This window comes from Kitasatospora sp. NPDC059160, from assembly GCF_042755465.1.
In the GTDB taxonomy this organism is placed as follows: Bacteria; Actinomycetota; Actinomycetes; order Streptomycetales; family Streptomycetaceae; genus Kitasatospora.
Window position 1 is genome coordinate 1 of record NZ_JBHZCN010000039.1, and the last position, 54956, is coordinate 54956.

Below are 54956 nucleotides of genomic sequence, written 5' to 3' on the forward strand. Positions count from 1 at the left end.
CCGTTTTTACCCCTCGGGTGGGTGTGGTGTTTTTTTTTTAACCCCCCCCCCCCCGCGGCCCGGCCCCCCCCGCGCGCGCCCCCCCCCGCCCCCCCGGGGCGGGGGCCGCGGCGGCGGTTTTCGGTCACCCCGGGCGAAGGGGAAATAGGCTTGCCGCCATGACCGTTCGCGCTGGTGTGGACACGATCTTCACTCGACCCGCGGAGCCCGACACCCGGCGCCGGACCGCCCGCCGTACGCAGTCCGATCGCACCCTGTCCGATCGTGCCCCGTCCGTCCGCCCGCCGGGCACCACGGACCCCGGACCGACGGCCGGCGGCGTCCTGGACGAGCTGTCCGAGGTGCTCTTCGCCCCGCTGCCGCGCAGCGACCAGCGCGCCAAGGGCGCCCTCTACCTGCGCGGGCTGATCGCGGCGGAGGGCCGCAAGTCGATCCGGAACATCGCCGCCCAGGTCGGCGGCCCCGAACTCGCCCAGAGCCTGCACCACTTCATCGCCGCGTCCACCTGGGACTGGGAGCCGGTCAGCAGGGCGCTGCAGCGCCACGCCGACAACGAACTGCGCTTCACCGCCTGGGTGGTGCAGGCGCTGCCGGTCCCCCGGAAGGGCCGGCAGGCGATCGGCATGTGGGGCGTGGCCAGCGACGTCACGGTGCCGGTCAGGTGGCACCTGGTGCCGTTCGGCCAGGCGGCGGCCGGGTGCGTCGCGGCGGCCGCCCGGGTGTGCGACCCGAGCACGATCGGGCCCCGCCCGGTCGTCCTGGACCTCCCGGGGGCCGAGCTGGGGCCGGTCTTCGACCGCTACGCGCGGGCGGGCGCGCCGCTGCTGTCCGCCGTCCCCGCCACCCTGCCGGTGCTGGACCAGGGGGCGGGCCGCGGTGCGGGCCGGGGCGGCCGCTCGCTGCCCGCCGCCCGGGTGCTGCAACTGCACCGGATGCTCCGCCGGCCGGTGGAGTGGACGGACCCGGCGACGGGCGCCGTGCGCCGGAGCCTGGTCGGCGGCGTGCCGGTGGAGTGGGCCGGGCTGCCGCTGCTGCTGCTGGGGCAGTGGGACGCCGGGCAGGAGCAGCCGGTCGGCTGCTGGCTGACGAACCTGACGGCGACGCCGCTCGGGGTGCTGCTGCGGCTGGCGAAGCTCCCGCGGCGGGTCGAGCAGGACTTCGCCGGTTCCGCCTCGCACGTCGGGGCCCTGGACGACTACGAGGGGCGCGGTGCCGACGGCTGGCACCGCCACATGACCCTGGCGGCCGCCGCGCACGTGGCCCAGGTGGTGGCCGCGGCGCGGGCCCGGGTCCGTCCGTGGACCCACTGCATGGTGTCGATGGAGCGGATGGGCCGCTCGTTCTGAGCGTACGGAGCGGGAGCCACGGCGCACCGACCACGCAAATCGGACATCGCCCGTTTCAAACCTCGGAGTTCGTCCTGTGTCACCTCGGCGGGAGGTTCTGACACAGGCAACGTGACCGCATCGCCCGGTCCGTCCCCCCGGAGCCATCATCGGAAGCATGCGAATTCTGGTTGCCGGCGGTGGTGTCAGCGGTCTGGCCACGGCGGTTGCGCTGGGGGCGCGCGGCCATCACGTCCTCGTCCTGGAGCAGTGGCCGGTGCTCACCGGGGACGGGGCGGGCGTCCGGCTGGCGCCGCCCGCGTTCCGGCTGCTGGACCGGCTCGGCGTCGGCGACGCCGTCCGCGAACGGTCCCTGGTGATCGACGAGTTCCGGGTGATGGACGGCGCGACCGGGGAGCCGGTGAGCTCGATGGCCCTGCCCGCCCGGCACGGCGACGGCCGCCCGACGCACGCGACGGCCCACCGGCTGGACGTCTACGAGCCGCTGCTGGAGGCCTGCTGGGAGCTGGAGTCCGTCCAACTGCTCGCGGACAGCCGGGTGGTCGGCTACACCGAGCACGGCGAGTCGGTGGTCGCGACGCTCGCCGACGGACGCAGCGTCACCGGCGACGCCCTGATCCTCTCCGGCACGGCCCGCTCGGTCGTCCGCCGGGACCCTCGGTGGGCCGACCGCACCCCGCGGTCGCGGCTCGCGGTCTACCACACCGTTCTCCCGATGGAACTGGTCGCGGGCCGCTGGCAGGACGGCGCCGCCACCAGCTGGGTCGGCGCGCAGTGGCAGGTGGCGCACTTCCCGCTGCCCGACTCCCGTTACCTCAGCCTCTCCGCGACCCGCCACCGGTACGGCGGAGCGGACCTGGACGGCACCCGGGTCGACCTGGAGCAGGTGCTCGCGGCCTTCCCGGAGATCGGCTACGCCGCCCGCAACGTGCTGACCATGGGCCGGGACTGGCGCGCCTGGACCGTCCCGGACCGGGCCGCCGGGGCGGGCCGGGTCCGCGGCCGGGTCGCCCTGGTGGGCGAGCGCGCCGAAGCATCCGGCCCGCTGGAGGACCCGGGCGGCCTGCGGCACGCGCTGGAGGACGCCGTCGACCTGGGCACGGGCTGGGACGCCTCGGCGGGCGACGCGCTCCGCTGGCTCGCCGACTTCGACGCCCGCCGCACCGCGCCGGCCCCGGAGGTCCCGACCGGCTGCGGCGGCGGGCTGCGCTGACCGTGCCGCCACCGGAACGGCGCCCCGGCCCCGGGTGAGCGTCAACTCACCGTGCCGGAGCGCCGGTTCCCCCCGCTCAGCGGTGCCAGGCCGGGTCGGTCACGATCGCCTTCAACCGGTCGGTGTCGAGCGCCGGATCGCCCGGGCGGTAGGTGTAGGAGTTCTCGCCGTTGCCCTCCGAGATCTGCACCCGGCTGCCGTCCGGGTAGTGCACGGCGGCCAGCCAGTGCAGCACCGGGTCGGTCGCGGTCTTCCCGTTGCCGAAGCGGTTGGTGACGACGACCGCCCCGTCCGGCCGCTTCTCCCGCACCTCCAGCGGGGTCGGCAGGTCGCCGCCCATTCCGGCGAACTCGTCGCGGCCGCGCTGGGACGGCGGGTCCGCGTTGACCACCAGTCGGCTGGTGCGGCCCTCGAAGGTGAGGATGAGCGCGCCGTGCTCCGGGTCCTGGCTCTGCACCTCGGCCCCGGCGGGCAGCAGCGGGACGAGCTTCGCGAGCAGGCCCGGGCCGGCGAGAGTGGTGGCGGTCGGTGCGGGCGTCAGGCCGGCGGCGGGCCCCGGGGTGCCGTCGGCCGGGCGGAGGGTGGCGAAGATCCGGTCCCAGGCCGGGGAGGTGACCAGGGCCGTCAGCTGGGCGGCGTCGAGCGGCGGGTTCGGCCGGTTCGCCGTGGCGGGCTGCCCGTTGTACTCGGTGAACTCGATCCGCCGGCCGTCCGGGGACGCCCAGGTGACCCGCCATTCCCGGCCGTTCTCGGGGTGCAGGCTGCGCAGCTTGTCGATCACCAGGACCGAGCCGTCCGGCCGGACCGTCCGGTCGCAGGAGTCCTGCGGCATGTCGGTCGGGTCCATGCAGACCGCGCTCACCTCGGGCTTGAAGTCCGTCCGTTGGGCGCTGAACATGAGGATGCTCGCTCCCGCGCCGTCGTCGAACAGCAGGGTGGTGCCGGTCCGGTGCGGGTCGGCGATCCCGCGCGAGCGGTCGGTGAGGCCCGTCACCGTGCCCTTCGGCAGCAGCTCGGTGAACAGCGCGTTCAGCTCCTGGTCGGACAGCGTCGGCAGGGCGGGGCCCGGCGGGCCGACCGGGCCGACCGGGCCGGAGGTGCCGCCGCGGACGGCCGCGAAGCCGCCGGCCCCGGCCAGCACCAGCACCGCGAGGCCGCTCGCGAGGACGGCCCGGCGGTTGCGCCGCCGCCGGCGGCCGCGCTGCTCGGCCTGCGCGGCCAGGGCGTGGTGCACCGGCTCGGGGGCCAGCTCGGCGGCGCCGCGCAGGGCGCGGGCGAAGCCGTCGGTCAACGCGTCCGCGAATGCGTCGTCGTCACTGGGCATGGCGCAGCACCGCCTTCCGGGAGGGGCCGTCGGGGCCGGTCTTCGTGCGGGATCCGTCCGTCGCCGTCCTGCTTCCTGTCGCCGTCGATCCGCTCAGGACGGCGTCGAGGTCCTCGCCCAGCACGGCGCGCAGCCGCGCGAGGGCCCGCCGGGAGCGGGTGCGGACGGCGGCACTGCTCAGCCGCAGCACGGCGGCGGTCACCTCGACGCTGCGGTCCTCCCAGAAGCGCAGCACCAGCACCGCGCGGTCCGGGGCGGGGAGTTCGGCGAGGGCGCGCAGCAGGGTCAGCCGCAGCGCCGGGTCCGGGTCGTCGACGCCGACCTCGGGGAACTCGTCGGTGACGCGCTCGGAGGCGCTGCGCTTGCGCCGGTAGGAGAGGAAGGTGTTGACCAGGACGGTCTGGGCGTAGCCGCTGGGGTTGTCCAGCCGGGATATCCGCCGCCACTTGACGTAGATCCGGCCGAGGGCCTCCTGCACCAGGTCCTCGGCGAGATGGGCGTCACCGCCGGTGAGCAGGAAGGCGGTGCGCAGCAGGTGCCGGGCGCGGGCGGCGACGAAGTCCGGGAACTCCGGCCAGGGTGGTTCGGGCGACGCTGCCGCACGCGATTCTTGATCCATACCTTGGTAACGCGGTGGGCCCGGCATCGTGTGACAGTCCGTTCGCCGGGGGTTCGTCAGGCCTTCGTCGGAGCGCCGTCGGAGCGCCGGCCGGGCGCCGTCAGGGCGCCGGGCTCGGCTGCCGGGCCCGGCGGGAGCCTACCCGGGGCAGGGCGGCGGTGCCGAGGGCGAGCCAGCCGGCGGCGAGCAGCCAGCCGCCGAGGACGTCCAGGGGCCAGTGCACGCCGAGGTAGATCCGGCTGAGGCCGACGGCCGCCGCGAACAGCAGGGCGCCCGCGACGGCGGCCCTGGTGGCGGCCGGGTGGGCGCGGGTCACGGCGAGGGCGAGCAGGCCGGCGCAGAGCGCGGAGGTGAAGGAGTGGCCGGACGGGAAGGAGAAGCCGGAGGCGGCGGTGGCCCAGTCGGCGTGCGGTGGGCGGGGGCGGGCGCAGGCCGCCATGAGGCCGTAGCGCAGCAGTTGGCCGGCGAGCAGCCAGAGCAGCGGGGCGAGCAGCAGCAGGACGGCCCGGCGGGTGGGGCGCGGGGCGGGCAGGGCCCGGACGGTGACAGCGCCGGCGGCCAGGGCGAGCAGGTAGGGCACCGCGCCGGTGCCGAGCGAGGTGACCGCCGCGGCGGCCGTCCGGGCGGCGGACGGCCGGTGGGCGGTGCTCCAGTCGGCGGCGTCCCGCTCGAAGCCGTACGGTGCCCAGCCGTGCTCGGCCAGCAGGGCCGCCAGGGCCGCGAACAGCAGCAGCGCGGCCGCGGCCGCGGCCGCCCACCGGCGGGGCCGGGCGGTCGGCGGGTGGTCCATCGTGGCGGGCGCCCTTCCTCGGGAGACGGGGGTGCGGGCTCGCGCCCCGCGGCCGGGGCGGTCAGCCCGCCGCCATCGGACGGTACATGCCGATCGAGTCGTGGGTCGCGGTGTCCTTGAAGCCGAACCGCTCGTAGAGGAGGCGTGCGGGCCCGTCCGCGATCAGCGAGACGTAGGCGGTGGCGGGTGCCCGGCGGTCCAGTTCCTCGGTGAGGGCGGCCATGATGCGCTTGCCGAGGCCGCGGCCCTGGTGGGCCGGGTGGACGCAGATGTCGACGATCTGGAACGCGGTGCCGCCGTCGCCGATGATCCGGCCCATGCCGATCGGCTCGCCCTCGTGGTGCAGGACCACGCCGTACCAGGTGTTGGGCAGGCCGATCGCGACGTCCTCGGGGGCCCGGTCGGAGAGGCCCGCGTCGGTGCGCAGGCGGCGGAAGACCTCGACGGTGGGGACACCCGGGTGCAGCTCGTAAGGGTCATTCGTGCTTGTCATGCATTACATCGTACAGGTCGGGTGCGACGGGTCCCCCTCCCGGCGCGCGTGCCCGAACCCTCCGGTCCGCCGCCGCCCGTCCGCACGGCGATCATCCTTGACGGAGCGTCGGCGGGTGGCGGAAAGCCCGGATCCGGCACCTCGGGGAGCCGGACCCGGGCCCCGGAGACCCCGGGGGGGGGAGGTGCCCGGAGGTGGTCGGAGGGCTCGCCGTACCATGTCCGACCTGTGGGTTTCGTCAGGGCGTGGAGGGGACGGGCGGGTGGCCAGGGTCGAGTGGGCCGGTGGGCTGGGACGGCTGGTGGGCGCGGCGGCCGAGCTGGGGGAGGCGGGCCGGCAGGCGGTGCTGCGCGGCGGGCGGTCCGCGGCGGGCGGGCGCTGGGCGCTGGCGGCCCTGGGCTCGGTGGCCCCGCCTCCGGTGCCGGCCACCGAGCCGTGGAAGCTCGCGCTGGGCACGCTGATCGGCCGTCACCCCCGGACGCCGGCCGTGGCGCACAAGCTGCTCGGGCTGCTCGACGGCTACGGCGCGGTGCACCTGGGGCCGGTGCGGGTCGGTTTCGACGGTGAGGAGGTCGAGTGGGACAAGGTCGTCGAGATCCGTACCCGCAACGCCTTCGAGGTGCTGACCACCAGTGCCCTGGAGCAGGACGTGGACCGGATCCGCGAGTTCCTCCCGCCGGTGCCCGGCCGCAAGTGGGCGGTCACCAAGGCGGGTGAGGCGCTGGCCACGGTCGTCCTCGCGGCGCTCGAACGCGGCTCGGTCGACCAGCGGCTGGACGAACTGACCGTTCCGGCCCAGATCGTCCACCGCGGCCTGCTCGGCCGGCCGCGCACCCTGGACGCGGGCTGCTTCGCCGCCGCCGCGCTGGTGATCGTCGGTCAGGCCGGGGAGAGCCTGATCGCGACCGCCCGGCAGCGGGGCATCCCGGTCCGGCCCGCCGAGGCCATGACCGAGGCGGACCGGGCGGAGCACGTCGCGGTGCTGCGCGAGCGCACCGACGCCGTCGCCCGGCTGCTGGGCCGGATCGAGCAGGGCGATCCGGAGCAGTCGGGGCGGCCGGAGCAGTTCGAGCGCCCCGAGCGGCCGGGGGAGCTGCCCGCGGTCTCCCTGGACAAGGCTCCCCCGGCTGCGGCTGCGGCCCGGGGCCTGTCCGATCCACAGCCCCGCCCGGCGGGATGATCCGACTCTTGGACGGTGTTGCGGCGACGGTGGGGGAGGAGCCCGAGGCGGCGGAAGCGACGGCGGTGACCGGGACGGTGTTCCGTGGCGAGGAGCTGCCCGCGAGCGAACGCTTCGACTGCTGGCGGGAGTTGCTGGAACGGACCCGGGCCTGCGAGGCGACCAGCGCCCACGCCGGCGACTTCCGGGCGGAGCTGCGGCGGGCCGAGCTGGGCGAGGTGGTCCTGCTCGGGACGTCGTTCCCGTCGGTGCGCTTCCGGCGGACGGAGCGCATGGTGCGCCGGGCCGACACGGGCGTCTACCACCTGTCGTTCCTCCAGCAGGGCACCATGGCGCTGGCCCGCGGGGCCGGCCGGACGGAGACCCTCGGGCCGGGCTCCCTGCACCTGGTGGACAGCTCGCACCCGTACGACCTGCGGACCTTCGGCGGCCCGACCGACGGGGGCACCGTCCCCCGGCTCTCCGGGGTCGGCGTCGACTTCCCGGCCGAACTGCTGCCGCTGCCGCCGCACCGGCTGCGCGACCTGCTCGGCCGCGCCTTCTCCGCCCGGGAGGGCTCGGCGGCGCTGCTGTCGCAGTTCCTGGTCGGGCTGGACCGGCAGGCGACGGCGCTGCGGCCGGCCGAGGCGGCCCGGCTGGGGACGATCGTGGTCGACCTGGTCGCCGCCTGGGTCGCCGGGGAGCTGGAGGCCGAGGCCGCCGTCCCGGAGGAGACCCGGCACCGGGCTCTCGCCGAGGCGGTGCGCGCCTTCGTCCGGCGCAACCTCCAGGACCCCGACCTCACCCCCGCGACGATCGCCGCCGCCCACCACGTCTCCGTCAGCCACCTGCACCGGGTCTTCACCCGGGAGGCGCCGGACGGCGAGACCCTCGCCGCCTGGATCCGCGGCCAACGCCTGGACCGCGCCCGCCGCGACCTCGCCGACCCCGCCCAGCGCACCACCGCCGTCCAGGCCGTCGCGGCCCGCTGGGGCTTTCCCCGCGCGGACGATTTCAGCCGGGCCTTCCGGGCCGCGTACGGGCTCCCGCCCCGTGAGCACCGCTCCCGGGCGCTGGCCGAACGGGCGGCCGAGGGCGGGTGAGCCCGGCTGGGCCGGGTGCGGCCGCGCGCGGTGGGGTGCCGCCGGGTGGGCCGGGTGCGGTCGGACGGTCGGCGGGCCCGGTGGTGCTACTCGGAGCGAGCGGGCCGTCGGGGTGCCCGGTGGTGGTGGCCGGAGGAACCCTGGCCGTCACGGTCGGTGGCCGTCCGGCCGCCACCACCGGTGCTCCGACCGCCGCCGCCGGTGCCGCGGGCGCTGCCGGAGCCGGGGGAAGGACGGCCGCGTCGGCCGTGACCCGCCGACGGGCCGCGGCGCGACCGCTCGACCACGGGGTCGGGCACGGTGACGGGCACGCCGCTGGGCACCCGGGCCCCGGTGATCCGGGCCAGGTCCTCGTCACCGGCGGTGACCCTGGTGGTGACGGGCGTGATCCCGGCGGTGCTCATCATCCGGACCGTCCCGCGGCGCTGCTTGGGCAGCACCAGCGTGACGACGGTGCCGGACTCCCCGGCCCGGGCCGTGCGCCCGCCCCGGTGCAGGTAGTCCTTGTGGTCGGTCGGCGGCTCCAGGTTGACGACGAGGTCGAGGCCGTCGATGTGGATGCCCCGGGCGGCGACGTTGGTCGCGATCAGCGCGGTCACCTGGCCGGTGCGGAACTGCTCCAGGGTGCGGGTGCGCTGCGCCTGGAGCTTGCCGCCGTGCAGGGCCGCGGCCCGCACCCCGGTCGCCAGCAGCTCCTCCACCAGCCGGTCCGCGCCGTGCTTGGTCTCGGTGAACATGATCACCCGGCCGTCGCGGGAGGCGATGTGGGCGATCGTGGCGCCCTTGTCGTAGTTCTGCACGTGCAGCACGTGGTGCTCCATCGTGCCGACCGCCCCCGCGGCCGGGTCGACCGAGTGGGTGACCGGGTCCGTCAGGAAGCGTCGCACCAGGCCGTCGACCCCGCGGTCCAGGGTCGCGGAGAACAGCATCGTCTGGCCGCCCCGGTCGATCTGGTCGAGGATCTCGGTGACCTGCGGCAGGAAGCCCATGTCGGCCATCTGGTCGGCCTCGTCGAGCACCGTGATGCCGACCTGGTCCAGTCGGCACTCGCCGCGCAGGACGAGGTCCTTGAGCCGGCCGGGGGTGGCCACCACGATCTCCGCCCCCCGGTTCAGCATCCAGGCCTGGCGGCTGAGCGAGGTCCCGCCGACCACGGTCGCCGTCCGCAGCCGCAGGGCGCGGGCGTACGGGGTGAGGGCCTCGGTGACCTGCTGGGCGAGCTCGCGGGTGGGGACCAGCACCAGGACCAGCGGACAGCCCGGCTCGGCCCGGCGCCCGGCGGTGCGGGCGAGCGCGGCGAGGCCGTACGCGAGGGTCTTGCCGGAGCCGGTACGGCCCCGGCCGAGGACGTCGCGGCCGGCCAGCGAGTTGGGCAGCGTCGCGCCCTGGATCGGGAACGGCGTGGTGACGCCCTGGCGGGTCAGCGTCGACAGCAGCGGCTGGGGCAGGTCCAGCTCGGTGAAGGACTCGACCGCCGGCAGCGCCGGGGTGGAGCTCTCCGGAAGTGCGAACTCGCCCTGTCCGGCGGGGCTTTGGGGGGTGTTCCGGCCGACGGGGCGGCGGCCCCGGAAGGGCCGGCCGGCGGAGCGGGAAGCGGTGGTGGGGCGGACGTCTGCGTCTCGGTAGGAGGAGCGACCGGAGCGGGTCATGCGGGAACCTTCCTCAGGGCGGCACGTCACGAGGAAGGCTCCGGTGGCGCGGGGCGCAGGGGAGACCGCAGGGAACGGGCCGGAAGTGTGACGGGCGGAGCGTGGACGGTCGGACCGTGCGGGGTACGTCACCGCAGTCGGCCCGCACCGCGGAGGGGCGGGCGCGCAGAACCTCGAACCGTGGGCGTTCGCGGCGGGGAACGCCGAGGGGCCCGCCCCGGGCATGTGCGCGGTGCGGGCCCCTCACCACCAGGCGAGTGCCGTGGCGGGTGAACTACAGCGGGCGAATGTTCTCGGCCTGCGGGCCCTTCTGGCCCTGCGTCACGTCGAACTCGACCTTCTGGCCCTCAAGCAGCTCACGGAAGCCATTGGCGTTGATGTTCGAGTAGTGGGCGAAGACGTCCGGGCCGCCACCCTCCTGCTCGATGAAGCCGAAGCCCTTCTCCGAGTTGAACCACTTCACAGTGCCATTAGCCATTAAAAGTCTCCTTCAAGGGACTGTCCGAGAGCACGCACGGTGCGTGCTTCGAGTCACCGCATGAAGTGCCCACCGGGGAAGAGCCGGGGAACGAAAAATGCGCCTGCAAGATCAGCAGGCGCACACAAAGTTCATGGGAACCACTACTGCAACTAAGTCGACTGTAGCAGGCTGCTGCCCCCGATGGCGGTACTTTTCGGGACGACGTCGAAATCGTGACGTCGAAATGGGCCCGAACCCGTGCTGTCGCGGCGCATACTGAATGACAAATGACGAATTTTTCAGCAGGTCGCCGCCCCCTGCCCACCAGCCCCTTCAAGCCCCGGACCGAGGCGCCGCGCAAGCACTTCGCCGTCGGGGACCGGGTCACCCACGACGGGTTCGGCCTCGGCCGGGTCATCGCCGTCGAGGGTGACGGAGACATCGCGGTGCTCGTCGACTTCGGATCGCGCCAGGAGCGCATCACCCAGCCGTACACCGCGATGTTCCGGCTCTGACCCCGGCACTCCGCCCCCGACGACGGTGCCGCCGGGCCCGCCCGGTCACCCGACGTCGCGGGCGGCGCTGCCGAGCGCCTCCAGGTTCCAGGTGATGATCCGACGGGGGTGCACCCGGACGATGTCCTTGCTGAACCGGTCGGGCGCCACCGGTGGCACGTCCACGGCCAGTACCTCCGCCCGGCCCCTGATCTCGATGCCGCGCCCCCAGCCGGCGGTGACCGGGTGGTCGGCCGGAGCCATGTCGTCCACCAGCACGGACACCTCGGGACGCGCCTGGGCGTTGCGGTACTTCCGGCTGCGGGCCATCCCGGGCCCGCCGATGTCGATGGTGCCGTCCTCGTTGAGCCGGAAGCCCACCGGGCGGACCTGTGGGCTGCCGTCGGGGCCGAGGGTGGCCAGGCGGGCCAGCAGCTGGGTGGAGAGGTACGCGCGCTCCGTCGTGGTGAAGATCATGCGAATCACCGTAGGAGCTGGAGCGCCCTTGAGGTCAAGACCCCCGAAGGCCCGGGTCCGCCGGACCCCCGACCGCGGCCCGCTGCCGGCCCGGTCGTAGCCTGAGCGGCGCAAGCCCGCATCTCAACTTTCAGGGGGAAAGCATGCGTTGGCGCACCTTGGCGACCGCCGCCCTGCTCGCCGCGGTCACCGCGACGGGTCTGGGCGCGCCCGCCGCGAGCGCGGCCGGGCCGGGGGAGCCGGGAGGGCTCGTCCCCGCCGCCGACCGCGAGGTCACCTTCACCGCGGACGGCACCACGGCCTACGGCACCCTGCACGTCCCCGCCCACCGGGCCGGGCAGCGGCTGCCCGCCGCGCTGCTGCTGCCCGGCAGCGGCCCGACCGACCGCAACGGCGACGAGCCGCCCGCGCTCACCCCGGGCACCCTGGCCGCCGTCGCCGGCACCCTGGGCACGGACGGGGTGATGACCCTGCGCTTCGACAAGTACTTCACCGGTCGCACCGGCGCCGGCGCCTACCAGGGCGACCCCGGCCGGCTCGACCTGCCCGCCTTCACCCGCCAGGCGGCCGCGGCCTACACCACCCTGCGGGACCAGCCGGAGGCCGACCGGCGCGCGCTCATGGTGGTGGGCCACAGCGAAGGCGGGCTCCAGGCGCTGCTGGTCGCCCGTACGGTCCGGCCCGCGCCGGCCGGCCTGGCGCTGCTGGCCTCGCAGGACGAGCGGCTGCTGGACCTGCTGACCGCCCAGCTCGGTGACCAGCTCGACCAGGCGGTCGCGGCCGGACAGCTCACCGAGGAGGTGGCGCGAGCGAACAAGGCGGGGGTGGCCGCCGCCGTCGCCGACTTCCGGGCGGGCCGGCCCACCGACACCGGTGCCCTGCTGCCGCCGCTGGCCGGGCTGCTGAACGCGCTGTTCGGCCCGAACAACGCCCGCTTCGTCCGCAGCGACGACGCGGTCTACCCGCCGGACGCCGCCCGGGCGGTGCGCCCCGGAACCAGGGTGACCGTCACCTGCGGCACCGCCGACACCAACGTGCCCTGCGCGACCGTGCCGCCGCTGCTCGGCGCCCTGGGCCGGGCGCACACCACCGGCCCGGGCCTGCGCACCCTGGACGGCGTGGACCACTTCCTCCACCCGGCGGGCACTCCGGTGAACGACCACGCGCTGGCCCCGGCGGTGGAGGCCGCGCTGCACGAGTTCGCCCGCCCCTGGAAGCGCTGAGCCCGGTCCGGCCGCTCGGCGGCGCCGGCCGTTCCGAGCGGCCCCGCGGGGGGTCCCCGCGGGGGGTCCCCGCGGGGGTCCCCGCGGGGGCGGGGTCAGCTCGGGCGGCTGGCGGCCAGCAGGTCGCGCAGGAGCGGCAGCAGCTCCTCCGGGTCGGCCGCCGCGAGTTCGCTGAACGCCCCGCTGGAGCGGGCCAGCACGATGCCGGCGAAGGCGGCCGCGGCGAGCTCGGCCCGCAGTTGCGGCCGGTCCACCCCCTCGGCGGTGAAGCGCTCGCGCAGCGGGTCCACCATCCGCCCGTACAGGTAGGCGCGGGAGGCCTGCTGCACCTCGGTGTTGTCGCCGGGCTGCACCGCGGCCTGGAAGGACGGGCCGGGGCCGCGCTGGGTGAGCCGCACCAGCAGGGTGCGCAGCCGTTCCTCCTCCAGCAGGTCGGCAGGGGGCTCGTTGCCGAGTTCGAGCTGGACGGTGGCCAGGTAGAGCTGGGTCTTGCCGCCGAAGTAGCGGGCGATCAACGCCGGGTCGACACCGGCCCGTTCGCCGATCTCCCGGGTGGTGGTGCGTTCGTAGCCGCGTTCGGCGAAGAGCTCCAGGGCCGCCTGGATCAGCAGTTCGCGGCTGCGGGCGGCGTCCCGGCGGCGCGGGGGCGCGGGCCCGTCGGACGGCGCGGTCACCGTTCAGTCCCCGCCCGCAGCACGGGTACCTCGCCCTCGCCGGCCACGGCGTCGGCGATGCTCTCTTCCACCATCAGCTCCTCGTCCACTCGCACCCCGTTCCGGGCGGCGGCCGCGGCACTGACCCGCGGCAGGACGATCGTAGTCAGACCGATCACCACCCAGACCGCGCAGCCGATCAGCGCGGCGTCCCGGTAGCCGCTGTCGGCGGGCAGCAGCTGCCCGGGCGCGGTGTGGGCCTGGAGCACGGCGCCGCACAGGGCGCTGCCGGTGGAGTACCCGATGGTGCGCAGCAGTTGGTTGAAGCTGACCGCGCTGCCGACCTCCTGGGCGGGCACGGCGGCGACGATCAGACCCGGCATCACGGCGAAGGTGCAGCCCACCCCGAGCCCGGCGATCCCCATCACCACCAGGTGCTCCCACAGGTGGTCGCGGGCGAAGAGGAAGGCCAGCATCGAGACGAGCGAGAGGGCGCAGCCGATCGGCAGGACGAGGGCGGAGGAGGTGCGCCGGGTGAGGACGGGCACCATCTTGCTGGACAGCAGGCTGACCGCGGAGAAGGGCAGCAGGACCAGCCCGGCCACCACGACGGAGGCGCCCAGGCCGTAGCCGGTGCCGGTCGGGGTCTGGACGTAGCGGATCACCAGGGAGATCAGCAGGTACATCCCGACGCCCGCGACCAGGCCGGCCACGTCGGCGCTCAGCACCACGGGGTTGCGCAGGCTGCGCAGGTCGACCAGCGGGTGGGCGGTGCGCAGCTCGTGCCGGACCCAGGCGGCGAGCAGCAGCACCGACAGCGCGGCCACCGTCCACAGCCGGCCGGAGGCCCAGCCCCAGCTCTCGCCCTCGCTGAGCACCAGCAGCAGTCCGACCAGGGCGAGGCTGAGCAGGACGGTGCCGGGCACGTCGAGCGGCCGTCGTTCGCGGTGCTTCGCCGCGGGCAGCACCAGGACGGCGAGCAGCAGGGCGAGCCCGCTGATCACGGCGCCGAACCAGAAGCCCGCGTGGATGCCGAAGGACTGGGCGATCAGCCCGGTGATCGGGTAGCCCAGGCCGACGCCCGCCACGGTGGTGATGGACAGCAGCGCGACCGCCGAGCGGGAGGCCGCGGCGGGCAGGGCGTCCCGGGCGGTGGCGATGGCCAGCGGGGTGAGGCCGACGCCGACGCCCTGGAGCGCGCGGCCGGCGATCAGCCACCAGAAGCCCAGCGGCAGCGCGGCCAGCACGCTGCCGAGCACGACCACGGCGGCGGCCGCCAGGGTGACGGTCCGGCGGTCCGGCCCGTCGCCGAGGCGGCCGAGCACCGGGGTGGCGATCGCGCCGACCAGCATGGTGATGGTCAGCGACCACTGGGCCTCGGCGAGCGAGACGTGGTCGACGGCGGCGATGGTCGGGATCATCGGGGCGCCGAGGCTGCTGATCACCGCCACCACGGCGCTGAGGAACACCAGGACGGGCACCAGGGCCCGCTCACGTCGCGTCGACAGGCCCGTCGGGGTCTCCATGGACGCGCCCTCCCTTGTCATAGATCGAGCGTTCGGACCGGGGGCGGTGCGCCGCCCCGGGCACCCCGGGGCACGGCCGGCCGAGGGATGTCACCAGCCGATGTCATCAGTTGATGTCTTCCGATGATGACATACCCGGAAGGGGTGGCGGGAGAGGGGTCCGGGCCCGAGCAGCTGTGAACCGGGCCAGGGCCGTCCGGGTGATAGCCCGGTCGGTCCCGGGCGGCTTCACCGGGAGCGCTCCGTCCGGGTGGTTGGCTGTCCGGCGGGCTGCGGCCGACCGGTCGTCGTCGGCCGAACGGACCGTCGGCGCACGCCCGTTCCCTTCCCGGTGGCAGGCGGCCGACGAGCGGCGCCCCGCTGACTCCCCGGGCGACTGGAGGTGGTCGGTGGACACGGCGCGCAACGGTGACGAACCGCCGGGGAAGCGGCCCCGACGGCCCGCCGCCGCGCTGGGCGCCCTCGCCCGGGCCGTCGGACGCGGCGGCGCCGCGGTCACCGCCCGGCTGTCCGGCGCGGCGGCGGCACTCGCCGGGCGGCTCGACCGCCTGCCCGCGCCGCCCGGACCGTTCCGGCCCCGGTTCTGGCGCAGCCCGATCCGCGGGCCGTGGCTGACCTCGGTGTTCGGGCTGGTGCTGCTGCTCGGGATCCCGGTGCTCTTCGTGACCGGCGCCCTCTCGTACGCCGCCTACAACCCCGACCTCGACCCGCTCAACGATCAGACGCCGGACAAGGGCGTGCTCGGCTTCTACCTGTTCGACTGGCCCACCAGCCCGTCCTGGCTGTACCGGCTCACCCAGGGCGTGCACGTGACCCTCGGCGTGGTCCTGGTGCCGGTCCTGCTGGCCAAGTTGTGGTCGGTGATCCCCAAGCTGTTCGAGTGGCCGCCGGTGCGCGGCGCGGCCCACGCGCTGGAGCGGCTGTCGCTGCTGATGCTTGTCGGCGGCGCCGTCTTCGAGTTCGCCACCGGCATCCTCAACATCCAGCTCCACTACGTCTTCCCGGGGTCCTTCTACACCCTGCACTTCTACGGCGCGTGGGTGTTCATCGCCGCGTTCACCGTCCACGTCGCGCTCCGGCTGGGCCGGATGGTCCGCGCCCTGCGGTCCCGCTCGCTGCTGGTCGAGCTGCGCACCGGCCGGACCGGCACCCGGCCCGAACCCCCGGACGCCGACGGGCTGGTGGCGCCCGAGCCCGCCCCGCCGACGATCGCCCGCCGAGGGGCGCTCGCGCTGGTCGGGTCCGGCTCCCTGGCGCTGCTGGTGGTGACCGCGGGGCAGAGCATCGGCGGCCGGCTGCGGGGCACCGCCCTGCTGGCGCCGCACAACCGGGACCGGGACTCGGGGCCGAACGGCTTCCAGGTCAACAAGACCGCGGCCGCCGTCGGCGTCACGGCCGCGCTGGTCGGGCCGGACTGGCGGCTGGAGCTCCACGGCAGCGGGCCCGTCCGGGTGTTCACCCGGGAGCAGCTGCTCGCCCTGCCGCAGCGCTCGGCCCGGCTGCCGATCGCCTGCGTGGAGGGCTGGTCCACCGAGGACCAGCAGTGGAGCGGACTGCCGCTCGCCGACCTCGCCGCCCTGGCCGGACTGCCCGACGCCGCGAACGTCCTGGTGGAGTCGGTCCAGCCGCCCGGCCCGTACACCTCCGTGGTGCTGCGGGGCAACCAGATCCGCGACCCCCGCTCGCTGCTCGCCCTGCGCGTCAACGGCGCCGAGCTCTCGCTCGACCACGGCTACCCCGCGCGGATCATCGTCCCGGCCAACCCCGGTGTGAACAACACCAAATGGGTCGGCCGCCTGACCTTCCGGACGGGGCGGGCATGACCGGGCCGAGGAGCCGCCGGGCGGCCTTCACCCGCTGGTACGGTGCCGGACCGCTGCACCTGCTGGTGCTGCTCGCCTCCCTCGCCCTGACCGGCTACGCCGTCGAGCGGCTGGTGACGGTCCGGCCGCTCGCGGTGGCGGTCTGGTTCGTCGGCGCCGCCGTCGCCCACGACCTGATCCTGCTCCCGCTGTACTCGCTCGCCGACCTCTCGGCCCGGTCCGTGCTGCGCCACCGCGCCGCGCCCGCGCCGACCGTCGGCCGGATCAACTTCCTGCGGGTCCCGGCGTTCCTCTCCGGTCTGCTGCTGCTCGTCTGGTTCCCGCTGATCCTCGACCTCTCCGCGCCCTACCCGGGCGCCACCGGGCTCTCGGAGGGCGTCTACCTCGGCCGCTGGCTCGCCGTCACCGCCGCTCTGTTCGGGGCCTCCGCCCTCGCCCTCGCCGTCACGCTGCGCCGCGCCCGGCGCCGGGGCGCCCGCGACGTTCGGGAACCGTAAGGACGTGCTTCGCCCGGTCCGCCCCGATCCGTTCCTACAGTGGTCGGGACCGGACCCCCGAGGAGAGGTTGACCAACGTGACGGTACATCAGGAGAGTTCCCGGGCCGAGCTGGGCGTGATCGGCGGTTCGGGGCTGTACGCGCTGCTGGACGAAGTGGCGGAGGTGCGGGTGGAGACGCCGTACGGTCCGCCCAGCGACGCGGTGTTCGTGGGGGAGGTGGCCGGGCGCCGGGTGGCGTTCCTGCCCCGGCACGGGCGGGGCCACGGGGTGCCGCCGCATCGGATCAACTACCGGGCGAACCTGTGGGCGCTGCGCTCGCTGGGGGTGCGGCAGGTGCTGGGGCCGTGTGCGGTGGGCGGGTTGCGGGCGGAGTTCGGCCCGGGGGCGCTGGTGGTGCCGGACCAGTTCGTGGACCGGACCTCGGGGCGGGTGCAGACCTACTACGACGGGCTGCCGCTGCCGGACGGATCGGTGCCGGGGGTGGTGCACGTGTCGATGGCCGATCCGTACTGTCCGGCGGGGCGGGCCGCGGTGCTGGGGGCGGCGCGTTCGGTGGCCTGGGAACCGGTGGACGGCGGGACGCTGGTGGTGATCGAGGGGCCGCGGTTCTCCACTCGGGCGGAGTCGCGCTGGTTCGCGGCCGACGGCTGGTCGGTGGTCGGGATGACCGGGCACCCCGAGGCCGTACTGGCCCGTGAACTCGGGCTCTGCTACAGCTCGTTGGCGCTGGTCACCGACCACGACGCGGGAGTGGGGAACGGCGAGGGCGTCACCCACGCGGAGGTGCTGGAGGTCTTCGCCGGGAACGTCGACCGGCTGCGCACCGTCCTGTTCAAGGCCCTGGAGGCCCTGCCCGCCGACCGGGAATGCCCCTGCCCGCACGCCCTGGACGGTCTGACCACCGGCCTGCCCGGTGTTCCCGGTGACTGACCGCCCGGTGCTCACCCGGACCCTGCCCTGCGCCGCCGCCCTCGCCGCCCTGGTCGCCGCCCTCGCGGGGACCGTGACCGGCGGCGGCACGCTCGCCGACCGGGCGCCGCTGTACGACTGGTACGCCCTGGACGCCGCCCTCTTCGCCCTCGCCCTGCTCCTGCTGCGGCGGGTGGAGGAGCGCCGGGTGGCACCGATCGTGCTGGCCGGGAGCGTCCTGGTCGCCGCCGTCGGGCTGCTCGCGCCGCCGCGCACCAGCGACGACGCCTACCGCTACGTGTGGGACGGGCGGGTCCAGGCCGCCGGGACCTCCCCGTACGCCCACGCCCCGGACGACCCGGCGCTGCTCCGGCTGCGCGACCCCGGCCTGTTCCCGGTCGGCGGCGGCTGCACGGCCTGGGACGAGCACCGCACCGCGGCCGGGGACTGCACCCGGATCAACCGGCCCGCCGTGCACACCATCTACCCGCCGGTCGCCGAGGCCTGGTTCCTCGCCGAGCACCCCTTCGGCGCCGGGGTGCGCGGCGTTCAGGTCGGCGGCGCCCTGCTGGCGGTCGCCACCACCGCCCTGCTGGCCCGGCGCGGCCGGCGGGCCGCGCTCTGGGGCTGGTGCCCGGGCGTGACGGTGTGGGCCGTCAACGACGCCCACGTCGACACCCTCGGCGCGCTGCTCATGGTGGCCGGGCTCGGCTGCGCGGCCCGCCACCGGGCCGGGCCCGCCGGCGCCCTGCTCGGAGCGGCGGTGGCGACCAAACTGCTGCCCGCGCTCGCCCTGCCCGGGGCGTTCTCGGGCCTGCTCGCCCGGCGGCCCGCCAAGCGCGACCTCGTCCTGACCGCCGCGGCCCTCGGCACCTTCGCCGCGGTCTACCTCCCGTACGTCGCGGCCTCCGGCCTCGGCGTCCTGGGCTACCTGCCCGGCTACCTCCGGGAGGAGGGCTACGAGCAGGGCCACCTGGAGCGCTTCGGCCTGGTGCGGGCGCTGCTGCCGGACCGCTGGGCGCCGTGGGCGGCCGCCCTGGTGCTGGCCGCGGTGGTGCTGTGGGTGCTGCGCCGGGGCGACCCGGCCCGCCCCTGGCGCGGCGCGCTGCTGGTCACCGGGACGGCCCTGCTGCTGGTCGCGCCCAGCTACCCCTGGTACGGGCTGCTGGTGGTGGCCCTGGTCGGGCTGGACGGGCGGTGGGAGTGGCTGGCCGTCCCGGCCGCCGGGCAGGTGCTCTACCTGGTGGGCGGCGAGGACGCCCAACGCACCGCCTACGGCGCCGCGCTGGCCTGCGTGCTGGCCGTCCCGGCGCTGCGCGCCCTGGCCGGGGCCCTGTCGCTCCGGCTGGTGCGCGGGGGCGGGCCGGAGATGACGAAAGTCTGACGGGACGCCCCCGCCACTGGCCCCGGACCGCCCCGACCTGGTCGAATCGTCGGGTGGACAGTACAGACGAAGAGGACCGGGGCACCCCGGTCGGGCGCCGGGTGGTGCTCGGGCTGCTCGGCCTCGGCGCGCTCGGCGTGGCCGCCGGGCCGTTCCTCCAGCGGGTGGAGTCCGGGCTGGCGGAACGCGACCCGAGCGGCCTGTCCGGGCTGCTGCCCGGCAACAACGGCTTCCGCTACTACTCGGTGGTGACCTCCGTCCCCGAGCGGACCGCCGCCGACTACACCCTCACCGTGGGCGGCCTGGTCGAGCGCCCCGCCACCCACCGGCTCGCCGACCTCCAGGCCATGCCGCAGCGGCGGCTGGTCAAAGACGTCCAGTGCGTCACCGGCTGGCGGGTGCCGGACACCCCGTTCGAAGGGGTGCCGCTGGCCCACCTGCTGGACGCCGCCGGGGTCCGGCCGGGCGCGAAGGCGGTGCGCTTCGACTGCTTCGACGGCGCGTACAGCGAGAGCCTCACCCTCGAACAGGCCCGGCGCGACGACGTGCTGGTCGCGCTGCGCCTGGAGGACAAGCCGATCAGCCACGACCACGGCGGGCCGGTGCGGCTCTACGTCGCGCCGATGTACTTCTACAAGTCCGCGAAATGGCTCTCCGGGATCACCGTCACGGACTCCGTCCAGCCGGGGTACTGGGAGGGCAACGGATACGACGTCGACGCCTGGGTCGGCCGGTCGAACGGGCGGGACGATGCACCGACGAGCTGAACTGGTCCTGCGCTTCACCCGGGCCGAGCGCTGGGTGCACCGCACCACCGCCGCGCTGATGGGCGTCTGCCTGGCCACGGCCGCCTGCCTCTACCTCGGGCCGCTGGCCGTCCTGGTCGGCAACCGGCCGCTGGTGGTCACCGTGCACGTCTGGTGCGGCCTGGCCCTGCCGGTGCCGCTGCTGCTCGGGCTCGCCTCCCGGGCGCTGCGCGCCGACTTCTCCCGGCTGAGCCGCTTCACCCCGGCGGACCGCCAGTGGCTGCGCGCCGCCCGGGCCCGGGCCGGGAGGCGCCCGGCCGGCAAGTTCAACGCCGGGCAGAAGCTGTACGCCCAGTGGACGCTCGGCTCGATGCTGGTGATCCTCGGCACCGGCCTGCTGATGTGGCTCACCCACCTCGCCCCGCCGGCCTGGCGCACCGGCGCGACCTTCGTGCACGACTGGCTGGCCGCCGCCATCGCCGTGGTGATCGCCGGGCACGTCCGGATGGCCTGGCGGGACCGCGAGTCACGCCTCGGGATGCGCACCGGCCTGGTCGAGCGCGCCTGGGCCGAGCGCGAACACCCGCAGTGGCGGCCCACCCGCCCGGAGCCGGTGCGGACGGCTGCCGGGGAACGGCAGGAGTAGCCGTCCCACCGCCGTCCCGGTAGGTGCCCCGGGGATCCCGTAGGCTCGCCCGGATGCCGTGGCGCCGGGGGTGGCGGGCGGCCCGGTCGGGTGGGGGAGCAGGCAGGTGTGGTCGGACGGTGCGCGGGCCGAGTCGGTCCTGGCGGGCGCAGCTGCCGCCTGTGACGCGCAGTTGCGGTACTGGGCCGGGCAGTTGACGGGAACGGTCGGACAGGTGGCGGCCCACCAGTTCGGCTGGTCCGGCGCCGGTGCCGGACCCGGCGCCGCGGATCCGCGGCAGGGGGGCAAGAAGGTGCGGGCGGCCCTGGCCCTGAGCTGCGCCCGGGCGGTGGGCGGGGATCCGCAGCGGGCGGTTCCCGCCGCCGTGGTGGTGGAACTGGTGCACAACCTGTCGCTGCTCTACGACGACGTGCTGGACGGCGACGCGGTCCGTCGCCACCGGGCGGCCGCGTGGGAGGTGTTCGGGCCCGCCGCCGCGACCCGGTCGGCCGACGCGCTGCTGCTGCTGGCCTTCGAGGTGCTCGGGGGCCCCGGTGCCGAGGCGGCCGGCGGTGCGCAGGCCGGCGGCGAGGCGGTGGCGGAGGCGGCGTCGAAGGCCTTGCTGGACACCCTCATCCAGCTCGCGGTGGGTGAGGGACTGGACGTGCTGTTCGAGGCGGAGCCGCGCATCGGACTGTCCGAGTGCCTGGAGATGGTGTCGGGCAAGACGGCGTCGTTGATCTCCTGCGCCTGTCGGCTGGGCGCCCTCCACGGCGGCGGGGGACCGGAACAGGTCGAGCTGCTGGCCGCGTTCGGACACGACCTGGGCATGGCGTTCCAGCTGGTGGACGACCTGCTGGGGACCTGGGGCGACGAGGCACGCACCGGCAAGCCGGTCTTCGCGGACCTGCGGGCGCGCAAGCTCTCGGTGCCGGTGGTGGCCGCGATGGCCTCGGGCACCGCGGCGGGCGAGGAGCTGGCCCGCCGCTACACCGCCCCGGGCGGTCCCGACCGGTCCGGGGAGGCTGAGCTGGCCGGCCTGGTGGAGGAGGCGGGCGGCCGCCGGTGGACGCAGGAGCGCGCGGCCGGGTACGCGGACGCGGCCCGGGACCGCCTGCGGAGCCTCGCGGAGCGCTCCGGTGCGGTGCCCGAGGCCGTCGAGGACCTCGACGCGTTGTGCGGACTGATCGTCAACCGGTCCCACTGAGGCGGGCGTCCGGCCCGTCGGGGGCGGTAGGGGCGGTGGGGGCGTCGGGGGCCGTGGGGGCGGACCAGGGCGGCGGGGTGTCGAGGATGTGCCGGCGGCCCTGCCGGAAGAGCGCGGCGTCCACCTCCTTCAGGCGGCGCAGCTCCGACGGCTCGTACAGGGCGTGCACCTCGGCCGGTTCGGCGTCGTGCCCGGCGGCCTCCAGCAGCGCGTTCGCCGCCGAGCGGCCGCTCTGGTTCGCACCCTCCATGGTGGCCAGGTTCACCGGGCAGCGGACGAAGTCCCCGGCCATGAACAGGTTCACCGCGGCCGTCCGCGCCTGCGGGCGCAGCGCCCAGGAACCGGTGGTGTTGATCAGCAGGGCCTCGTCGTTGGTGGCGGGCCCGGGGCCGTCGAGGTTCTTGACGGCCGGGTCCAGGTACCAGGAGTGGAGCAGGCCGTCGTGGAGGGTCCGCCGACGGCCGTCGTTCAGGGCGTCGGCGAGCTGGGCCCAGACCTCGGCGGCGACCTCGGCCCGGGTGCACTCACGGGCCGGTTTGCCGTGGAGGATGCCGGGGGTGTCCCAGGAGGAGATGTCCACCGACAAGCAGTCGGCCACCGTCCCGTCGCCGTAGGTCGCGGCGAAGTCGGTGTCCCAGAACTGCGCCTGGCTGATGGAGGTCAGGGCCCACGGGGAGTCCTGGTAGATGACGTGCCCACGGGTGATCGGGGTGGGTTCGGTGAGGTAGAACTGCAGGCCGACCATCCAGTCGGTACGCAGGTCCGCCGTCCGTTTCAGCTCCGGGTCGGCCTCGGCCAGGCCGCGTGCCAGCAGCGCCCCGATCCGGTCGACCGGGAGCGCGCACACGTACCAGTCGGCGTCCGCCTCCCGGCGCCGGCCTCCCGGACCGCGCAGCACCGCGCCCGCCACGGTGCGGCCCCGTACCGTCAGGCCCTCCACCCGCCAGCCGAGTTCCAGCCGCACCCCCAGCCGCGCCAGGTGCCGGACCCACGGGTCGATCCAGGCGGTGCTGGTCGGGCCGTTCAGGACCCGGTCGGCGGCCTGGGCCCCGCCCCGGCCGAGGAAGCCGTAGCCGAAGGCCTCCAGGAACCCGCCGACGGTGTGGGCGCTGCACTCCTCCGCCCTCGCCGCCACCACCGTGCGGGTCGCCCCCACGACGCACACCTTCCGGTACTCCTCGGAGGCGCCGTCGGCGGCGGTGAAGTCCCACCAGGACGTCTGCTCCCACTGCCCCAGCCGCCGCTGCGCGCTGCTGGTCATGTAGACCAGCATCCGGTTGGCGAAGTAGAGCAGTTCCTCGTTCAGTTCGCCCTCGGCGCCCAGTTTCATGCCCCGGGCCCGCAGGATCTGCAGCGGGGTCCGCGGGCCGGCGGACAGGGAGACGTCGGCGACCGTCTCCCCGACCCGTCCCGACCGGGCGGACAGCATCTCCGGAGCCTCCCGGAGGTTGCCCTCGACGCCCGAGGGCGAGCCCTGGAGCGGGATCCGCCGCATCGTGTCCGGCAGACTCCGGTAGAAGCCGGGGAAGAACCGGAACCCGTGTTCGCTGGGCAGGTCGAGCCGGCCGCCGCAGCCCGTCCCGGGGACCGAGGCGCTCCGCGCCTTCCCGCCCCACCCGGAGGGCTCCACCACGGTGACCTCGAAGCCGCGCTCCGCCAGCTCCATGGCCGCCGTCAGGCCCGCCACCCCGCCGCCCAGCACCATGACCGTCCGGCCCGAACGCCCTGCCACCCCGCACCCCGTCCCGGCCCTACGGCCGCTCACCCGATCCGACTTGGTCCGCCCCTGCGGTGCTCACCGGTGGCCCGGGCGCCGCCCCGGTCGGGGAAGCAGCAGCCCCCAGACGTCGCGTTCGGCCGTGGCGGACCAGACCATGTCGCCGTGGCCGTAGTCCGGGACCACCCGGTAGTCGACCTTGGCCCCGCTCCGGTCGATCAGGCGGGCGCCGAGGTCGTGGTCGCCGCGGCCGAACTCGGCGTTCAGCCAGACCACTTCGGCCCGGATCGCGGCCCAGTCGAGCAGCTCGGGTTCGGCCCGGTCGGACCAGAGCGCCGCCAGGTCGCGCAGCAGCGCGGTCGGCTGGAGGCCGCTGCCGAGCCGGGCGACCGCCTGCTGCCAGACCGGGAGCGGGGAGTGGGCCAGGGCGAAGCGGTCCTCGGCGGGGGCCGCGCCGAAGGTGTAGCCGCCGGTGCTGTGGCCGCGGTGGTGGATCCAGTTGGTCGGGCCGGGCAGGTCCCGGGTGCGGGTGAGCGCGTAGTGCAGCAGCCCGAGGTTGCTGAACGGTGCCGCGCCGTCCACCGGCCGGGGCAGCCCGCTCGGGGCGTCCGGGGCGGTGCTCGCACGGGCGAACAGGCCCTTGAGTCCGGGGTCGACGGTCCACTCGCCCGCCGTCAGCCGCTGTTCGAGCAGCTCGTGCAACTCCTCGGCGCGGGCCAGCAGTTCCGGCTCCCGCTCCCGGTCGTACGGGCCGGTGGTGTCGAGCACCAGCACCCGCCGCGGGCCCTCGCCGCCGAGCCGGGCGGCGGCGGTCAGGGCGAGCGCGGCCCCGGCCGAGTGGCCGAGCAGCTCGTACGGCAGGCCGGTGACGGAGCAGGCGGCGGTGACGACCCGTTCGAGGTCGGCCAGCTGCCCGTCCAGGCCCCAGTCGGCGCACCGGGGGCCGATCCGCTCGGGGGTGAGCGCGTCCTCGCGCGGGGTGGTGCCGAGCACCAGGCAGCCGTGGTCGGCGAGGAAGCGGGCGAGGCTGCGGCCCTGGGCGGTGCAGTAGTTGGCGGCGACGTTGAGACCGCCGCCCGGCAGCAGGTGGGCCACCCGGTCCGCCGTGCGCGGGTCGCCGAGGACGTCGACGGTGAACCGGTCCCCGGACGGTCCGACCGGGACGGTGAGCCGGTGGTGGTCGCGGTCGATCCGTACCACCGCCGGGTCGTCGCACCCGAGTGCCGCCGCCAACTCCCCGACGATGTCGCTGCCCACCGCTGCCCCCTCCTGTGCCCGGCCGCCCGGGACGCCGGACGGTGCGCACCAGTGTGACGCATGGTCCGGACGGGCTCGCAGGTCGGCCGGTCGGCCGGTCGGTCGGTCGGTCGCCCGGGGGCTCCGGGGGCGGCTCAGCCCTTGCGCAGGGCGAGGAAGCGGCGGCCGTGCGAGGTCCAGCGCTCCGCCTCCGCCAGGCCCGCGGCGCGGGAACGCCGCAGGGCGGCGGCCGTGCCGAGCCGGGCCCAGGGGAAGGCCGGGCCGAGCCGCCCGTCCGGTCCCTCCACCCGGACGACGGCCCGCTCGTCCACCTCCTCCGGTTCCACCTCCACCAGCAACAGCCCGTCCGGGGCGAGGAGTTCGGCGCTCCGGCGGAGCAGTGCGTCCGGGTCGCCGCCGATGCCCAGATTGCCGTCGGCGAGCAGGGCGGCGCCCCAGCGGCCCTCGGCGGGCAGCCGGTCGAACACCGAGCGGCAGAGCGCGGCGCCGCCGAGGCCCACCGTGCGGGCCACCGCCGCCCTGGTCACGTCCACGCCGAGCGCGGGCACCCCGAGGGCGAGCAGCTCCGCGACCAGGCGGCCGGGGCCGCAGCCGAGGTCCAGGACGGGCGCTGCGAGCCGGGCGCAGCGCCGCAGCAGGCTGTGGTCGGCGCCGGCCGCCGGGGCGCACCAGCGCTCGATGTCCAGGTGCAGCCGCCGGCCGTCCTCGCGGCGCAGCCAGAGCGGGCCGAAGCCGGTGCGGACGGCCTCGGCGAAGGGGTCGTCCACCCACGGCGCGGCGAGGCTCAACCCGCCACCTCCGGAACGGGGTCGAGGGCGCGCAGCCGGGCGGCGAAGCGGCTGTGCGGGGCCTGGTCGGCGACCAGCCGGGCGTCCTCGACGGTGTCCACGTCGGTCAGCCCGGGCAGCCGGTGGACGGTCAGTCCCGCCTGCGCCAGGCGGTGCAGCAGGGCCGCGCCGGTGCCGGGGGTGGACATCGGCACGCCGTGCAGCAGCCGGGCCGCCAGCCGCTCGCTCGGCCGGGCCAGGCCCAGGGCCCAGAACCCGCCGTCGGCCGCCGGGCCGTACCAGGCGTCCAGGCCCGGCCGCCGGGCGGCGGACAGCGGCTCGGCCAGTGCGGCCGGGTCCAGCTGCGGGGTGTCCATGCCGACCAGCAGGGCCGGGGCGTCCGGGGCCAGCCGGGCGGCGTGGGCGAAGGCGGCGGCCAGCCGGCGGTCCAGGCCGCCGGCGCACTGGGGGACGACCTCCCAGCCCGGCGGCAGCCAGCCGCCCGGCTCGCCGTCCAGGACCAGCAGCCGCCGCCCGGCGGGCATCGCGGACAGGGCGTGCAGGGTGTCGGTCAGGGCGGCCTCGGCGAGCGCCGCGGCCTGCGCGGGGGTGCACGGTGGGGTGAGCCGGGTCTTCACCCGGCCGGGCACCGGCGCCTTGGCGATCACCAGCAGGGTCGGCGGCGGCGCCGCCAGCACCGCACGCATGTCGCGGACGGCCTGCCGGGTGCCGCGCAGGGTGCCGGTCACCTTCGAGCGGCCCGCGCGCGGCAGGTAGTCGACCGGGGTCTCGGCGATCCGCAGCCCGGCGGCCGAGGCCGCGAGCACCATCTCCAGCGGGTAGCCGGAGCGCCGGTCGCCGAGCCCGAGGGCCAGCAGCCGTTCGCGCCGGGCGGCCCGCATCGGGCCGAGGTCGTGCAGCGGGGCGCCGGTGCGGGCCCGCAGCCGCCGGGCCAGCACGGCGTTGGCGAGCCGGGCGTGCACCGGCCAGGCGCCGGCGGTGGCGGGTCGGCGGCGCCCGAGGACCAGGTCGGCGGTGCCGGCCAGCACCGGTCCGGTGACCCGGGGGAGTTGGGCGGGGTCGAGCGAGCCGTCGCAGTCCAGGAAGCAGACCAGTTCGGCGGTGGCGGCGAGCAGCCCGGCGTGGCAGGCGGCGCCGAAGCCGCGCCGGGGCTCCTCGACCACGGTCGCGCCGAGCGAGCGGGCCAGTTCGGCGGAGCCGTCGCGCGAACCGTTGTCCACCACGACGGCCCGCCAGCCGGCCGGGATGCGTCCGAGCACCCAGGGCAGGGCGGCGGCCTCGTCCAGACAGGGCAGTACGACGTCGACGACCGGGGCGAGGGGGAGGGGAGGAGTCACGCCGGTCACGCTAACCGCGCCGGGCGGTGGCGGAGCCGAGCCGCGCCCTTACGGAAGTACGACGTCCGGGCGGTGCGCCCCGTTCGGGGGACGGCCGGGCGATGGCCGGGGGCGGCTGGGGGACGGCCGGGGAGCCGCCCGGCCGCGCGGCGGATCTTACGGAACTCGGACGTGCCGTCCGGGTGGCCACCGTCGGCCGCCGTCGGCTCGTATCCTCGGCGAGGTGAACGAGAGCCCCACCGCCGCCGCACCGGCGCCCGCCGCCGGGCCGATGCCTGCCGCCACCGCATCGGCGCCTGCCGCCACCGCTCCGGTGACCCGGCCCGGCCGCATCCTGGTGGTCGACGACGACCCCACGGTGGCCGAGGTCGTCGCCGGCTATCTGACCCGCGCGGGCCACCACGTCGACCGCGCCGCCGACGGCCCCCGGGGCCTCGCCCTGGCCCGTACCGCCCCCCGCCCGGACCTGGTGGTCCTGGACCTCATGCTGCCGGGCATCGACGGCCTGGAGATCCTCCGCCGGCTGCGCACCGACCCGGACGGCGCCGAACTGCCGGTCGTGCTGCTCACCGCCAAGGGCGACGAGACGGACCGGATCCTCGGGCTCGAACTCGGCGCGGACGACTACGTCACCAAGCCGTTCAGCCCGCGCGAACTCGTCCTGCGGGTCCAGTCGGTGCTGCGCCGCTCCCGGGCGGGCGCGGCGGGCGCGGCGGGCTCGGCGGGCACGGCGGACGCGGCGGACGCGGCGGAAGGGCCGGGCGGTGGGCGGCTGGTCTCGGGCGACATCGCGCTAGACCCGCAGGCCCGCCGGGCGTACCGGGGCGGACGTGAACTGGCGCTGACCCTAAGGGAGTTCGACCTGCTGGCGTTCCTGCTCCGGCACCCGCACACGGTGTTCTCCCGGCAGGAGCTGATGGAGCGGGTGTGGGGCTGGGACTTCGGCGACCTCTCCACGGTGACCGTCCACGTGCGCCGGGTGCGCGAGAAGATCGAGGACGACCCGGCCGCGCCGAGGCTGGTCGCCACGGTCTGGGGCGTCGGCTACCGCTACGACCCGGCACCGGCCGAGGGCGCGGGGACCGGCCGGAAGGGCGGCCCGGCGTGAAGGACCTGCTGCTGATCGCGCTGTTCGCCGCACTCGGCGCGGGCGGGGCGGGCCTGCTCGGCTGGGCGGCCGTCCGGCTGCTGCGCCGCCGCTCGCTCGCGCTGTCGCTGTTCTGCGTCGCCGCCGTGACGGTGCTGGCGGTCACCTCCGGGACCTTCGCGGTGGCCCAGGCGATGTTCCTGTCCCGGCACGACCTCGGAGTGGTGATCACGGTGCTGGCGATGGCCGCGGTGGTCTCGCTGGCCACCGCCGCGCTGCTCGGGCGCCAGGTGGTGGCCGGGAGCCGGGCGCTGACCGCGGCCGCCCGGACGGTCGGCAGCGAGGGCGGGTTCGCCGCGCCCGAGCGCCCACTCGGTCTGGAACTGGCGCAGCTCGGAGCCGAGTTGGCCGCCACCAGTGCCCGGCTGGCTGAGTCCAGGGCGCGTTCGCAGGCCCTGGACACCTCCCGGCGGGAGCTGATCGCCTGGATCTCGCACGACCTGCGCACCCCGCTGGCGGGCCTGCGCGCCATGGCGGAGGCCCTGGAGGACGGCGTCGCCGAGCGCCCCGAGGAGTACCTGCGGCGGATGCGGACCGAGGTCGAACGGCTCACCGGGATGGTCGACGACCTCTTCGAGCTCTCCCGGATCCAGGCGGGCGCGCTGGCCCTGTCGGTGTCCCGGGTGTCCGTGTACGACCTCGTCGACGAGGCGCTCGCCGGGGCCCACCCGCTGGCCCGGCAGCGCGGGGTCCGCCTGGAGGGGGGTCCGGTCGCCGCCGAGCCCGTCGAGGTGGACTCCGGGGAGATCACCCGGGTGCTGGGCAACCTGCTGGTCAACGCGATCCGCTCGACCCCCGAGGACGGCGTGGTCGCGGTCTCCGCCCGCCGGGAGGCGGACGAGGTGGTGCTCGCCGTCACCGACGGCTGCGGCGGCATCCCGGAGCCGGACCTGCCCCGGGTGTTCGAGACGGGCTGGCGCGGCAGCGCCGCCCGCACCCCGCCGCCGGCCGGCCCGGGCGGCGCCCGGGAGCGGGGCGAGGGCGGCGCCGGACTCGGGCTGGCCATCGTCCGGGGCATCGTGGAGGCCCACGCCGGACAGGCCCGGGTCCGCAACGTCGCCGGGGGCTGCTGCTTCGAGATCGTCCTGCCGGCCGCCCGGGGCTGAGCACCTCCGGGGGCCGAGCCGACCGGGTCCGCTCAGGCCCGCTGCGCCGCCGCCGCGAACTCCACCATCCCGTCGGCGAAGCCCACCCGGGCCCGCCAGCCCAGCTCCGCGCGCAGCCGCGCGGAGTCCGCGGTGATGTGCCGGACGTCCCCGAGCCGGTACTGCCCGGTCACCACCGGCGCCGGCCCGCCGTGGGCGGCGGCCAGGGCCCCGGCCATCTCGCCGACCGTCCGGACCTCGCCGCTGCCCGTGTTGTACGCCCGCACGCTGCCCGGGGCCCGGTCGCCGACCGCCGTGAGCGCGGCCAGGTTGGCCGCCGCGACGTCCCGGACGTGGACGAAGTCCCGGCGCTGCCCGCCGTCCTCGAACACCCGCGGCGCCTCGCCCCGGGCCAGCGCCGAGCGGAACAGCGAGGCCACCCCCGCGTACGGGGTGTCGCGCGGCATCCCCGGCCCGTACACGTTGTGGTAGCGCAGCGTCAGGAGCCGGCCCCCGCAGGCGCGGGCCCAGGCGCCGGACAGGTGCTCCTGGGCGAGCTTGGTGGCGGCGTACACGTTGCGCGGGTCGGCCGGGGCGTCCTCGGCGACCAGGCCGGGGCGCAGCCCGGCGCCGCACTCGGGGCAGGGCGGCTCGAAGCGTCCGGCGTCCAGCTCGCCGGGGTGCCGGGGGCCGGGGGCGACCTCCCCGTGCTCGGGGCAGCGGTAGCGGCCCTCGCCGTAGACCACCATCGACCCGCCGAGGACGAGACTGCGCACCTCCGCCCGGGCCATGGCGGCGAGCAGGACGGCGGTGCCCAGGTCGTTGCAGCCCGCGTAGGCGGGCGCGTCGTCGAGGTCCAGGCCGAGCCCGACCATGGCGGCCTGGTGGCAGACCGCGTCCACCCCGGCCAGCGCGGCCTCGACGGCCTCCGCGTCCCGGACGTCCGCGTGCCGGAAGTCGACGCCGTCCGGCAGCGCGGGGACCGCCCCGGTGGGGTGGACGGCGGGCAGCAGCGCGTCCAGGACGCGGACTTCGTGGCCCGCCGCCGCGAGGGCCCGTACGACGGCCGAACCGATGAACCCGGCGCCGCCGGTGACCAGAATCCTCATGACCGGGGACGCTACCGCCCGCGGCCCCGGCGAACGGCCGATCCGGCGTCCGTGTCACGCTTCGGTAAGGAACCGCGTGGGGACGCCCCGGTCGACCGTGAGGTAGCGCTGGGTAGAGATGACATGTACGCTGCGTGTCGCCGGATGAACAGTCGACGGGCCCGGCCGTTGCTCCGTGGGGGGAGTCACGCCCAGGCCCGGTCGCCGGTCGGGGCTCGGTCGCGCTCGTGGGGGAGTTGCGGCCGGGCCCGTATCCGGTTGTCAGTACTCTTCCCGCCGGCCCGCCCCACCAGACCTGACAACCGTCCAGCGGGCACCCGGTTCCAGGCGCATCCGTCCAGAACGGCCGCCCGGCAGCCCGGAGTTGAACCGTCCCCCGCACGCGGGCCGTTCAGCCGCGGGCGGCGGCGATCCGCTGCCGGAGCGCGCCGCGGCCTCCCGCGTTGCTGTCAGCCCGCCTTCCAGGCGAGGGGCTTGCCGTCCTTGTCGATCCACAGCAGGTTCGTCAGCGGCTTGTCGCTCGGCGCCAGGTAGATCGCGCACTCGTGCTCGCTCTGCCCCATGACGAAGTCCTTGCCGCCCTTCGGGACGTCGCTCTCGCACTTCGGGAAGCTGCTGAGCAGGTCGACCTTGCGGGCCTGGGCCGTGTCGCTCACCATCACCCGCAGCTGCCGGTTGAAGTAGGGCTCGAAGATCCCGTTGCCACCGGTGTGGGTGTAGGTGACGTTCACGTAGTACGGCGTCTTCCCGGTCATGTCCTCCGGCTTGAGGAACTTGGCCAGGTCACCGATGTCGCCCTTGACCACGCTCGTCGGGGCGATGCTGAGCGAGATGTCGCCCTTGTCGCCGTCGTGGTAGGTGCCCTGGGCCTTCGCCCCGACCGCCGGGGCCCCCGCGAAGCGACCGCCCGCGACGGCGCTCTGGCTCGGGCTCGAACCCGGCTGAGCGGGGTCGGAGGCCTCGGATGTGACGGACGGCGCGGCCGTGCCGGCCGTCCCTCCCGCCGAGGCGGCTGACGACGGCCCGGCGACGGGGGCGTCCGCGCCGCCCTGGTCCGGCCCGCAGGCACTCAGCAGGAGGGCGAGCGCCGCGGTCGCGGGCACGGCCGAGCGCAGCAGGAGGTCGGTACGCATGAAAGGGACTCCGTGGCAGGGGTTGGCAGGAGGACAAGGACTCGGCCGCCCGCAGTGACCCGTGGACCCTCGGAGCCACCGCCGGACGCAGGCCCCATGCTCCGACAGCCGCAGCCGTCCCCGCCTGAGTACGCGTACTCAGACGCGGCCGGCGCTGCTACTCGATCACGCCAGTGCAGGTGGACGGCCGCCGGATTGTCCGTCGAGCTGTGTCGCGGCAGGTCGGCACCATCGGCTGTGCCCTTCACCCGGTCGTGTTGCGAGTTGGTACGGCTGAGGACGGCCGGAGGCCTCGTCCACGGCTCCTGACGCGACTCGATCACCTGCCCGGTCCTGGAGCACAGGTAGGCGTCGATCGACGAGCTGTGCGGGACCGGATGGATCGGGTTTCCCTCGGGCCGGGCGAACGCGTGGCCGCTGTCCAGCAGCCCGCGTCCGCGGGTCCGGCTGGCGGCGGGCAGGCCGGCGGCGGGTGGTCAGAGGCGGAGTTCCATCCGTTGTTCCACGGTGTCCAGGCCGAACTTGTGGGCCGGCCGGGAGAGGGTCAGTTCGAACCCGGCGGTCGCGTACAGGTGGTGGGCGGCGTCGAGGCCGGTGATCGTCCAGAGCAGCACGCCCTCGTAGCCGCGCTCGCGGGCCTCGGTCAGGGCGAGGTCGAGCAGCCGGCGGCCCAGGCCGCGGCCGCGGGCGACCGGGTCGAGGACCACCCAGCGCAGCTGGCCCCAGCCGGGGCGCTCCTCGGTGCGGACCAGGCCGACGGCTCCGACGACCCGGCCGTCCAGTTCGGCGACCCACAGGCGGCCGGGTGCCGCGGAGCCCTCGACGGCGCTGGCCAGCACCAACTCGGCCATGCCGGCGGCGACGTAGGCCTCCATGGTGGCGTCCATGCCGTACTCGCGGGTGTACAGGACGCCGTGCAGCGCCGCGACGGCGCCCAGGTCCCCGGGCCGGTCGGCCTCGCGGACGGTCACGGTTCCGGGTGCGGTGGTGGCCATGGCTCCATCCCCTTCCACTGAAACACTCGTTTCAGTGGAACGATAGACCACGTGTCCACCCCAGCCCCCGCACCCAGCCACCCCGCGCCGCGCCGCCCGTCGGTGCGCCGCGAGGACCTGCTCGCCGCGACCGTCCGGTACGTCGCCGAGCACAACGTGTCCGACCTCTCGCTGCGCCCGCTCGCGGCCGGGATCGGCACCAGCCCGCGCGTGCTGCTCTACCTCTTCGGTTCGAAGGAGGAACTGGTGCGGGCGGTGCTGGCGGTCGGCCGGGCCGAGCAACTGGCGCTGCTGGAACGCTCGGAGGAGGAGGGTGGCAGCGCCCGGGAGACCCTCGAACGGCTCTGGGCCTGGCTGGCTGACCCCGGACGCCGGGGCGCGCTGCGGCTGTTCTTCGAGGGGTACGTCCGGGCCTTCGGGCAGGTCGAACCCTGGCGGGACTTCGGCACCGCCTCGCTGGCGGAATGGCTCCCCCCGCTGGCCCGGGTGCTCGACGGCACCCGGGCCAACCCCACCGTGGTGCTCGCCGTGCTGCGCGGGCTGCTGCTGGACCTGCTGGCCGGTGGGGGCGAGGCCGACGCGGCACGGGTGCAGGCCGCCTGGCGGGACTTCCTGGACGCGACCCTCGACTGAAGCCGCAGCCGGGGTGCTCAGAGCATCCGGGCGGTGGTGGGGGCGTCCGCCCCCTGGCGGCGGGCGTCGCGCCGGGCCAGGCCCGGGGTCGGGCCGGTGCCCAGGACCCGGCCGGCGCCGAGGGCCAGCCAGCTGCCGGGCGGGGTGCCCTCGGGTGCGGGCGCGGCCAGCGCGGCCGCGAGTTCGGTGCCGGACGGCGCCGGTGCCGGGCCGGGCCGCCCCTCGCGCCAGCGGGCGGTGGTGCGCTCACCGCCCGAACGCCGCCGCCAGTACAGGTGCTGGGCGACGATCAGCGGCCCGAGCGCGGTCAGCAGCGGGAAGCCGCCGGACAGCGCGCCGAGGGCGAAGCAGGCACTGACGGCGCTGGTCACCAGGACGCCCGTGAGCGCGGCGGACCAGGCCGCCGCCCGGCCGTAGGCCTTCGCCGCGACCAGCGGGAACAGGACCAGCAGCAGCAGGTCACCGAGGCCGAGGCCGACCGGCCGGTCCCCGCCGGTAAGGGCCAGCATCGGCGCGAACGGCCGGTCCTGGACCTGTGTGAAGAAGCGGGCCGTGGTGTCGGTGAGCGTGGTGGCGGCCAGGTCGTACGCGGTGAGTACGGCGGCCAGCGCGGCGGTGTGCCCGGCCCGCAGGCCGCTCTGCGTCCACAGGTTGGCGACCCCGACCACCGCGACGGCGATCAGCAGGCCGCTGCCCGCCCGGGCCGCGTCCGGGTGGCCGGTGAGGGCGGCCAGCGCGGTGGCGGCGGTGCCGGCCAGGGCGGCGGCCCAGGACCACGGCGCGGCCCGCAGCCCGGCGGTGGTGAGCAGCGGGGCGAGGGTGAACTGCACGGCCAGGCACAGGACCAGGCCGAACACGGCGGAGACGGCCGCCCCGGGCAGCGCGGTGTACAGCAGCGGCGCGAGGACCACGCCGGTGCACAGCACGGCGACGTCGCCCCCGGTGTACACCCCGACCGGCGGCCGGGGCATCCGGACCCGGGCCAGGTAGCGGGCCGCGACGGCGATCTCGACGGCGACGGCGGCGCTCAGCGCGGTGAGCGCGAGGGGGCTGACGCTCATCCAACGCCTCCTGGGGTCGGTGGCGCCGGGGCAATGGCGCCCGGTGCCTCGAAGCTGTGCTCGCGCAGGTCGGCGCGGACGGGCGCGGTCGGCGGCATGGTGGCCCGGTCCTCGTGCAGCACGACGGCGGACAGCCGCAGGCCGGCCGCCGCCGCCCGCTCCTCCAGCCGCCCGAGCAGGGCGGTCGCGGGCAGCCGGGGGACCAGCAGGTGCAGCCGGGCCGGGCCGGTCGGCCCCGCGGGCCCCTCGGTGAGCGCGTACCGGGCGGGCAGCGGGACTTCGGGCTCGGCCTCCACCAGGTCGAGCACCTCGCGGGTGGTGACGGCGGTGCTCAGCGGGCCGGACCAGCGGCCGAGGATCCCGGAGGTGGCCGGCAGGTGGGCGAGTTCGCAGTCCGGCGGCCCGTCCGGGAGGCGGACCAGGTCCCCGGTGGCGTACCGCAGCAGCAGGGTGCACTCGCGGTAGGGCACGTACGGGGTGTGCACCACGGTGCCGATCCCGCCCGGGGCGGTCGGTTCCCCGCTGACCGGGTCCAGCACCTCCAGGTGCCCGAACTCGGTGGTGTGGTGCAGATGCCCCTCGGTGCAGGGGCTCGCGCCCGAGGGCAGGATCTCGGTCATCAGGTACGCCGAGGCCACGGCCGCGCCGAACACCGCCTCGGCCCGGCGGCGCAGCGGTGCGGACAGCACCTCGCCGCCGACGCTGATCGACTCCAGCCCGAAGTCGCCGTGCTGCCACTTCTGTTGCTCGGCCTCCTGGACGAGTGCGGCCAGGTAGGAGGCGGAGGTGGTCAGATGGGTGATCTGCGGCGCCCGGCCGGGCAGGCCGAGCGGGGCGGCCAGGCGGTCCAGCGCCAACGCCGGGTCGACGGTGCCGAACTGGACGAAGCCGGCGCCGGCCCGGGTGGTCGACTCCTCGGCGTAGACCAGCGGCAGGGTGGCGCGCGAGCAGCCCGCGTAGGCGATGGTGTGGCGCGGCCGCAGGCCGAGGCCGAGCACGGCGGAGATGGTGCTGAACGCGATGGCGGTCTCGATCTCGGCCCGGGAGAACCACACCGCGGTGGGGGTGCCGCTGGTGCCGGTGGTGAGCGCCATCAGGGCGGGCGAGGCGGCGGCGGAGACGAAGGCGGCGGGCAGCGCTTTCAGCGCCTGCTTGGGGGTGACCGGCACGCGCGACCAGTCCTCGGGCTCCAAGGTCGCCGGATCGAGGTCGAGTTCGGCGAACCGCCGGCGGTAGTAGGCGGTGTGCCGGACGGCGGCGCGGGCGGTGGCGCGCAGGCTGCGCCGGGCCACCTCGCGGCGCAGCTGGGGGTCGACGTGCCCGGCCCGGCCGGGCAGCAGTGCCGAGTCCTCGCCGGGCTCGCCGAACTCGGCGATGGTGTCGACCAGGTCGCGGGCGAGGCGTTCCAGGTCGCCGGGACGGATCCGGCGGTTCGTCAGAATCGCTGCGCCGTAGCGCAGTTGACTGATGGCGGTCGCGAACAAGCGGGCTCCCCGGGCCAGGGTCGGACGGTACGCCACCCGGCCCTGGCCGGGGTCGGCCGGATCAGGCCATGTGCAGGAACATCGCGGCGGTGAGGGTGCTGTAGGCGTACTTGAGGTAGTGCTTGACCATGGTCGGTTCCTCCTCCGTGCGGGCGCGCGGCCGTACGGGTCGCGCGCTGCGGTGTCGCCCGCGGCCGAGAAGTGGTCGCCGGGCAGCGGCAGTGTAGGCACGGAGCGGGGTCCCGGAACAGCCCATGTGCATGGGTAATTCCTCGGCGATTCACCTCAGTTGTCGGCGGGCGCCGGTGGAGCGGCGCCCGCCGGTGATCGACTTCCTGCTGTCACGGCAGAGTCGGTGAGGTCAGAAGTCCAGGTCGGGGAAGTCGTAGCCGTCCCACAGCGCGCGCTCGTCGTCGTGGGGCGCGTACCGGACGCTCGGTTCGAGGTCCCAGATCCGGGTGGCGCGGGAGTCGGGGGTGTAGCACGGCCAGCCCGGCCCGTCGCCGTGGGCGAAGTCCGTCCAGGCCGTCATCATCCGGTCGGACAGCCGGGTGAGCGCGGGCCGCTGCTCGGCCACGGTCTGCGCGCCGCGCGGGAACCGGTCGAGCTGCAGGCCGCCGAAGACGAAGGGCAGTTCCAGGGTGTGCGCGGCCCCCAGGTTCTGGGCGGCCGGCAGCCCGGGGACGTACGGCACGTGCCAGTCGAACTGGTAGACGTAGGTGGGCCGCCAGCGGGACTGCGCCTCGGCGAGGCGCAGGGTGGGGATCCGCTCCGTCTGGTCGGTGAGCATCGCGTTGACCACCCGGCCCTCGGGCAGCCCCGGGCGGTTCGCCGCGTACCGGTCGTACATCCGCTGCTTGCGGTCGGCGAGAACGGCGGGGAAGGTCCGGTAGCTGCTCAGCGGCAGGTCCAGCACGGACGGGTTGAACAGCGCCCAGAAGTCGGTCTCGTTCTCGGTGGTGCCGGCCATCACCTCGACGTGGCGGGCACTGCCGGCGGCGACCCGCTCGACCACCGGGCCGGGGATCAGCGAGCCGTCGATCCAGGGGCCGAAGAAGACGGCCGCGGACGGCCCGGACAGGCCGCCCTGGGCGCGTTGCTGGAGTTCCAGGACCTCGCGGGTGGTCAGCCGGTCGAGGTCCGCCACCGCGTGGATGCCGCCGGTCGTGAACACGTGCTCGGCGGCGCGCCGCGCGGAGCCGGCGGTGTGCACCAGGTAGCCCGGGCCGCTCTGCACGACGGCCCGCCGGAACAGCCGCTCCGGGTGGTCGCCCGCCAGCATCGCGCTGATCGAGACGGCGCCCGCGGACTGCCCGAACACGGTGACGTCCGCGGGGTTCCCGCCGAAGGCCGCGATGTGCCGGTGCACCCACTCCAGGGCGGCCAGTTCGTCCCGCAGGCCGTTGTTGCCCGAGCCCGCGTAGGCCGGGTCGAGGCCGCCGAGTTCCGTCCAGCCCAGGATGCCGAGCCGGTAGTCCAGGTTCACCACCACCGCGTCGCCGCGCACCGCCATCCGGCCGCCGTCGAACACCGGCTCCTCGGCGGAGTCCAGTTGGAACGCGCCGCCGTGCAGGAACACCATGACGGGCTTGTGCCCGCCCCCGGTGCGCGGTGCCCACACGTTCAGGTGCAGGCAGTCCTCGACGCCCTCCCCGCCCGCGCCCAGGTCCTCCGGGCAGCCCGGCCTCTCCTCCACCGCCCGCAGCGTGCCGCCCCACGGCTCCTGCGGCCGCGGCGGCCGGAACCGGTTCGCCCCGGTGGGCGCCGCCGCGTACGGAACCCCGAGGAAGGCGCAGCGGCCCTCCTGCGCCACCCCCTCCACCCGGCCCAGCGAGGTCACGGCGCGACACCCGTGCCCCTGCCGGCCGTCGGCCGCCAGGGCCTCCCGGGCCCCCGCCGATCCGGCCGGCGCCAACGCCAGCAGCGTGGCCGCGGCCGTCGCCGCCCACCTCTTCACCCTGTGCACGCGCACCTCCGACTCCGCACCCGCGACCCCCGGCCGGGGCCGCGACGTGACACGGCCCCAGCCTGGCGGGCGGCCTGACGCCGTGTCATAGGCGCGCGGGTGGAGCTGCCCCCCCACCCCCGGGTGGAGCGGGTGGAGGCCGACCCGGGCATGTCCTCCGGACCCGAAGGGGTGAACGGCGCTAACGTTCCGTCCGATTCCGATCACGTGCAGCGAACGAAAAGCGAACGAAAGGGGCCACCGTGTCCGACACCGCGAAGCGCCGCATCTTCTCCATGCTCGACACCGACGGCGACGGCGTCATCTCCCACTCCGAGTACCTGGCCCGGGTCGAGCGGGCCGCCGCGGCCGCCGGGCGCGACCGCCACGACCCGCTGGTCCTCGTCGCGCGGGACACCCACGAGGAGGTCTTCCGGCAGCTGTCCGCCGGCCGGGACCAGGGGGTCACCTTCGAGGCGTACAGCTCCTGGGCCGGCCACGACGCCTTCGAGGAGACCTGCCGGCCCGCGCTCGGCTCCCTGTTCGACCTCGCCGACGCGGACGGCGACGGCCGCCTGGACCGCAAGGAGTTCATCCGGCTGCGCACCGCCTCGGGCAATGCGGAGCAGGACGTCGACGCGGCCTTCGACGTCCTCGACGCGGACCGGGACGGCTTCGTCGACCGCGAGGCCTACCTGCTGGGCATCCGGGACTTCCTCACCACCGGCGCCTCCGCGCTGGCCGGCGCCTACGGCTCCGACTGATCGCCGGCGCCGACGCCGGGGAACGCCGAGCGGCTCCTCCCCAGGGCGGGGAGGAGCCGTGGCACGGGCAACGGCAGCGGGGCGGCTACTCGTGCCGCAGGGCGCCGGGGTCCATCAGGCGCAGCAGCTGCGGCAGCCCCAGGACGGTGGTGAGCAGCACCGCGGCGGCCGCGATCGCGGACATGGTCAGCATCGCGCCCCAGTCCACGGCCGCCGAGACGCCGGCCGAGTACTGCAGCAGCGCCCCCATCAGCAGGCCCGCGACGGCCGCCAGCGCCAGGCCCAGGGCCATCGGGATCAGCGTCTGCCACAGCACCGACAGCCCCAGGACGCGCCGGCGGGTGCCGACCGCGTTCAGCACGCCGAGGACGCGGCGCTGCTCCCGGAAGCGTTCCAGCTGGCCGACCAGCAGGCTGAGGGAGACCAGCAGCAGGGTGATCGCCGAACCGGCTGTCAGCAGCCGCTTGACCGCCAGGTAGGTGGGGTCGAGCGTCCGGTCGAGCGGGAACTCGGCGCGGGCCTGCGGGTCGATCGCCATCACGGCGGTGGTCAGCTGCTCCTCGGCGTCCGGCAGCCCGTCCGCGAGCGACACCAGGACGGTCGCGGGCTGCCCGCGCAGGGCGTCGGCGGGGACGGCGGCCGGGGTGAGGAGCAGCAGGCCGGCGCCGATCCGCCCGTTGGGGTCCGCGCCCTCGACGGCCGGGACGGTGGCGGTCGCGGCGGGCAGCGGGAAGGCGGCCGGTTCGCCAGAGCCGCGGAAGTAGGCGGCGTGGACGAGGGTGCCGGGCAGGACCGGTTCGCCGCCCGGCCGCTCCGGGCCCTGGACGGCGAAGGAGTCCCCGTCCCGGCAGTCCGGCAGGGTGGCGAGTTCGCGCAGCACCGCGCAGGGCGCGATCCGGACCTCGGGCAGCTCCCAGGACTTGGCGGTCGCGCTCTCCAGGGAGAACTCGGTGTACGCCGCGGCGGCCTTCACACCGGGGCTGCGGGTCAGGCGCTCGGCGAGCTGCTGCGCCCGGGGCGCACCGCCGGGGAAGGCCACCGACTGCTGGTACGCCCCGGCGGTGACCTGAGGCCGCGACCAGGACTCGTAGCGTGCGCCGATGCCGAGGAAGAGGGTCTGCAGGGCGATCGCCCCGGCGACGGCCACCACGATGCCGCTGACCGCCGCGGCGGCCGGTCCGGAGCCCAACTGGAGACGGCGGACGGCGAGTTGCCAGGACAGCGGGCCGCCGCCGGCCCGCCGGGTGACGGCCTCCACCAGCCAGGGCAGCAGGGTGCAGACACCGACCAGCATCAGCAGCACGCCGAAGGCCACGAGGATCGAGCCCCGGGTGTCGCCCACCGGGTCGAGGACGGCATTGCGCGGGAGGGCGCCCGGCCTGCTCCCCGCGGGCAGGACCAGGGCGAACACCGTCACGGCCAGCCCGGCGAGCGGCAGCATCAGCCGCCAGCCGATCCGGCGCCGGGCGGGGCCGGAGCGGCGGACCACGCCGAGCGGGTCGACGGTGGCCCGGCGCATGGCCAGCAGGGTGACGCCGATGCCCAGCAGCGGCACGACCACGGCGATCGCGGCGGCGATCGCGGGCTGGGGCGCGACGTCCTCGGGGTAGAAGCTGAACCCGGCCAAGCGGATCCGGCCGATCAGCTGACGGGCGAGCAGGAACAGCGCCACGCCCGCGACCAGGCCGAGCAGCGCGCCCACCAGGGACTCCCCGGCGGCGAGCCGCGCGGTCATCCGGCGGTCCGCTCCGCCGAGCCGCAGGGCGGCGAGCCGGCGGTCGCGCCGTTCGCCGCCGAAGCGCGCGGCGGCGGCGAGGAAGACGCCGACCGGGGCCAGCATCACCGTCAGACCGACGGCGTTGAGCAGGATCAGCTTGGGATCCATGGGCTTGGGCGGCGAGAAGTGGCCGAACTCGGTGATCCGCAGGGCGCCGGTGTCGACCGAGAGGTGGTCGCCGCCGAGCACGTACGCGGCCTGGCCGGGCCCGAGCAGTCCGGCCGCTCCGATGCTGCCGACCACCGGGTGGGGGAGGCGCTCGCGCAGCAGCCGGTTGGCGGGGTCCGCGAGCAGCTCGGCCAGCGCGGGGGAGACGACCATCTCGCCGGGCCGGGGGTAGCCGGCCACGCCCGGCGGGAGCGCCGCGTGCGGCCCCTCGGGCTGGACGATCCGGCCGCGTACGGGCGTGCCGTGGAAGGTGGTGTCGGCGACCGCGATCAGGACCGTCCGGTCCCCGGGGGCCGGCAGCGCCTCGTCGTCGAAGGTGTCGTTCTGGGTGTACAGCCGCTGGTCACGGTGGTGCACGATGCCGGGGAAGGAGGCGGTGAACAGCAGCATGGCCACGCCCAGCCCGACGCCCAGGGCGGTCAGCAGCAGCCGGCCCCAGCCGTCCCGCCCGCTGGTGACGGCCAGTCGGACGCCCAGGCCCAGCTGGTCCAGGAACGGCGAGCGGACCTTCGGCCCGTCGGCGGCGCTCACCGGGCGGGGGTCAGGTCGAGGGTGCGGCCGTCCCGGACGACGATCTCCCGGTCGGCGTAGGCGGCGACCCGCACGTCGTGGGTGACCAGCACGACGGCCGCGGCGGTCTCCCGGGCGGCGCGGGTCAGCAGCTTCATGACGCGTTCGCCGTTGAGGGAGTCGAGGGCGCCGGTCGGCTCGTCGGCGAACACCGCCTTGGGGCCGGTGATCAGCGCGCGGGCGGCGCCCACCCGCTGGCCCTGGCCGCCGGAGACCTCGCCGGGGCGCTTGGCGGCGAGGTCCGCGACCTCCAGCCGCTCCAGCCAATCGGCGGCCCGGGCCTCGGCGGCCCTGCGGCGCAGGCCGTTGAGGCGCAGCGGCAGCGCGACGTTCTCCAGGCAGGTGAGTTCCGGGACGAGTTGGCCGAACTGGAACAGGAAGCCGAACTCGGTGCGCCGCAGCGCGCTCAGCCGGGCGTCGGAGTGGGCGGTGAGGTCCTGCCCCTGGTAGCTGATGGTGCCTCGGTCGGGGCGGGTGATGCCGGCCAGGCAGTGCAGCAGGGTGGACTTCCCCGAGCCGGAGGGGCCCATCACGGCGACGAGTTCGCCGGCGGCGACGGTGAGGGAGGCGCCGTCGAGGGCCGGGGTGAGGCCGAAGGACTTGTGCAGGTCCCGGGCCTGGAGCAGGGGTTGGTCGGTGGTCAACGCGGCTTCTCCGTCAGGCGGGTGGTGAGGTCGTCGAGCCGGGCGGCGGTCAGCTCCAGCCAGCGCAGGTCGGCCTCCAGGTGGAACAGGGCGTGGTCGCAGATCAGTTCGTCGGTGAGGTCGCCGTCGAGCTTGCGGCGGGTCAGTTCGCGCATCGTCCGCAGGTGTTCGGCCCGCTGGACGTCCAGCACGTCGGTCGCCGAGCGGCCGGTCAGGATGGCGAGTACGACCTTCTGGTACAGCGTGCTCTGCAGGTACGGCTGGGGGTCCTCCGGTTGGGCGAGCCAGCCGGCGAGGTCGGTGACGCCCGCGTCGGTGATCGCGTACCGCTTGCGGTCCGGGCCGCCGCCGGCCTCGACGCCCTCCACGACGACCAGGCCGTTCTTCAACAGCCGGGAGAGGGTGGCGTAGACCTGCCCGTAGTGCAGGGCGCGGTCGCGCCCGAAGTGGTCGTCGTAGAGCCGTTTGATGTCGTATCCGTGGCGGGGCTGGTCTTCCAGCAGTCCGAGGAGCATCTGTCCGAGTGCCATGATCATCGACTATACACACCGGCTATACATGGTGTGTATAGCGAGGCGTACGACCCCGCACGCGTGCACGCCCCGCCCGGGCGGGGCGTGCACGCCGGGGGCGTCAGGCGCGGTCGAGCGCCTCGCCGATCCGGGCGGCCATGGCGGTCATGGCCGGGCTCGCGGGGGTGCGGATCCGCAGCGCGGCCTCCACCGCGACCCGGATGACGGAGCGGAAGTTCTCGGCCTCGCCCGGGTCGGCGTCCCCGAGCAGCGCGGCCGAGGCGGCGAGGGCGGGGAAGACCTGGTCGGCGATGTCGGCGGTCGACTTCCCGCCGAGCTTCAAGCCCTTGGGCTTCTCGGCCAGGACGCGTCCGGTCAGACCGGTGGCGGAGCTGAGGGCCTTCCCGGCGGCCATCCCGGCCCGGGCGGAGGAGAACGCCCCGGGGTCGGCGGCGGCCATCAGGGCGACGACGCCGTGGGCGGCGGTCTGGACGGTCAGCTTCTGGCTCTGGGTGAGGGCGGGCTCGCCGCCGCCCGGCCGGGTGCCCGGCAGCTCGGCGGTCAGCTGTGCGGTCGCCTCGCGCTGGACGGCGGCGCCGGCGGTGAGGAAGCCCGCGATGGTGGCGAGTTCGGTGTCGCTGTAGCGCGCGTACAGCTCCTCCAGGCCGCTCATGAAGTGCTCGAAGTGCGGTGCGAGGGCCTCGGCGGGGGCCTCCGGGGCCTCGATGAGCACGCTGCGCTTGTCGGCGGGGTTGGGGATCCGCCGGGCGAAGCCCTTGCGCTGGAGCCGGTCGACCAGCCCGGTGACCGAGGCCGGGGCGAGCCCGGAGTGCTCGCCCAGTTCGCGCGCGGTGAGCGGGCCGAACCGTTGGAGCAGGTCGATGGCCTTCTCCTCGGTGCTGCTCAGTCCGTGCAGCTGCGCGAGCGCGCTGTGGAACATGACCGCGGCGGTGCTCAGCTCCCGCCCGGCCGTGTTGAGCCGGGCGATGAGCTCGCCGCGCGAGGGCTGGTCGGTGGTCGTCATGCGCTCAGATTAGCAAGCTGCTTCGCTTCGCCGAACTACTTGTTTCGCCGAACCGAACTACTTGCTATGCTTCTTTCGTCCGAACGAAACATCTTGGGCGGTGCGGCCACGGCCGGGGCCCGCCCCCACCCCTCCGAAACCGAACGAAGAAGGCCATGTCCAAGCAGCGCACCCCCATGCCCGGAGGAGCCCAGGCACCCGCCGCCGCCTCCCCGGAGACCCCGCCCGTCCACCGCCGCCGCGGCCTCGCGATGCTCGTCCTGATCGTCGCGTCCTTCATGGACCTGCTCGACACCACCATCGTCAACGTCGGCCTGCCCGCCATCCAGAAGGACGTCCACGCCACCCCCGGCCACCTGGAATGGGTCGTCGGCGGCTACACCCTGGCGTTCGCGATCGTCCTGATCACCGGCGGACGGCTCGGCGACATCATCGGCCGCCGGACGGTGTTCCTCGCCGGGGTCGCCGGCTTCACCGCCGCCTCGCTCGCCGCCGCACTCGCGCAGAGCGGCGACGCGCTGGTGGCGGCCCGGGGCGTCCAGGGCGCCTTCGCCGCCCTCATGGTCCCCCAGGTCCTCGCCTCCGTGCAGGCCCTCTACCGGCCCAGGGAACGCGCCGCGATCCTCGGCATCATCGGCGCCGTCTCCGGGATGGCCGCCGTCGCCGGCCCCCTGCTCGGCGGCTGGCTCGTCTCCGCCGACGCCTTCGGCATCGGCTGGCGCAGCATCTTCGTCATCAACATCCCCGTCGGCGTCGCCCTGCTCGTCGCCGCCCGGCTCCTGGTGCCCGACACCCGCTCGGCCCACCCGCTGCGCCTGGACGTCCCCGGCCTGCTGCTCGCCTCCACCGGCCTGTTCCTGCTGGTCTTCCCGCTGGTCGAGGGCCGGGAGTCGGGCTGGCCCGGCTGGATCCTGGCCATGCTGGCCGCCGCCCCGGTCGTGCTGGGCGGGTTCGTGGTGAACCAGCGGCGCCGGATGCGCCGGGACGGCTCGCCGCTGGCGCCGATGCACCTGTTCGGCCGGCGGGGCTTCGCCGCCGGCAGCCTCGTCCAGCTGTGCTTCTCCGGCGCCATGGCCGGGTTCTTCCTGATCCTCGCCCTCTACCTCCAGCTCGGCCTGCACTTCTCCGCCATGGCCTCCGGGCTGACGCTGCTGCCGTTCACCGCGGGCGCCTTCCTCGGCTCGGGCGTCTCGGTGCCGCTCGCCCGGAAGGCCGGCAAGCCGCTCGTCGTCCTGGGCGCCCTGATGCAGGCCGGCGGCGCCGCCTGGGTGCGCCAGGTCGTCGACTCCCACGGCGCGGGCCTGTCCGGCTGGGACCTGCTGTGGCCGCTCGCCCTGGCGGGCCTGGGCCTCGGCCTCCTCGTCGTGCCGCTGGTCGACCTCGCCCTGGCGACCGTCGACGTCCGCGAGGCCGGGGCCGCCTCCGGCGTCTACAGCACCTTCCAGCAGTTCGGCGCGGCCCTCGGCGTCGCCGTCACCGGCGTGGTCTTCTTCGGCCGCACCCACGACGGCTACGACCCCACCGTCCTGCGCACCGCCCTGCTGGCCGGCGCCCTGGTCTGCGTCGCCGGCTACCTCCTCGCCGCCCTCGCGGGCCTGTTCCTGCCCGCCAGCCGGCTGGCCCGCCACGAGCCCGCCGACGAGGAGGAGGCCGGCGACCTCCTGCCCGCCGCCCACTGACCGCTCGACCGCTCACAGCCCCTGCTCCACACCGAACCCGGAGAGAAGGAAACCCACCATGTCCGAGACCACCGCCGTCCTGACCGCCGACGACCGGCTCACCCTCCAGACCGCCGCCCACGGCGTCGTCGTCCTGATGGCCGCCTCCGACCCCGGCGCGATCTCCTCCGCCAAGGCCGGCATGGCCGCCGGCAAGGCCCTCAGCTCCGCCACCGGCCTCACCGGGCGCGTCCTCGCCGAGAAGCCCAAGGGCCTCAAGCTCGACGGCAGCTCCACCGCCGACATCGCCGACCGGGTCTTCGACGCCATCCGCCGCTCCCTGGCGCTGCTGGACGCCAAGGCCCCCGAGGAGACCGGCAACTTCCGCGCCACCCTGACCGTCGCGATGCGGGCCGCCCAGCACGCCCGCCCCGGCGCCAACCCGGCCCAGGCCGCGATGGCCGACAAGATCGCCGGCATCCTCGACGGCGCCTGACCGCGCGTCGGCCGGGGCGGCTCCGCCCGACCCGGCCGACCCGCCGGACGGCCGCCGCGGTCACCCTTCGCCCCCGCAGTTCACCCCCAGGGGTGAATTCGGGGGCCGTTCGGGGGCCCGGACCAAGCCAGGTGGGCGAGCGTGCCGAACGTCAGGGCAGAGCGGTCCGGCATCCGGCCGACCGCCGGGCCGAGACGGGACATGATGGCCAGCGAGCACATCGACACCCGGCTGCTGGAAGAACTCACCGAGCAGTCACAGGACTTGAACAGCGACGCGTTGCGGATCACCCGCGGAGCGCTGACCGATCTCGCGGAGGGTGCCGAGCCCCCGCGCCGGTGGTGGCAGCGCGGGGCGACCCTCGGCGCCCTGGCCGGCGGGGTCGGACTGCTGAGCACCGTGCGCGCCGCGGCGGCCTCGCCGTCGCCGTCGGCCTCCGCGTCCGCCTCCGTCTCCGCCGACGACATCAGGGCGCTGCAGACCGCCGCGTCCCTGGAGAACCTGGCGGTCAGCGTCTACCAGACCGCCGCCGGGCTTCCGTTCATCAAGGACGGCAACAAGACGGTCGCCGCGTTCATCGCCAAGACCACCGAGCAGCACCAGGCCCACGCCAAGGCCTTCAACGCCGCCGCGACCACCGCCGGCGGGCAGGCACAGGACGGCCCGGACCCGAAGTACAAGGCCGTCGTCGACCAGACGCTGCCCACCATCAAGACCCCGGCCGACGTGGTGAAGCTCGCCATCACGCTGGAGGACGTCGCCGCCCAGACGTACACCAAGAACGTCGGCCAGGTGAGCAACGCCGACCTGCGCAAGCTGTTCGCCTCGGTCGCCCCGGTCGAGGCCCAGCACCGTGCCGTTCTGCTGGCCGTGCAGGCGCTGCTCGCGGGCAACGCCGCCGATCTGATCACCATCCCGGTCGACCCGGCGAAGCTGCCCGCGGCCGCGGGCAGCGTGGGCTTCCCCGACGCCTTCTACAAGACCGACAACGCCTCCCCGATCACCGAAGGGGCCGTGAAGTGAGCACCGACCGCACCTGGGAGCCCGCCATCGGCGAGGCCGAACTCGCCCGCCTGACCCGGGACATGGACGAGGCCCACCGCGCCACCCTCCCGGTCATGCGGGAGAGCGCACGAGAGCTGGCCGAGCAGATCCGCGCCACCGGCCAGGCCGAGCTGGCCCGGCGCCGCTTCCTGCTCGGCGCGGGCGGAGTGGCCGCGGCCCTGACACTGGCCGCCTGCTCCAGCGGCAAGGACGTCAAGGACCCGGCGCCGTCCAGCCCGGCCGGCACGATGCCCGGCTCGGCGTCGGCGTCCGGGAGGTACACCGGGGACCTCCAGGTCGTCGCGCTGGCCACCGCCCTGGAGAACCAGGCCGTCGGCGCCTACCAGGCCACCCTGGACGCCGCCAAGGCCGGCAAGCTCGGCACCGTCCCCCCGGCGGTGGCGACCTTCGTCACCACCGCTATGGCCCAGCACGCCGACCACGCCAAGGCCTGGAACGCCGTCCTCACCGGCGCCGGCCTGCCCGCGATCACCGACGTGCCGCTGTCCAACCAGCCGGAGACCCTGGCCGCGCTCGGCAAGGCCGCCTCCGTCGGCGACGTCGCCAAGCTCGCCCTCGACCTGGAGGACCAGGCCGCCCAGACCTACCTCTTCGCGACCTACAACGTCACCAGCCCCGCCGGTATCGCCACCGCGGCCAGCATCGCGCCGGTCGAGGCCATGCACGCGGCCGTCCTGAACTACGTGCTCGGCCAGTACCCCGTCCCGGACGACTTCCTGCCCACCGACAAGGCCGCCAGCCCCACCCTGCTCACCGTCTGACCCGACGACCCCCGGGTCCGATGTCCCCCGGACCCGACGTCCCCGGATCCGACGACCCCAGACCGGGCGCGCGCCCGGCCCACCGGCACCCGACACCCCGCCGGCCGGGCCGGCGCGCGCCCTCCCTCCGGCCACCCGTCGCAGGGAGCGGCCTCCTTCGCCCGGACGGCGCACCCCGGAGTGCCGGTCACCGGGCCCTACGGGCCAATGGTGGTCAGCGGCGCCACCGCCGCACGGAGCGCTGGGAGCCCCCCGATGAACGAGCCGCCGGAGCCCCCGGCCGGGCCGGGGCGCGCCTCCCGGGCGGGGCGGCCGGTCCGGAGCACGGTGTCGGCGGTCCTGATCGCGCTGACCTGCGTGCTGGTGCCGGTGTCGCTGCTCACCGTCTGGGTGCACGACATCGCCCTGGACACCGGCCGGTACGTGGCGACGGTCGCCCCGCTCGCCACCGATCCGGCGATCCAGGACGCGGCGGTCGCCCGGATCACCCAGGCCGTGGACGTACGGGTGGACGGTCCGGCGGTCACCTCCGACCTGGCCGCCTGGCTGCAGGCCCACGGGCTGCCGCCCCGGGTCGCCTCGGCGGTCAAGGCGCTCGGCCCGAAACTCGACGACGCGGTGAACCAGGTGGTCACCGAGGCCTCCACGCGGGTCGTGCACAGCGACACCTTCGTCACGGTGTGGACCCAGGCCAACCGGGTCGCCCACACCGCCGTGGTCCAGGCCCTCACCGGTCACGGGCGGGGCGCGGTCGAGGTCACCGACGGCACGGTCACCCTCGACCTCGGCTCGGTCGTCGACCGGCTGAAGGACACGCTGGTGGCCGAGGGGCTGAGCCCGGCCGAGCGGATCCCGGACGTGGACAAGCGCATGGTGCTGTTCCAGTCCGACCGGCTGGCCCGGATCCGCGGCGCCGCACACGCCCTCGACGCGGTCGGCAACTGGCTGCCCGTGCTCACCGTGTCGCTCGGCGCCGTCGGCGTCCTGCTGGCCCGCCGCCGACGCCGGGCCCTGGTGGCCGCCGCCCTCGGAGCGGCCGGGGCCAGCCTGCTGATGGCCCTCGCCCTGGTGGCCGCCCGCCACTACTACCTCGACCACCTGCCGCCCGCCGTACAGTCCCCGGCCGCCGCCGCGGCCGTCTTCGACACCCTGCTGCACTTCCTGCGGATCAGCCTGCGCACCGCGACCGTGCTGGGCGTGGCGGTGGCGCTCGGCGCCTACCTGGGCGGCGCGGGACGGCTGCCGCGCGCCGCCCGCGGCCGGGCCGACCGCGCCGCGGACTCCGTCGCCCACTGGGGCGACGCCCACGGCGTGCGCGCGGGCCGGGCCGGCACCTGGACCGCCGCCCACCGCCGGTGGCTCGCCGGCACCGCCGTCCTGGTGCTGGCCCTGGTGTTCGCCCTGTGGGACGACCCGACCGCGCTGACCGTGCTGCTGCTGGTCGCGATCCTGCTCGCGGTGCTCGCCGTCCTGGCCCTGCTCGCCGCGTTCGGCCGGGCCGCCACCGGCGGGCCGGACGGTTCGGTCCTACGGTGAGAGAAGGGCCGCTGCCCGGCCCCTCCGTCCTTTCCCTTCCTCCCGTTCCTTCCTGCCCTCCCTTCCGTCCCGTCTCCTGTCCCCGTCCGCGTACCGGTACGAGGCGGCCGTCGTCGAAGGAGTCCATGCCATGACCAGCCCTGTCACCGAACCGGGCCGTACCGGCCGGCCCGCCGAGCACCGCCCCTTCGCGGCCGGGTGGACCGTCTTCGCCGCGGTCATGCTCATCGCCGCCGGCACGATGGCGGTCTTCCAGGGGATCGCCGCCATCACCAAGGACAGCCTGATCATCGTCACCCGTCACTACGTGTACTCGATGAACACCGAGGGCTGGGGCTGGATCCACGTCATCCTCGGACTCGCCGTCGCCGCCGCGGGCGTGGCCCTCTTCAGCGGCGCCCCCTGGGCCCGTGGCGTCGGCATCGTCGTCGCGGTCCTGGGGATGGTCGCCAACTTCCTGTGGCTGCCCTACTACCCGTTCTGGGCGCTCGTCCTGATCGCGATCGACGCCTTCGTCATCTGGGCGCTGTGCGTCGGACCGGCCGGCCGGAGCGCCGACGACGCCTGAGCCCGGCGCGGACGCTCACTCTTCGTCCTCCTCCGCCGCCGTCGCGACCGGGGACGTGCCCGGAGTCCCCAGCAGCCGGGCCAGCCGGCCCTGGCCGGCCAGCACGTAGCCGATGCCGATGCCGAGCGTGACGGCGGTGAACACCACGATCAGCCAGCTCAGCAGGGTGAAGACCAGACCGAGCGGGCCGAACTGCGCCACACTGCGGTTCAGCGAGCGGGGGATGTACAGCCGCGACCCCCAGGCGAGCGCCGTCAGCGCCGCGCTGGTCAGCACGGCCCCCGGCAGCAGCGGCAGCCAGGGCACCCGGCCGCCGAGCAGCAGGTGCTGGGTCCACCACCAGAGCAGGACGGCGCTGACCAGGTAGAGGAACACCCCGAGGCCGTCGCCCAGACCGAACCCGGTCCGCACCTGGCCCTGGACGATCAGGACGGCGAGCCACACCAGGAGCCAGGCGAGCCACCGCCAGGCCGCCAGGCGTCCGGCCAGGTGGGGGAGGTGCCAGCTCCGTTCGCACAGCCGTTGCAGCACCCGGCTGCAACTGGTGGCCGCGAGCAGGGTCACCACGATGCCGAGGCCGCCGTAGGTCTCGGTGGTGGCGCTCCCGCTGTCCGTCCGGAGCACCTGGGTGACCTCGTCGTAGGCGGCGCCCCGAAGCCCCAGGACGGTGCGCAGGGAGTCGGACACGCTGCTGCGCACCTCGTCGGGCATGAAGGCGGCCAGCACGAAGACCACCGGGATGGCCGTGAGGAACGCCTGGGCCGCGAGACGGGTGGCGGTGTCCAGCACATGGATGTGGAGCAGCTGCGCCGCGAGTCGGCTGGGGAACGGGGCGTCGCGCAGCGTGGCCGTCCGCCCCCGCAGCCAGGCGGAACCGGTGCGGAACCAGCGATCGCGGCCCGGCCGACCGCGCCGTTCCGCCACCTCGCCCTCCCGTCCCGCTGCCAGCGTCTCGGATTCCGTCCAAGACTGGGCGACGGGGCGCTCACCGGCATCCCGGGCACGCCGCCGTTCGGCGCAACGGCCGGGGGAGGGCGACCGCGCGGGCGCTCAGCCGCCCTCGCGCTTGATCCACTCGCCGCCGCCCAACGGGTAGTCGTAGCCCGGGCGGTTGACGTCGGCGCTGGTGCGGAAGGGCGTGCCGCCGTTGTCGATGCGGACGGTGCCGTGGCGGTCGCCGCTGGACCAGTCCAGTGTGAGGTCCCAGCGGACGTCGTGCGCCTTGGTGTGGGCGGTGACGTAGAAGACCTCGGGGTCGGACTTGCTGACCTTGTACGGGAAGTCGCGCTGCCCGCCCTTGACGGTGATCACGGGACTGCCCCGGTCGAGGTCGATGTCGAAGGACTTGGCGTCGACGCCGCCGCCGCAGCCGACGCCCATCGAGTAGTCGTTCCAGGCCAGCGGCGCGCCCTTGGCGGTGACCCGCACGTGCAGCCCGAGCAGGACGACCGTGTCCGTGCCGGTGCCCTGGACGGTGAGGGCGACCTCCTGCTCGCCGGAGGACACCGCGCCGTAGGCGGCGGCCCAGCGCGGGGCGTCGCGCTCCGGGGCGGGCGGGCCGACCTGGGCGGGCCCGCTGTTCACCAGGAAGTGCTGGCTGCACGGGTCGGCGTAGACGTACGGGCGGGTGCCGACGGTGAGCGGCGCGGGGCCGCTGTCGGTCGAGGTCGGGGTCGGGGTCGGGGCCGCGGTCGGGGTCGGGGGCGTGGCTGAGCTCGGGGCCGGGGTCGTTTCGGCGGCGGCCGTGGGGGTGGTGGGCAGCGGTTCCGGGGCGACGGGTGTGGTGACGCTGTCCGTCGTCGTCGTCGCCGTCGCAGCGGCGGCCTGCTGGTCGCCCTTCGCCTGGCCACCGCCGCCGCCCCAGCCCGTGGGTCGCGCGACCACCAGGACGGCCGCCACCAGGGCGACGGCCGTGGCGGACACGATCAGCGCCGTGCGGCGCCGACGCGGTGGCGCGGGCTCCGCGGACACCACCTCGACCACCGGCTCCACCTCCGCCGCGGGCAGGTCCGCCGTGCGGGTCTCCGGCGCCCGCTGCTCGGCCCGGCGCCCCCGGGCCGCGTCGGCCAGGATCCAACTCCGGTGCAGCTCCACGAGTTCCTCGGGAGTCGCCCGGCACAACCGTCCGAAGCGCTCCGCGGACGCGAACTCGTGCGGCAGCGCCGTCCCGTTGCAGTAGCGGTGCAGCGTGGAGGTGCTGGTGTGCAGCCGCTTGGCCAGCGTCCCGTAGCTCAGCCCCGAGCGCGTCTTGAGCTCGCTCAGCAGCCGCGCGAACTCCTCCGTCCCCGCAGCCCCAGTCCCGTCCGGCACCCGACGTCTCCCGTTCCCCGCGTCCCGCCCCCGCCGGCCCGGTGCCCTCGCGCGTCACCGCTGTTCAGGGCCCGTTCCGGCGTCCCACCTTACCCATCCCGCTGAGGGACGCGGCCGCCGGCACGGACGGTTGCGCCGGTGCCGGTCGCTCGCGCCCGGTCCGGTCACGGCTGCTCAGTTGCCGTCGGGCCGACGGCTGGTGGACCGCTCCAGGTACCGGGCCGTGATCAGGTGGGAGAAGCCCATGATGGTCTCCTGCGGGCTGACACCGGTGGCGCCCGGCAGAACGCTCGCGTCGCACAGCCGCAGGTTGGTGAAGCCGTGCGGGCGTCCCTGGGCGTCGCACACGCCGCCCGGGGCGGGTGGGCCCATCGGGCAGGACGCCATGGCGTGGACGGAGATCAGGTCCCAGGTCTCGGGCCGGGCGTGCAGCGCGAAGTCGGCCACCTGCGCGGCGGTGGTCAGGCCGCCGGTGGTCGGGCGGGTGGTGGTCGGGCCGGCGGGTGCGGGCGGCAGCAGTTCGACCGCGCCGGCCTCCAGGAGGAGCTCGGCGGTGCGCCGGAAGGCGGAGCGGAGGAGGTCCCGGTCGCTCGCGGTCAGGCGGTGCCGCAGGAGCGCGCCGAGGCCGGGGACCGCCAGCAGCCGTGCGGTGCCCCGGACGCTCACCTGGGTGGTGTAGACGGCGACCCGGTCCAGCTGGGCCAGCATCCGGTCGACGGTCCCGGCGGGATGGGCGGCCAGCGCAGCGGCGAGCGACCCCGGGGTGAGGTTCGCGGGCATCACCCGCACACCCCGGTCGGCGAACTCCTGCAGCTGCGCGGTGAAGATGGTGCCCTCGGTGGCGCGGACGGATTCGCCGAACCGCGCCACGGTACGGAAGTTGACGTGGAACGCGATCGCCCGGCCCGGGCCGCGCCCGCCGATGGCGCTGCGCCGCAGCAGCAGCGCGCTGCCGATCGGGCCGGCGGCCAGGAACACCGTCTGCGGGAGGTAGCGCAGTCGCCGGCCGTCGCGCAGGGCGTGCACGGCTGTGACCCGGGTGCCGTCGTGTTCGAGTCGGACGACCCGGGTGTCCGGTTCGATGACCGCCGCGAGCCGTTCGGCGGCGGGCAGGTAGCTCACCAGCATGCTCTGCTTGGCGCCGGTGGGGCAGCCGGTGACGCACCGGTTGGCGTGCCGGCAGCCGCGCACCGCCCGGCGGGCCGGTGCCCAGCGCCAGCCGAGTCGGTCGGCCGCCTGGCCGAGCAGCACCGAGTCGCGGTTCCCCGGCCCGGGCTGCTGGTCGACGACACCGAGGCGCCGTTCCACCTCGGCCAGGTGGGGGGCGAGGTGGTGGGCCCGGAAGCCGTCGACGCCGGCGGACGCCCAGCACTCCAGCAGGTGTTCGGGAGGTCGCCAGAGCAGCCCGCCGTTGACCACGGTGGTTCCTCCGACGCAACGCCCCTCACCGAAGGGGATGGTGGGCGCGCCGTGGATGGGCACCAGACCGCCCTGGCGGTAGAGCAGGCGCAGGTTCTCCGCCGGGGACGCCCGGGTGATCCGCGTCTGCGGGACGAGCGGGCCCTCCTCCAGGACGTGGACCTCCCGGCCCGCGCCGGCGAGTTCCAGGGCCGCGGTGCTGCCGCCGGCTCCCGAGCCGATCACCAGGGCGTCGCAGCGGACGGTGCGGACGGTCCCGGTCATCGGAGCTCCTGCGGCGGAGCGGCGGAGAGTCCGTCCGTCGGCCCGTCCAGAGCGCCGTGCAGGGCCAACGCCAGGCTCACCCTCAGCAGTTCGGCGCAACCGGGCACCGTGGACAGTCGGTCGGCGACCCGTTGCGGACGGGCCCGGTCCGCGGTGCCCCGGAGCGGGCCCCGCGGGTCCGCGAGGACGACGGCGACCGGGAACACCCGCATCAGCAGGGCGAACACCAGGCGGTACGGCGTCGGGAGGGCGGCCAGGGTGGCGGCCGTGTGCCGGACCGCGGCGGCCTGGCGGGACGGTTCGGACAGGGCCGTGCAGCGGCCCGCCCAGAGCGGCGGGAGCCCGGCGGAGCGTACGCGCCGTTCCCAGACCCGCAGGCGACGGTGCTCCCGCGCGGTACCGGGCCCTGCGGCGGGCGGTACGGGACGCGTCGACGGGGAGCTCATGCGGTCACCTTCTCCCTGGCCAGACCTGCCAGGAGGCGGGGCATTCCCTTGGCCAGCACCGCGTCCAGGGCCGCCAGGAAGAGGTCGACGTCGGAGTCCTCGGCCACCAGGGGAGGCGCGGCGATCAGCGGGAGGTCGTGGTTGGAGCCGTAGTAGGTGAGCACACCGTGGTCGCGGTAGAGGGCGGCGACCACGGCGGCGGTCGCCAGCTTGGCCCCGGCCTGCGGGTCGCGCGCGAAGGAGGACGGCAGCAGGCGCAGCGCGTGGTCGAGGGCGGCCGGACCGTGGCGCAGGACGACGCCCTGGAGGGCCCCGGTGCCGCGCACCTCCGCGATCAGGTGCGGGTGCCCGGCGGCGAGGGCGGTGAGGCCGCGGCGCAGCCGCTCGCCGAGGCGGCGGGCCCTGGCGGGGTAGTCGTCGTCGACCGCGATCGCCACGGCCTCCAGCGCGGTGACCGTCTCCTCGCCGAAGCCGTAGTAGGTGGTGCTGTGCAGGGTGGCGTCGGGGAGCGAGTCGTAGGCCCTGCGGAAGACGGGCTCCCTGGCCACGTAGCCGGAGATGGACGCCTTGCCGCCGCCGAAGGACTTGGAAGTGGTCACCACGTCCGGGACCAGGCCGGGGTGGCGCATGAAGTGGAAGAGCGAACCGGTCCTGCCCCAGGCGGTGTAGACCTCGTCGAAGACCAGGACGATGTCGTGCTCGGTGCACAGTCGGCGTGCCTCGCGCAGGAACTCCTCCGAGCACTCGCGGAGGCTGGAGGCGCTGAACGGTTCCAGGACCAGCGCGTAGACGTCGCTCCCGCCCTCGGGCGTGGTGTGCCGGTCCAGGGCCAGTTCGAGGGAGCGGAGGTCGTCGAAGGCGAAGCCGTCCGTGCCGGGGATCCGCGGGAAGGTGAAGTGCACCTCCGGCGAGGCGGTCAGGCTTCCGGCACCGAGCAGCTTGCCGTGGAAGGCGATGTCGCTGTGCAGGACGGTGCCGCGATGGCCGCGGTGGTACTTGTACGCCATCTTGAGGGCGCCCTCGACGGCCTCCGCGCCCGAGTTGGGGAAGTAGCTGACGTCGAGGTCCGCGGGCAGCAGCTGGGCCAGGTTGTGCCCGAGCGCGGCGACGTACGGGGAGAAGTAGTTCTTGTGCACCTCCATCCGCCGCCGTTCCTGGAAGCGCCGGCGGGCGGCCAGGATGCGGGGGTGGTTGTGGCCGTGGTTCAGGACGCCGATCCCGCCGGTGAAGTCCAGGACCCGCCGCCCGTCGCGCAGGGTGATCCAGCAGCCGGAGGCGCTGTCCACGACGTCGCGGCCGAAGCCGAAGGCGGAGAGCAGCGTCACCTGGCCCCGGCTGACATGGCGCCGGTAGAGCTCGTGCACCCGGGCGATGGGCATCCGCTCGCAATCCTCGGTGCTGATCAGGGAGTTCATGGCGTCCCCTCCTCGGGGCCGGACCGCGGACCGGCGCCGTGCCCGGCGACGGGAGGTCGTGGGTCGGGGGCGGTGCGGCGGGCGGTGCGCACCCGGTCGGCGATCAGGCGCCCGGCGTGCCTTCCCTGCCGTAGGGCGTAGTTGGT

The 54956-nt window shown here is 75.5% G+C and carries 53 protein-coding genes and 1 pseudogene (1 of these 54 running past the window's edge); 23 read left to right on the top strand and 31 right to left on the bottom strand.

Annotated features, from left to right (window positions below; translation table 11 throughout):
* The first annotated feature begins 158 nt into the window (after positions 1-158).
* Positions 159-1346, top strand: a complete 1188-nt coding sequence (locus ACFXOZ_RS18535; protein WP_380591462.1) for a transposase — start codon at positions 159-161, stop codon at positions 1344-1346.
* A 157-nt stretch (positions 1347-1503) separates the two neighbouring features.
* Positions 1504-2559: an FAD-dependent monooxygenase gene (locus ACFXOZ_RS18540; RefSeq protein WP_380591464.1), complete on the top strand. Its 1056-nt coding sequence runs from the start codon at positions 1504-1506 to the stop codon at positions 2557-2559.
* A gap of 76 nt (positions 2560-2635) precedes the next feature.
* Here ACFXOZ_RS18540 and ACFXOZ_RS18545 read toward each other — a convergent pair whose 3' ends face one another.
* From ACFXOZ_RS18545 to ACFXOZ_RS18560, 4 genes are all read right to left on the bottom strand, one after another.
* Complete coding sequence (locus ACFXOZ_RS18545; RefSeq protein WP_380591466.1) at positions 2636-3883, bottom strand: hypothetical protein; 1248 nt, start codon at positions 3881-3883, stop codon at positions 2636-2638.
* Positions 3873-4502 (bottom strand): SigE family RNA polymerase sigma factor, encoded by a 630-nt coding sequence (locus tag ACFXOZ_RS18550; protein WP_380522974.1) that lies wholly within the window; start codon positions 4500-4502, stop codon positions 3873-3875. Before ACFXOZ_RS18550 ends, ACFXOZ_RS18545 begins: the two co-directional genes overlap by 11 nt.
* A 100-nt stretch (positions 4503-4602) precedes the next feature.
* Positions 4603-5292: a phosphatase PAP2 family protein gene (locus ACFXOZ_RS18555; RefSeq protein WP_380591468.1), complete on the bottom strand. Its 690-nt coding sequence runs from the start codon at positions 5290-5292 to the stop codon at positions 4603-4605.
* Positions 5293-5353: 61 nt separating this feature from the next.
* A complete protein-coding gene (locus ACFXOZ_RS18560; protein WP_380591470.1) occupies positions 5354-5785 on the bottom strand; it encodes a GNAT family N-acetyltransferase in 432 nt (143 codons plus the stop codon).
* Positions 5786-6047: 262 nt separating this feature from the next.
* Between ACFXOZ_RS18560 and ACFXOZ_RS18565 the strand changes: the two genes are divergently transcribed.
* Together ACFXOZ_RS18565 and ACFXOZ_RS18570 are read left to right on the top strand one after the other, a co-directional pair.
* Positions 6048-6965, top strand: coding sequence for a hypothetical protein (locus ACFXOZ_RS18565; RefSeq protein WP_380591472.1), 918 nt, complete (start codon positions 6048-6050; stop codon positions 6963-6965).
* Positions 6966-6973: 8 nt separating this feature from the next.
* Entirely contained in the window at positions 6974-8047 is a 1074-nt protein-coding gene (locus ACFXOZ_RS18570) for a helix-turn-helix domain-containing protein (RefSeq protein ID WP_380591474.1), read from the top strand.
* An 86-nt stretch (positions 8048-8133) separates the two neighbouring features.
* Here ACFXOZ_RS18570 and ACFXOZ_RS18575 read toward each other — a convergent pair whose 3' ends face one another.
* Complete coding sequence (locus ACFXOZ_RS18575; RefSeq protein WP_380591475.1) at positions 8134-9696, bottom strand: DEAD/DEAH box helicase; 1563 nt, start codon at positions 9694-9696, stop codon at positions 8134-8136.
* Positions 9697-9970: 274 nt separating this feature from the next.
* Entirely contained in the window at positions 9971-10174 is a 204-nt protein-coding gene (locus ACFXOZ_RS18580; RefSeq protein ID WP_045694210.1) for a cold-shock protein, read from the bottom strand.
* A 269-nt stretch (positions 10175-10443) separates the two neighbouring features.
* On the opposite strand from ACFXOZ_RS18580, the gene ACFXOZ_RS18585 reads away from it, so the two are divergent.
* Complete coding sequence (locus ACFXOZ_RS18585; protein ID WP_380400328.1) at positions 10444-10671, top strand: hypothetical protein; 228 nt, start codon at positions 10444-10446, stop codon at positions 10669-10671.
* Positions 10672-10716: 45 nt separating this feature from the next.
* Here ACFXOZ_RS18585 and ACFXOZ_RS18590 read toward each other — a convergent pair whose 3' ends face one another.
* Entirely contained in the window at positions 10717-11127 is a 411-nt protein-coding gene (locus tag ACFXOZ_RS18590; protein WP_380522979.1) for a PPOX class F420-dependent oxidoreductase, read from the bottom strand.
* Between the two features lie 143 nt (positions 11128-11270).
* Between ACFXOZ_RS18590 and ACFXOZ_RS18595 the strand changes: the two genes are divergently transcribed.
* Complete coding sequence (locus ACFXOZ_RS18595; RefSeq protein WP_380591477.1) at positions 11271-12350, top strand: alpha/beta hydrolase; 1080 nt, start codon at positions 11271-11273, stop codon at positions 12348-12350.
* Positions 12351-12445: 95 nt separating this feature from the next.
* Here ACFXOZ_RS18595 and ACFXOZ_RS18600 read toward each other — a convergent pair whose 3' ends face one another.
* Both ACFXOZ_RS18600 and ACFXOZ_RS18605 read right to left on the bottom strand, forming a co-directional pair.
* Positions 12446-13024, bottom strand: a complete 579-nt coding sequence (locus ACFXOZ_RS18600; protein WP_380522981.1) for a helix-turn-helix domain-containing protein — start codon at positions 13022-13024, stop codon at positions 12446-12448.
* Positions 13021-14529 carry an MFS transporter gene (locus tag ACFXOZ_RS18605; protein WP_380591479.1) on the bottom strand — a complete coding sequence of 503 codons (1509 nt, stop codon included), beginning with the start codon at positions 14527-14529 and terminating at the stop codon, positions 13021-13023. Before ACFXOZ_RS18605 ends, ACFXOZ_RS18600 begins: the two co-directional genes overlap by 4 nt.
* A gap of 506 nt (positions 14530-15035) precedes the next feature.
* On the opposite strand from ACFXOZ_RS18605, the gene ACFXOZ_RS18610 reads away from it, so the two are divergent.
* The 7 genes from ACFXOZ_RS18610 (at position 15036) to ACFXOZ_RS18640 (ending at position 21722) form a co-directional block, all read left to right on the top strand.
* Entirely contained in the window at positions 15036-16352 is a 1317-nt protein-coding gene (locus ACFXOZ_RS18610; protein WP_380523006.1) for a molybdopterin-dependent oxidoreductase, read from the top strand.
* Positions 16349-16849 carry a hypothetical protein gene (locus ACFXOZ_RS18615; protein ID WP_380591481.1) on the top strand — a complete coding sequence of 167 codons (501 nt, stop codon included), beginning with the start codon at positions 16349-16351 and terminating at the stop codon, positions 16847-16849. Before ACFXOZ_RS18610 ends, ACFXOZ_RS18615 begins: the two co-directional genes overlap by 4 nt.
* A 77-nt stretch (positions 16850-16926) precedes the next feature.
* A complete protein-coding gene (locus ACFXOZ_RS18620) occupies positions 16927-17781 on the top strand; it encodes an S-methyl-5'-thioadenosine phosphorylase (RefSeq protein WP_380591482.1) in 855 nt (284 codons plus the stop codon).
* On the top strand, positions 17774-19144 hold the full coding sequence (locus tag ACFXOZ_RS18625; protein ID WP_380591484.1) for a glycosyltransferase 87 family protein: 1371 nt from the start codon (positions 17774-17776) through the stop codon (positions 19142-19144). The genes ACFXOZ_RS18620 and ACFXOZ_RS18625 overlap by 8 nt, the downstream gene beginning before the upstream one ends.
* 53 nt (positions 19145-19197) lie before the next feature.
* On the top strand, positions 19198-19911 hold the full coding sequence (locus ACFXOZ_RS18630; RefSeq protein ID WP_380591486.1) for a molybdopterin-dependent oxidoreductase: 714 nt from the start codon (positions 19198-19200) through the stop codon (positions 19909-19911).
* Complete coding sequence (locus ACFXOZ_RS18635; protein WP_380522986.1) at positions 19895-20536, top strand: cytochrome b/b6 domain-containing protein; 642 nt, start codon at positions 19895-19897, stop codon at positions 20534-20536. Before ACFXOZ_RS18630 ends, ACFXOZ_RS18635 begins: the two co-directional genes overlap by 17 nt.
* Before the next feature lie 106 nt (positions 20537-20642).
* The gene (locus ACFXOZ_RS18640) at positions 20643-21722 is read left to right on the top strand and encodes a polyprenyl synthetase family protein (protein WP_380591488.1); all 1080 of its coding nucleotides are present in this window, start codon (positions 20643-20645) and stop codon (positions 21720-21722) included.
* On the opposite strand, the gene ACFXOZ_RS18645 is transcribed toward ACFXOZ_RS18640, so the two are convergent.
* The 5 genes and pseudogenes from ACFXOZ_RS18645 to ACFXOZ_RS18665 form a co-directional block, all read right to left on the bottom strand.
* Positions 21706-23454: an FAD-dependent oxidoreductase gene (locus ACFXOZ_RS18645; protein WP_380591490.1), complete on the bottom strand. Its 1749-nt coding sequence runs from the start codon at positions 23452-23454 to the stop codon at positions 21706-21708. The genes ACFXOZ_RS18640 and ACFXOZ_RS18645 overlap by 17 nt on opposite strands.
* 63 nt (positions 23455-23517) lie before the next feature.
* Positions 23518-24696: a thioesterase domain-containing protein gene (locus ACFXOZ_RS18650; RefSeq protein ID WP_380591492.1), complete on the bottom strand. Its 1179-nt coding sequence runs from the start codon at positions 24694-24696 to the stop codon at positions 23518-23520.
* Between the two features lie 134 nt (positions 24697-24830).
* Positions 24831-25484: a methyltransferase domain-containing protein gene (locus tag ACFXOZ_RS18655; RefSeq protein ID WP_380400304.1), complete on the bottom strand. Its 654-nt coding sequence runs from the start codon at positions 25482-25484 to the stop codon at positions 24831-24833.
* On the bottom strand, positions 25481-26008 hold the full coding sequence (locus ACFXOZ_RS18660) for a DUF2064 domain-containing protein (RefSeq protein ID WP_380400378.1): 528 nt from the start codon (positions 26006-26008) through the stop codon (positions 25481-25483). Before ACFXOZ_RS18660 ends, ACFXOZ_RS18655 begins: the two co-directional genes overlap by 4 nt.
* A 108-nt stretch (positions 26009-26116) precedes the next feature.
* Positions 26117-26821, bottom strand: a pseudogene (locus tag ACFXOZ_RS18665) (glycosyltransferase family 2 protein); the annotation flags it as partial.
* Between the two features lie 271 nt (positions 26822-27092).
* Between ACFXOZ_RS18665 and ACFXOZ_RS18670 the strand changes: the two are divergent.
* The gene (locus ACFXOZ_RS18670; protein ID WP_380591543.1) at positions 27093-27929 is read left to right on the top strand and encodes a response regulator transcription factor; all 837 of its coding nucleotides are present in this window, start codon (positions 27093-27095) and stop codon (positions 27927-27929) included.
* Positions 27926-29074 (top strand): sensor histidine kinase, encoded by a 1149-nt coding sequence (locus ACFXOZ_RS18675; RefSeq protein ID WP_380522990.1) that lies wholly within the window; start codon positions 27926-27928, stop codon positions 29072-29074. Before ACFXOZ_RS18670 ends, ACFXOZ_RS18675 begins: the two co-directional genes overlap by 4 nt.
* Before the next feature lie 32 nt (positions 29075-29106).
* On the opposite strand, the gene ACFXOZ_RS18680 is transcribed toward ACFXOZ_RS18675, so the two are convergent.
* The 3 genes from ACFXOZ_RS18680 to ACFXOZ_RS18690 form a co-directional block, all read right to left on the bottom strand.
* Positions 29107-30162 (bottom strand): NAD-dependent epimerase/dehydratase family protein, encoded by a 1056-nt coding sequence (locus ACFXOZ_RS18680; RefSeq protein WP_380591494.1) that lies wholly within the window; start codon positions 30160-30162, stop codon positions 29107-29109.
* 449 nt (positions 30163-30611) lie between these two features.
* Positions 30612-31295, bottom strand: coding sequence for a hypothetical protein (locus tag ACFXOZ_RS18685; RefSeq protein ID WP_380591496.1), 684 nt, complete (start codon positions 31293-31295; stop codon positions 30612-30614).
* A gap of 476 nt (positions 31296-31771) precedes the next feature.
* Positions 31772-32290 (bottom strand): GNAT family N-acetyltransferase, encoded by a 519-nt coding sequence (locus ACFXOZ_RS18690; RefSeq protein ID WP_380591498.1) that lies wholly within the window; start codon positions 32288-32290, stop codon positions 31772-31774.
* Between the two features lie 51 nt (positions 32291-32341).
* Between ACFXOZ_RS18690 and ACFXOZ_RS18695 the strand changes: the two genes are divergently transcribed.
* Positions 32342-32923, top strand: a complete 582-nt coding sequence (locus ACFXOZ_RS18695; protein WP_380591499.1) for a TetR/AcrR family transcriptional regulator — start codon at positions 32342-32344, stop codon at positions 32921-32923.
* Positions 32924-32940: 17 nt separating this feature from the next.
* Here ACFXOZ_RS18695 and ACFXOZ_RS18700 read toward each other — a convergent pair whose 3' ends face one another.
* From ACFXOZ_RS18700 to ACFXOZ_RS18715, 4 genes are all read right to left on the bottom strand, one after another.
* The gene (locus ACFXOZ_RS18700; RefSeq protein ID WP_380591500.1) at positions 32941-33984 is read right to left on the bottom strand and encodes a hypothetical protein; all 1044 of its coding nucleotides are present in this window, start codon (positions 33982-33984) and stop codon (positions 32941-32943) included.
* Positions 33981-35468, bottom strand: coding sequence for a phenylacetate--CoA ligase family protein (locus ACFXOZ_RS18705; protein WP_380591501.1), 1488 nt, complete (start codon positions 35466-35468; stop codon positions 33981-33983). The genes ACFXOZ_RS18700 and ACFXOZ_RS18705 overlap by 4 nt, the downstream gene beginning before the upstream one ends.
* Positions 35469-35529: 61 nt before the next feature.
* Positions 35530-35730 carry a hypothetical protein gene (locus tag ACFXOZ_RS18710; protein ID WP_380523000.1) on the bottom strand — a complete coding sequence of 67 codons (201 nt, stop codon included), beginning with the start codon at positions 35728-35730 and terminating at the stop codon, positions 35530-35532.
* Between the two features lie 99 nt (positions 35731-35829).
* The gene (locus ACFXOZ_RS18715) at positions 35830-37440 is read right to left on the bottom strand and encodes a carboxylesterase/lipase family protein (protein WP_380591503.1); all 1611 of its coding nucleotides are present in this window, start codon (positions 37438-37440) and stop codon (positions 35830-35832) included.
* A 236-nt stretch (positions 37441-37676) separates the two neighbouring features.
* On the opposite strand from ACFXOZ_RS18715, the gene ACFXOZ_RS18720 reads away from it, so the two are divergent.
* Entirely contained in the window at positions 37677-38177 is a 501-nt protein-coding gene (locus ACFXOZ_RS18720) for an EF-hand domain-containing protein (RefSeq protein WP_380523003.1), read from the top strand.
* 85 nt (positions 38178-38262) lie between these two features.
* Here the strand turns inward: ACFXOZ_RS18720 and ACFXOZ_RS18725 are convergent, their stop codons facing one another.
* The 4 genes from ACFXOZ_RS18725 to ACFXOZ_RS18740 form a co-directional block, all read right to left on the bottom strand.
* Entirely contained in the window at positions 38263-40653 is a 2391-nt protein-coding gene (locus ACFXOZ_RS18725; protein ID WP_380591505.1) for an FtsX-like permease family protein, read from the bottom strand.
* Positions 40650-41336, bottom strand: coding sequence for an ABC transporter ATP-binding protein (locus ACFXOZ_RS18730; RefSeq protein ID WP_380591506.1), 687 nt, complete (start codon positions 41334-41336; stop codon positions 40650-40652). Before ACFXOZ_RS18730 ends, ACFXOZ_RS18725 begins: the two co-directional genes overlap by 4 nt.
* Positions 41333-41866 (bottom strand): PadR family transcriptional regulator, encoded by a 534-nt coding sequence (locus ACFXOZ_RS18735; RefSeq protein WP_380400278.1) that lies wholly within the window; start codon positions 41864-41866, stop codon positions 41333-41335. Before ACFXOZ_RS18735 ends, ACFXOZ_RS18730 begins: the two co-directional genes overlap by 4 nt.
* Positions 41867-41969: 103 nt before the next feature.
* Entirely contained in the window at positions 41970-42872 is a 903-nt protein-coding gene (locus ACFXOZ_RS18740; protein WP_380525663.1) for a MarR family winged helix-turn-helix transcriptional regulator, read from the bottom strand.
* A gap of 155 nt (positions 42873-43027) precedes the next feature.
* Between ACFXOZ_RS18740 and ACFXOZ_RS18745 the strand changes: the two genes are divergently transcribed.
* From ACFXOZ_RS18745 to ACFXOZ_RS18770, 6 genes are all read left to right on the top strand, one after another.
* Complete coding sequence (locus ACFXOZ_RS18745; RefSeq protein ID WP_380591508.1) at positions 43028-44551, top strand: MFS transporter; 1524 nt, start codon at positions 43028-43030, stop codon at positions 44549-44551.
* A gap of 58 nt (positions 44552-44609) precedes the next feature.
* The gene (locus ACFXOZ_RS18750) at positions 44610-45026 is read left to right on the top strand and encodes a hypothetical protein (protein WP_380591510.1); all 417 of its coding nucleotides are present in this window, start codon (positions 44610-44612) and stop codon (positions 45024-45026) included.
* 141 nt (positions 45027-45167) lie between these two features.
* The gene (locus tag ACFXOZ_RS18755; protein WP_380591512.1) at positions 45168-46049 is read left to right on the top strand and encodes a ferritin-like domain-containing protein; all 882 of its coding nucleotides are present in this window, start codon (positions 45168-45170) and stop codon (positions 46047-46049) included.
* Positions 46046-46852 (top strand): ferritin-like domain-containing protein, encoded by an 807-nt coding sequence (locus ACFXOZ_RS18760; RefSeq protein ID WP_380591514.1) that lies wholly within the window; start codon positions 46046-46048, stop codon positions 46850-46852. Before ACFXOZ_RS18755 ends, ACFXOZ_RS18760 begins: the two co-directional genes overlap by 4 nt.
* A 255-nt stretch (positions 46853-47107) precedes the next feature.
* Complete coding sequence (locus ACFXOZ_RS18765) at positions 47108-48388, top strand: hypothetical protein (RefSeq protein WP_380591516.1); 1281 nt, start codon at positions 47108-47110, stop codon at positions 48386-48388.
* A 130-nt stretch (positions 48389-48518) separates the two neighbouring features.
* Entirely contained in the window at positions 48519-48956 is a 438-nt protein-coding gene (locus ACFXOZ_RS18770; protein ID WP_380525669.1) for a hypothetical protein, read from the top strand.
* Positions 48957-48971: 15 nt separating this feature from the next.
* On the opposite strand, the gene ACFXOZ_RS18775 is transcribed toward ACFXOZ_RS18770, so the two are convergent.
* The 6 genes from ACFXOZ_RS18775 to ACFXOZ_RS18800 form a co-directional block, all read right to left on the bottom strand.
* Positions 48972-49880, bottom strand: coding sequence for a YhjD/YihY/BrkB family envelope integrity protein (locus ACFXOZ_RS18775; protein WP_380591518.1), 909 nt, complete (start codon positions 49878-49880; stop codon positions 48972-48974).
* Positions 49881-50006: 126 nt separating this feature from the next.
* Positions 50007-51266 carry a helix-turn-helix domain-containing protein gene (locus ACFXOZ_RS18780; protein ID WP_380591520.1) on the bottom strand — a complete coding sequence of 420 codons (1260 nt, stop codon included), beginning with the start codon at positions 51264-51266 and terminating at the stop codon, positions 50007-50009.
* Positions 51267-51440: 174 nt separating this feature from the next.
* The gene (locus tag ACFXOZ_RS18785; protein ID WP_380591522.1) at positions 51441-52949 is read right to left on the bottom strand and encodes a GMC family oxidoreductase N-terminal domain-containing protein; all 1509 of its coding nucleotides are present in this window, start codon (positions 52947-52949) and stop codon (positions 51441-51443) included.
* Positions 52946-53395, bottom strand: a complete 450-nt coding sequence (locus ACFXOZ_RS18790) for a hypothetical protein (protein WP_380591524.1) — start codon at positions 53393-53395, stop codon at positions 52946-52948. The genes ACFXOZ_RS18785 and ACFXOZ_RS18790 overlap by 4 nt, the downstream gene beginning before the upstream one ends.
* Positions 53392-54810 carry an aspartate aminotransferase family protein gene (locus ACFXOZ_RS18795; protein ID WP_380525675.1) on the bottom strand — a complete coding sequence of 473 codons (1419 nt, stop codon included), beginning with the start codon at positions 54808-54810 and terminating at the stop codon, positions 53392-53394. Before ACFXOZ_RS18795 ends, ACFXOZ_RS18790 begins: the two co-directional genes overlap by 4 nt.
* Positions 54807-54956 carry the 3' end of an NAD(P)/FAD-dependent oxidoreductase gene (locus ACFXOZ_RS18800; protein ID WP_380525676.1) on the bottom strand. The gene runs 1299 nt beyond the window's last position, so only the last 150 of its 1449 coding nucleotides appear in the window; its start codon lies beyond the right edge, outside the window — the gene reads right to left on this strand; the stop codon is at positions 54807-54809. The genes ACFXOZ_RS18795 and ACFXOZ_RS18800 overlap by 4 nt, the downstream gene beginning before the upstream one ends.

What these genes read in the sequence shown, in the direction of transcription:
- ACFXOZ_RS18575 (WP_380591475.1), bottom strand. Translation starts at nt 9,696, where the DNA reads ATGACCCGCTCCGGTCGCTCCTCCTACCGAGACGCAGACGTCCGCCCC.
- ACFXOZ_RS18545 (WP_380591466.1), bottom strand. Translation starts at nt 3,883, where the DNA reads ATGCCCAGTGACGACGACGCATTCGCGGACGCGTTGACCGACGGCTTC.
- ACFXOZ_RS18765 (WP_380591516.1), top strand. Translation starts at nt 47,108, where the DNA reads ATGAACGAGCCGCCGGAGCCCCCGGCCGGGCCGGGGCGCGCCTCCCGG.
- ACFXOZ_RS18590 (WP_380522979.1), bottom strand. Translation starts at nt 11,127, where the DNA reads ATGATCTTCACCACGACGGAGCGCGCGTACCTCTCCACCCAGCTGCTG.
- ACFXOZ_RS18615 (WP_380591481.1), top strand. Translation starts at nt 16,349, where the DNA reads ATGACCGGGCCGAGGAGCCGCCGGGCGGCCTTCACCCGCTGGTACGGT.
- ACFXOZ_RS18595 (WP_380591477.1), top strand. Translation starts at nt 11,271, where the DNA reads ATGCGTTGGCGCACCTTGGCGACCGCCGCCCTGCTCGCCGCGGTCACC.
- ACFXOZ_RS18680 (WP_380591494.1), bottom strand. Translation starts at nt 30,162, where the DNA reads ATGAGGATTCTGGTCACCGGCGGCGCCGGGTTCATCGGTTCGGCCGTC.
- ACFXOZ_RS18585 (WP_380400328.1), top strand. Translation starts at nt 10,444, where the DNA reads ATGACGAATTTTTCAGCAGGTCGCCGCCCCCTGCCCACCAGCCCCTTC.
- ACFXOZ_RS18605 (WP_380591479.1), bottom strand. Translation starts at nt 14,529, where the DNA reads ATGGAGACCCCGACGGGCCTGTCGACGCGACGTGAGCGGGCCCTGGTG.
- ACFXOZ_RS18770 (WP_380525669.1), top strand. Translation starts at nt 48,519, where the DNA reads ATGACCAGCCCTGTCACCGAACCGGGCCGTACCGGCCGGCCCGCCGAG.
- ACFXOZ_RS18580 (WP_045694210.1), bottom strand. Translation starts at nt 10,174, where the DNA reads ATGGCTAATGGCACTGTGAAGTGGTTCAACTCGGAGAAGGGCTTCGGC.
- ACFXOZ_RS18740 (WP_380525663.1), bottom strand. Translation starts at nt 42,872, where the DNA reads ATGACGACCACCGACCAGCCCTCGCGCGGCGAGCTCATCGCCCGGCTC.
- ACFXOZ_RS18685 (WP_380591496.1), bottom strand. Translation starts at nt 31,295, where the DNA reads ATGCGTACCGACCTCCTGCTGCGCTCGGCCGTGCCCGCGACCGCGGCG.
- ACFXOZ_RS18750 (WP_380591510.1), top strand. Translation starts at nt 44,610, where the DNA reads ATGTCCGAGACCACCGCCGTCCTGACCGCCGACGACCGGCTCACCCTC.
- ACFXOZ_RS18710 (WP_380523000.1), bottom strand. Translation starts at nt 35,730, where the DNA reads ATGCACATGGGCTGTTCCGGGACCCCGCTCCGTGCCTACACTGCCGCT.
- ACFXOZ_RS18795 (WP_380525675.1), bottom strand. Translation starts at nt 54,810, where the DNA reads ATGAACTCCCTGATCAGCACCGAGGATTGCGAGCGGATGCCCATCGCC.
- ACFXOZ_RS18670 (WP_380591543.1), top strand. Translation starts at nt 27,093, where the DNA reads ATGCCTGCCGCCACCGCATCGGCGCCTGCCGCCACCGCTCCGGTGACC.
- ACFXOZ_RS18550 (WP_380522974.1), bottom strand. Translation starts at nt 4,502, where the DNA reads ATGGATCAAGAATCGCGTGCGGCAGCGTCGCCCGAACCACCCTGGCCG.
- ACFXOZ_RS18785 (WP_380591522.1), bottom strand. Translation starts at nt 52,949, where the DNA reads ATGACCGGGACCGTCCGCACCGTCCGCTGCGACGCCCTGGTGATCGGC.
- ACFXOZ_RS18660 (WP_380400378.1), bottom strand. Translation starts at nt 26,008, where the DNA reads ATGCCCGCCGGGCGGCGGCTGCTGGTCCTGGACGGCGAGCCGGGCGGC.
- ACFXOZ_RS18690 (WP_380591498.1), bottom strand. Translation starts at nt 32,290, where the DNA reads ATGGCCACCACCGCACCCGGAACCGTGACCGTCCGCGAGGCCGACCGG.
- ACFXOZ_RS18700 (WP_380591500.1), bottom strand. Translation starts at nt 33,984, where the DNA reads ATGAGCGTCAGCCCCCTCGCGCTCACCGCGCTGAGCGCCGCCGTCGCC.
- ACFXOZ_RS18555 (WP_380591468.1), bottom strand. Translation starts at nt 5,292, where the DNA reads ATGGACCACCCGCCGACCGCCCGGCCCCGCCGGTGGGCGGCCGCGGCC.
- ACFXOZ_RS18560 (WP_380591470.1), bottom strand. Translation starts at nt 5,785, where the DNA reads ATGACAAGCACGAATGACCCTTACGAGCTGCACCCGGGTGTCCCCACC.
- ACFXOZ_RS18635 (WP_380522986.1), top strand. Translation starts at nt 19,895, where the DNA reads ATGCACCGACGAGCTGAACTGGTCCTGCGCTTCACCCGGGCCGAGCGC.
- ACFXOZ_RS18535 (WP_380591462.1), top strand. Translation starts at nt 159, where the DNA reads ATGACCGTTCGCGCTGGTGTGGACACGATCTTCACTCGACCCGCGGAG.
- ACFXOZ_RS18790 (WP_380591524.1), bottom strand. Translation starts at nt 53,395, where the DNA reads ATGAGCTCCCCGTCGACGCGTCCCGTACCGCCCGCCGCAGGGCCCGGT.
- ACFXOZ_RS18540 (WP_380591464.1), top strand. Translation starts at nt 1,504, where the DNA reads ATGCGAATTCTGGTTGCCGGCGGTGGTGTCAGCGGTCTGGCCACGGCG.
- ACFXOZ_RS18735 (WP_380400278.1), bottom strand. Translation starts at nt 41,866, where the DNA reads ATGGCACTCGGACAGATGCTCCTCGGACTGCTGGAAGACCAGCCCCGC.
- ACFXOZ_RS18745 (WP_380591508.1), top strand. Translation starts at nt 43,028, where the DNA reads ATGTCCAAGCAGCGCACCCCCATGCCCGGAGGAGCCCAGGCACCCGCC.